At 70.7% G+C, this 57,671-nt stretch carries 31 protein-coding genes and 1 pseudogene (1 of these 32 cut by a window edge); 20 read left to right on the forward strand and 12 right to left on the reverse strand.

The annotated features are described in order from the left end of the window. Positions 1-237 precede the first annotated feature (237 nt). The 5 genes from AB0927_RS02355 (at position 238) to AB0927_RS02375 (ending at position 5,842) form a co-directional block, all read left to right on the forward strand. The gene (locus AB0927_RS02355) at positions 238-1,095 is read left to right on the forward strand and encodes a MoxR family ATPase (RefSeq protein WP_366665598.1); all 858 of its coding nucleotides are present in this window, start codon (positions 238-240) and stop codon (positions 1,093-1,095) included. Continuing rightward, entirely contained in the window at positions 1,092-2,444 is a 1,353-nt protein-coding gene (locus tag AB0927_RS02360; protein ID WP_366665599.1) for a VWA domain-containing protein, read from the forward strand. The genes AB0927_RS02355 and AB0927_RS02360 overlap by 4 nt, the downstream gene beginning before the upstream one ends. Before the next feature lie 127 nt (positions 2,445-2,571). Beyond that, positions 2,572-3,540 (forward strand): D-cysteine desulfhydrase family protein, encoded by a 969-nt coding sequence (locus tag AB0927_RS02365; protein WP_366665600.1) that lies wholly within the window; start codon positions 2,572-2,574, stop codon positions 3,538-3,540. Positions 3,541-3,654: 114 nt separating this feature from the next. Further along, positions 3,655-4,620, forward strand: coding sequence for a pirin family protein (locus AB0927_RS02370; protein WP_366665601.1), 966 nt, complete (start codon positions 3,655-3,657; stop codon positions 4,618-4,620). A 331-nt stretch (positions 4,621-4,951) separates the two neighbouring features. Next, positions 4,952-5,842: a fructosamine kinase family protein gene (locus tag AB0927_RS02375; protein WP_366665602.1), complete on the forward strand. Its 891-nt coding sequence runs from the start codon at positions 4,952-4,954 to the stop codon at positions 5,840-5,842. A 237-nt stretch (positions 5,843-6,079) separates the two neighbouring features. Here the strand turns inward: AB0927_RS02375 and AB0927_RS02380 are convergent, their stop codons facing one another. The 7 genes from AB0927_RS02380 to AB0927_RS02410 form a co-directional block, all read right to left on the reverse strand. Beyond that, on the reverse strand, positions 6,080-6,535 hold the full coding sequence (locus tag AB0927_RS02380; protein WP_366665603.1) for a GNAT family N-acetyltransferase: 456 nt from the start codon (positions 6,533-6,535) through the stop codon (positions 6,080-6,082). A 240-nt stretch (positions 6,536-6,775) separates the two neighbouring features. Further along, a complete protein-coding gene (gene fabD / locus AB0927_RS02385) occupies positions 6,776-8,023 on the reverse strand; it encodes an ACP S-malonyltransferase (protein ID WP_366665604.1) in 1,248 nt (415 codons plus the stop codon). Beyond that, entirely contained in the window at positions 8,023-9,087 is a 1,065-nt protein-coding gene (locus tag AB0927_RS02390; protein WP_366665605.1) for a ketoacyl-ACP synthase III family protein, read from the reverse strand. Before AB0927_RS02390 ends, fabD begins: the two co-directional genes overlap by 1 nt. Beyond that, entirely contained in the window at positions 9,084-17,456 is an 8,373-nt protein-coding gene (locus tag AB0927_RS02395; protein WP_366665606.1) for a type I polyketide synthase, read from the reverse strand. Before AB0927_RS02395 ends, AB0927_RS02390 begins: the two co-directional genes overlap by 4 nt. Further along, a complete protein-coding gene (locus AB0927_RS02400; RefSeq protein ID WP_366665607.1) occupies positions 17,449-21,873 on the reverse strand; it encodes a beta-ketoacyl synthase N-terminal-like domain-containing protein in 4,425 nt (1,474 codons plus the stop codon). Before AB0927_RS02400 ends, AB0927_RS02395 begins: the two co-directional genes overlap by 8 nt. 24 nt (positions 21,874-21,897) lie before the next feature. Beyond that, the gene (locus AB0927_RS02405) at positions 21,898-32,535 is read right to left on the reverse strand and encodes an amino acid adenylation domain-containing protein (protein WP_366665608.1); all 10,638 of its coding nucleotides are present in this window, start codon (positions 32,533-32,535) and stop codon (positions 21,898-21,900) included. 409 nt (positions 32,536-32,944) lie between these two features. Next, a complete protein-coding gene (locus AB0927_RS02410; protein ID WP_366665772.1) occupies positions 32,945-33,658 on the reverse strand; it encodes a response regulator transcription factor in 714 nt (237 codons plus the stop codon). 352 nt (positions 33,659-34,010) lie between these two features. Between AB0927_RS02410 and AB0927_RS02415 the strand changes: the two genes are divergently transcribed. The 12 genes from AB0927_RS02415 (at position 34,011) to AB0927_RS02470 (ending at position 46,545) form a co-directional block, all read left to right on the forward strand. Continuing rightward, the gene (locus AB0927_RS02415) at positions 34,011-35,453 is read left to right on the forward strand and encodes an aminotransferase class III-fold pyridoxal phosphate-dependent enzyme (protein ID WP_366665609.1); all 1,443 of its coding nucleotides are present in this window, start codon (positions 34,011-34,013) and stop codon (positions 35,451-35,453) included. Next, positions 35,447-36,511, forward strand: coding sequence for an NAD-dependent epimerase/dehydratase family protein (locus AB0927_RS02420; RefSeq protein WP_366665610.1), 1,065 nt, complete (start codon positions 35,447-35,449; stop codon positions 36,509-36,511). The genes AB0927_RS02415 and AB0927_RS02420 overlap by 7 nt, the downstream gene beginning before the upstream one ends. Continuing rightward, positions 36,511-37,758 (forward strand): endonuclease/exonuclease/phosphatase family protein, encoded by a 1,248-nt coding sequence (locus tag AB0927_RS02425; protein WP_366665611.1) that lies wholly within the window; start codon positions 36,511-36,513, stop codon positions 37,756-37,758. Before AB0927_RS02420 ends, AB0927_RS02425 begins: the two co-directional genes overlap by 1 nt. A gap of 51 nt (positions 37,759-37,809) precedes the next feature. Further along, positions 37,810-38,946 (forward strand): glycosyltransferase family 4 protein, encoded by a 1,137-nt coding sequence (locus tag AB0927_RS02430; RefSeq protein ID WP_366665612.1) that lies wholly within the window; start codon positions 37,810-37,812, stop codon positions 38,944-38,946. Between the two features lie 23 nt (positions 38,947-38,969). Continuing rightward, positions 38,970-40,001, forward strand: coding sequence for a UbiA prenyltransferase family protein (locus AB0927_RS02435; RefSeq protein ID WP_366665613.1), 1,032 nt, complete (start codon positions 38,970-38,972; stop codon positions 39,999-40,001). A gap of 49 nt (positions 40,002-40,050) precedes the next feature. After that, the gene (locus AB0927_RS02440; RefSeq protein ID WP_366665614.1) at positions 40,051-41,391 is read left to right on the forward strand and encodes a glycosyltransferase family 4 protein; all 1,341 of its coding nucleotides are present in this window, start codon (positions 40,051-40,053) and stop codon (positions 41,389-41,391) included. Then, positions 41,388-42,332: a lysylphosphatidylglycerol synthase domain-containing protein gene (locus AB0927_RS02445; RefSeq protein ID WP_366665615.1), complete on the forward strand. Its 945-nt coding sequence runs from the start codon at positions 41,388-41,390 to the stop codon at positions 42,330-42,332. The genes AB0927_RS02440 and AB0927_RS02445 overlap by 4 nt, the downstream gene beginning before the upstream one ends. A 159-nt stretch (positions 42,333-42,491) precedes the next feature. Further along, the gene (locus tag AB0927_RS02450; protein WP_366665616.1) at positions 42,492-42,923 is read left to right on the forward strand and encodes an SUKH-3 domain-containing protein; all 432 of its coding nucleotides are present in this window, start codon (positions 42,492-42,494) and stop codon (positions 42,921-42,923) included. Between the two features lie 69 nt (positions 42,924-42,992). Then, a complete protein-coding gene (locus tag AB0927_RS02455) occupies positions 42,993-44,468 on the forward strand; it encodes a methyltransferase (RefSeq protein WP_366665617.1) in 1,476 nt (491 codons plus the stop codon). Between the two features lie 79 nt (positions 44,469-44,547). Beyond that, positions 44,548-45,303 carry a hypothetical protein gene (locus tag AB0927_RS02460; RefSeq protein WP_366665618.1) on the forward strand — a complete coding sequence of 252 codons (756 nt, stop codon included), beginning with the start codon at positions 44,548-44,550 and terminating at the stop codon, positions 45,301-45,303. A gap of 139 nt (positions 45,304-45,442) precedes the next feature. Continuing rightward, a complete protein-coding gene (locus AB0927_RS02465) occupies positions 45,443-46,333 on the forward strand; it encodes a helix-turn-helix transcriptional regulator (protein WP_366665619.1) in 891 nt (296 codons plus the stop codon). Then, on the forward strand, positions 46,330-46,545 hold the full coding sequence (locus AB0927_RS02470; protein ID WP_366665620.1) for a DUF397 domain-containing protein: 216 nt from the start codon (positions 46,330-46,332) through the stop codon (positions 46,543-46,545). Before AB0927_RS02465 ends, AB0927_RS02470 begins: the two co-directional genes overlap by 4 nt. 76 nt (positions 46,546-46,621) lie before the next feature. Here the strand turns inward: AB0927_RS02470 and AB0927_RS02475 are convergent, their stop codons facing one another. Together AB0927_RS02475 and AB0927_RS02480 are read right to left on the reverse strand one after the other, a co-directional pair. Beyond that, positions 46,622-48,649, reverse strand: a complete 2,028-nt coding sequence (locus tag AB0927_RS02475) for a spermidine synthase (RefSeq protein ID WP_366665621.1) — start codon at positions 48,647-48,649, stop codon at positions 46,622-46,624. Positions 48,650-48,687: 38 nt separating this feature from the next. Continuing rightward, the gene (locus AB0927_RS02480; protein WP_366665622.1) at positions 48,688-49,302 is read right to left on the reverse strand and encodes an anthrone oxygenase family protein; all 615 of its coding nucleotides are present in this window, start codon (positions 49,300-49,302) and stop codon (positions 48,688-48,690) included. A gap of 97 nt (positions 49,303-49,399) precedes the next feature. Here AB0927_RS02480 and AB0927_RS02485 point away from each other — a divergent pair, with 97 nt between their 5' ends. Both AB0927_RS02485 and AB0927_RS02490 read left to right on the forward strand, forming a co-directional pair. After that, positions 49,400-50,545 (forward strand): galactosyldiacylglycerol synthase, encoded by a 1,146-nt coding sequence (locus AB0927_RS02485; RefSeq protein WP_366665623.1) that lies wholly within the window; start codon positions 49,400-49,402, stop codon positions 50,543-50,545. Positions 50,546-50,633: 88 nt separating this feature from the next. Then, positions 50,634-50,730: pseudogene (locus AB0927_RS02490) on the forward strand. Between the two features lie 90 nt (positions 50,731-50,820). Here AB0927_RS02490 and AB0927_RS02495 read toward each other — a convergent pair. The 3 genes from AB0927_RS02495 to AB0927_RS02505 all read right to left on the reverse strand — a co-directional run bounded on the left by AB0927_RS02495 (position 50,821) and on the right by AB0927_RS02505 (position 55,738). Further along, entirely contained in the window at positions 50,821-52,182 is a 1,362-nt protein-coding gene (locus tag AB0927_RS02495) for a cytochrome P450 (RefSeq protein WP_366665624.1), read from the reverse strand. A gap of 134 nt (positions 52,183-52,316) precedes the next feature. Beyond that, a complete protein-coding gene (locus AB0927_RS02500; RefSeq protein WP_366665625.1) occupies positions 52,317-54,374 on the reverse strand; it encodes a cellulose binding domain-containing protein in 2,058 nt (685 codons plus the stop codon). 344 nt (positions 54,375-54,718) lie between these two features. Next, the gene (locus AB0927_RS02505) at positions 54,719-55,738 is read right to left on the reverse strand and encodes a LacI family DNA-binding transcriptional regulator (RefSeq protein ID WP_366665626.1); all 1,020 of its coding nucleotides are present in this window, start codon (positions 55,736-55,738) and stop codon (positions 54,719-54,721) included. 454 nt (positions 55,739-56,192) lie between these two features. On the opposite strand from AB0927_RS02505, the gene AB0927_RS02510 reads away from it, so the two are divergent. After that, a protein-coding gene (locus AB0927_RS02510; protein WP_366665773.1) for a glycosyl hydrolase 115 family protein crosses the window boundary here: on the forward strand, positions 56,193-57,671 show its beginning. It continues 1,680 nt past the right edge of the window; 1,479 of the gene's 3,159 nt are visible here — the first part of the coding sequence; it begins with the start codon at positions 56,193-56,195; its stop codon lies off the right edge, out of view.

A 57,671-nucleotide genomic window follows, 5' to 3' on the forward strand; every position in this document is an offset into this window, starting at 1 on the left:
TCCATTGCACCGGCGGGCCACCGGACGCGCGCGCCGTAGTGGGCCGTCCGAGGGAGCGGGCGGGCGCGCCGTGGTGCGCCCCGTCCGAGGGAGCGGGCGCGGGCCGGGACGGCGGGGCCTGGAGGGGGCCCTACGACCGTGCCCCGGACAGCAGGTGACAGCGGCACTGAACAAGCGCTTAGATATAGGCGCCTGAACAGAACCTGGACGCTGCTCCCCGACCGCCGGAGGACCCCGTTGTTCACGTCCGTCGACGACGTCTCCGCCCGCCTCGCCGAGACCGGCTACCTCGCCTCGCCCGCGGTCGCCACCACCGTGTTCCTCGCGGCCCGGCTGGGCAAGCCGCTGCTGGTGGAGGGCCCCGCCGGGGTCGGCAAGACCGAGCTGGCCAAGGCCGTCGCCCAGGTGGCCGGCGCCCGCCTGGTCCGGCTCCAGTGCTACGAGGGCGTGGACGAGTCCCGCGCGCTGTACGAGTGGAACCACGCCAAGCAGTTGCTGCGCATCAGCGCGGGCCGGGACGAGAGCTGGGACGAGACCCGCACCGACATCTTCAGCGAGGAGTTCCTGCTCCCGCGCCCGCTGCTGACCGCGATCCGCGGCGAGGAACCGACGGTGCTCCTGATCGACGAAACCGACAAGGCCGACGTCGAGATGGAGGGGCTGCTCCTGGAGGTGCTCAGCGACTTCCAGATCACGGTGCCGGAACTGGGCACGGTCACCGCGACCCGCCGCCCGTTCGTGGTCCTCACCTCCAACGCGGGCCGGGAGCTGTCCGAGGCGCTGCGCCGCCGCTGCCTGTTCCTGCACATCGGTTTCCCGGAGGAGGAGCTGGAGCGGCGGATCGTACGGCTGAAGGTGCCGGCGCTTCCCGAGGCGCTGACGGAGTCGGTCGTACGGGTGGTCGGGGCGCTGCGCGCGATGGACCTGCGCAAGGCGCCGTCCGTCGCCGAGACCGTCGACTGGGCGCGCACCCTGCTGGCCCTGGGGGCGGACACCCTGGACGAGACGGTCGTCCGGGACAGCCTCGGGGTGATCCTCAAGCACCAGGAGGACATCCAGAAGGCCGCGGCCAAGCTCGACCTGGACGCGCTGTGACGGATCCCGCCGAGCGGATCACCGGCCTGGTCGGGGCACTGCGCACGCACGGGGTGCGGATCGGCACCGGGGAGACGGTGGACGCGGCCCGCGCGGTCGAGGCGCTGGGGCTCGCGGACCGGGAGCTGCTGCGCGAGGGGCTGGCCGCGACCCTGCTGCGCGCCCCCGCCCAACGCGCCGTGTTCGACCCGGTCTTCGACCTCTACTTCCCGCGCGGGACGGGCGGTCCGGACGCCGGGCCCCTCGACCGCGAGACCCTGCGCGACCGGCTGGCCGAGGCGCTCGCGGCCGACGACCGCGCTCTGATGGCCCAGTTGGCGGCGCAGGCGGTCGACGGGCTTGGCGGGTACGGGAGTTCACCGGGGTCGGACGGCTGGTCGGCGTACCAGACCCTCGAACGGCTGCGTCCGGGGACCCTGTTGGCGCGGGTGCGGTCCGACGTACGGGCCCGAGCGGGCGGCGGTGCCACCTTCACCGACCGTCTGCTGGACGACGAGATCCGGCGCCGGATCGAGGAGTTCCGGCGGCTGGTCGGCGCGGAGGCGCGGCGCCGGGTCGCCGAGCGGCGCGGGCGGGACGAGATCGCGCGGCGCGGGGTGCGGCCGACGGCCGACCGGGTGGACTTCCTGTTCGCCAATCGGGACCAACTCGCCGAGCTGCGCAGAGCAGTTCAGCCGTTGGCGCGCAAGCTGGCCACCCGGCTCGCCGCGCGCCGCCGCCGGGCCGCGCGCGGCACCATCGACCTGCGCCGCACCCTGCGCTCCTCGCTGTCCACGGGCGGCGTCCCGATGCGGCCGGTGCTGCGCCGGCGCCGCCCGGTGCGCCCCGAACTGGTCCTGCTCTGCGATGTGTCGGGCTCGGTGGCGGGCTTCTCGGACTTCACGATGCTCCTGGTGCAGGCGCTGCACGACCAGTTCAGCAAGGTCCGCGTGTTCGCCTTCGTCAACCGGCTGGACGAGGTGACCGGCCTGCTCGACCACGGCCGCGCCGACCCCGAGGGCCTCGGCGCCCGCATCCGCGACGAGGCCACGCTCACCGGCTGGCACGGCAGCAGCGACTACGGCATGGCGCTGGGCGAGTTCGCCGAGCGGTACGGCGCCGCGGTCGGCCCGCGCAGCACCGTGTTCGTCCTCGGCGACGCCCGCACCAACCGGAGCGACCCGAACCTGCCCGCGGTCCGCGAGATCGCCCGGCGGGCGCGGCGGGTGTACTGGCTGAACCCGGAGCCGGTGGCCCAGTGGGGCACCGGGGACTCGGCGGCCCCCGCGTACGCGGAGCTGGTGGAGATGCACGAGTGCCGGACGGCGCGGCAGCTCGGCGGGCTGGTGGAGCGGCTGCTGCCGGTGTGAGACAGGGGCGGCGGGGCGGTGCCGGCCGGTGGCGGAGTGACGTACGGGGCCCGCTGTGATCGACTGATCGCCGTACCGCCGTCACCGTACCGAGGGCCCCCCGCCCTCCTCCCCCGAGGATCCGCCCATGACTCACCCGTCCGTGCCGCTCGGCACCTTCCCCACCCCGCTCGAACCGGCACCCCGGCTGGCCGCCGCGCTGGGCCTCGGCCCGGAGGATCTGTGGGTCAAGCGGGACGACCTGACCGGTCTGGGCGGAGGCGGCAACAAGATCCGCAAGCTGGAGTGGACGGTGGGCGCGGCGCTCGCCGAGGGCGCGGACACGCTGGTGACCACGGGCGCCGCGCAGAGCAACCACGCCCGGCTGACCGCCGCCGCGGGCGCCCGGCTGGGCCTTGACGTCGTCCTGGTGCTGCGCGGCACCGCCGGGGCCTCCCGCTCCGGGAACCTCGCGCTGGACGGGCTGTTCGGGGCCCGGCTCGCCTGGGCGGGCGACGTGGACCAGGCGGGCCTGGACACGGCCGCGGCCGAGGTGTGCGCCCGGCTGCGCGCGGACGGGCGCCGCCCCGCGCTGATCCCCTTCGGCGGGTCCGGGACCCTGGGTGCCCGGGGTTATGTGCGCTGCGGCGAGGAACTGCGCGCCCAGGTCCCGGAGTTGCGGACGGCGGTGGTCGCGCTCGGCTCGGGCGGCACCATGGCGGGCCTGGTCGCCGCCCTCGGCACCGACTCGGTCCTCGGCGTCGATGTCGGCGCGCTCGCCGATCCGGCCGCGGCGGTGGCGGAGTTCGCGGCGCCGCTCACTTCGCGAGAGGTCACGGCGGAGCGGCTGCGGGTACGGCGGGACCAGGTGGGCGCGGGGTACGCGGCGCTGACGGAGCCGGTGACCGAGGCGCTGCGGCTGGCCGCGCGCACCGAGGGGATCGTGCTGGACCCGACGTACACCGGGCGGGCCCTGGCCGGACTGACGGCGGCGGTGCGCGACGGTTCCGTACGTTCCGGCGAGAAGACGGTGTTCGTGCATACCGGCGGGCTGCCCGGCCTGTTCGGGCACGCGGCGGCGGTGGCGGCCGCGGAGGACGGAGCGGAGGTGTACTGACCTGGCGGGGGGTGCCGAGGAAGGCCGACGCCGCGCGGGGCCGCCGTACGGCGTCGGCGAATCGCGCCCGCGGGCGTGCACCGGTCCGGCACCCGCACCGCTAAGTTGGGCTGTATGAGCAACCTTGACCGCGCGCCCGTGCCCACCGTCTGCGGTGGCCGTGGCTTCGTCGTCGCCGAGCCCGTCCGCGAACTGCTGAGCCCCCGTCACGTCAAGCTGGGGGAGGCGACCGAGGTGCGCAGACTGCTGCCGAACCTCGGCCGCCGCATGATCGGCGCGTGGGCCTTCGTCGACCACTACGGCCCGGACGACATCGCCGACGAGCCCGGCATGCAGGTCCCGCCGCATCCCCACATCGGGCTGCAGACGGTCAGCTGGCTGCACGAGGGCGAGGTGCTGCACCGTGACTCCACGGGCAGCCTCCAGACGATCCGGCCCAGGCAGCTGGGCCTGATGACCGCGGGGCGCGCGATCAGCCACTCCGAGGAGAGCCCCCGCCCGCACGCCCGCTTCCTGCACGGCGCCCAGCTGTGGGTGGCGCTGCCCGATGCCCACCGGCACACGGACCCGGTGTTCGAGTTCCACGCCGACCTGCCCACGGTCACGGCACCGGGCCTGACCGCCACGGTGCTCCTCGGCACCCTCGACGGCGCCGTCTCCCCCGGCACGGCCTACACCCCGCTCGTCGGCGCCGACCTCGCTCTCACCCGGGGCGCCGACGTCAGCCTGCCCCTGGAACCCGACTTCGAGTACGGCGTCCTGGCGATGTCCGGCGAGGTCCACGTGGACGGCGTACCCGTCCTGCCCGGCTCGATGCTCTACCTCGGCTGCGGCCGCTCCGAACTCCCGCTCCGCGCCGAATCCGACGCCGGCCTCATGCTCCTGGGCGGCGAGCCCTTCGCCGAGGAACTCATCATGTGGTGGAACTTCGTCGCCCGCTCCCAGGAGGAGATCGTACAGGCTCGCGAGGACTGGACGAAGGGGGTTCGATTCGGCGAGGTGAAGGGGTACGACGGAGCTCCACTGCACGCGCCGGCACTGCCGGCAGTACCACTGAAGCCCCGCGGAAGGGCACGCTGACCTGGGAAATCCCGGGTCTTCGGCACATGAGGGCAGCTTCGGCTGGACGAATGCTGACCCGATGCCGACTTCACTGACGAGTCATCAGCACATGGTGAAGCGGTGCGGTCGCTCCTTGGAGCTCGGCATGGGGAGAGATCATCTGCGTCCCGTTGCCGCCTGATGACGCCCCCGGAGTCATTGCGAAGCCACCCACCCGACGCCGGGCAGCTCCAGCAGCGCGCGGACGTCACCGAGCCGGTGGAACAAGACGGTGACCGTACAGGGCTGGCCGAACCGGGCGGCGGCTGCGTCCCGGGACAGGCTCGCCTCCATGTGATGTGATTTCCGGGTGTCTGACGAAGAAATACTCATCAAGCGTCTCCATGAAGCGGGATACGCGGCCAAAGAGGTGGAGAAAGCCACCGGCGGAGTGGTCGCAATTGCCGGGCTGGTGACCATCGACGATGATTCCCAGGTATTCGCGAAAACACTTCTCGGGCCGGACCGGGACATCTTCACCGTCGAAGCCGCCGGCCTGACGGAGCTCCGTGAAACCGGCGGGGCGATCACGCCGGAGGTGCTGTGCGCCTCACCCCGGCTGCTCGTGCTGGAGAAGATGCAACCGCGCCGCGACGACGAGCGTTTCTGGGAGCAACTCGCCCACACGGTCGCCGCCCTGCACACCTCCACCACCGCCGAGCGGTTCGGCTGGCACCGTCCGGGCTGGCTGGGCCGGCTGCGCCAGGACAACACCTGGGACAGCGACGGCCACGCGTTCCTCGCGGAGCGGCGCATCCTGCGCTGGCTGTCGGAACCCCTGGTCGAGGCGGCCTTCGACACTGCGGAGCGGCAGGCCCTGGAGCGGCTCTGCGCGGCCCTGCCCGAGCTCGTGCCGGACCGGCCCCCGTGCCTGACCCACGGCGATCTGTGGCAGGAGAACATCGTCGCCACCGCCGACGGCGCGCCCGTGCTCATCGACCCCGCCGTGTCCTTCAACTGGCCGGAAATCGACCTCAGCATGCTGTGGTGCTCCCCGCGCCCGCCCGCCTCGGACCGCTTCTTCGCCGTGTACGAGGAGATCACCGGGATCGACGACGGCTGGCGGGACCGGATGGACCTCTTCCATCTCCGGGAACTCCTGAGCGTCATCGCCCATGACGACGACGACTGGGGAGCCGCGGAGGCCGTACGGAGGATCATCGCCCCGTTCCGGCGTGACGGCGGCCCGGCGCCGACGTGACTGGCGTACCCCTGCCGGACAACCTGCTCGGGGAACCGGCACTGGGTCGCCTACCCCAGGCTGCCCTCGGCCGTACGCGCGTGCACGCTCGCCGAGTCCTTCGACGCGACCTTCAAACGCGAGACGCTCCAGGGCCGAAAGCGCTGGTCCAGCGAACGCGAGGCCCGTCTCGACGGGTTCGCCGGCTCAACCGCCACAACACCAGACGCCGTCACGCCATCATTTCGTCAGGGGTTCTTAGAGGACCCTCGTCATGAACGTACTGTTCGGGTCGGGTCGGTAGTCGGCGAACGGCTCGCAGTGGACGAACCCGAACTTCTCGTACAGCTTCCTGGCGGGCAGGAAGAAATCGGCCGCGCCGGTCTCCAGACTCAGCCGCGTGAATCCCATGCGCTTGGCCTCGGTGACGATGTGCTCCAGCAACGTGGATGCGACCCCGCTTCGCTTACGTGTCGGGGCGGTGCGCATGGACTTCAGCTCCGCGTGGCCCGCGTCCAGCCTCTTGATCGCACCGCAGCCCACCAAGCTGTCACCATCCATGACCGACCAGAACGTGATCTCGGGCTTGCGGAGCTCGTCGAGATCGAGGGCGTGCTTGCTTTCCACAGGCGTGATGGACCGCATCTGCTGGACGTGCTCGGCGAGGAACCCGGCGATCTGCGGGCCGGAGAGGTCGTCCACCACGATCTTCACTATGCTCGCCCTTCGTCGGGACTCTCGGTGCCGCGGGTGCTGCTGTGTCGGGTTCCCCAGGCCGCTTGAGGTTGGGGCTGCTCTTCGGGACGTCGGCAAGTTTGCCACCCGGCGACGAGGTGGGGTGCGTCGACCGCCCGCCAGCGGGGAGCCTGCCACTGCGTGGTCAGCCGGTTGACCGTGGCAGGCGAGAGCCCGGCGGAGGAGGGCAGGACGAAGTAATGGCGCATTCGGCGCTCGTCACGCGAGGGCGCGGATCGCCTCGATGGTCCGGTCCACGCTGAGGGTCCCGTTCGCGCAGTCGCGCAGCAGGGCCGTCACCCGTTCGTCCTGGTATTCACGCAAGGGCGCGGGTGGGGCCTCGGGCGCTGCGGCTTGGGCGATGTCGTCGCGGGTCAGGAGGTAGTCCGCCAGGGCGGCGCAGGAACGGTGCTGGAAGATGACGTCCGGCTTGATCGGAACGCCGAGGACCGTCCCGGCCCGGCGGGCCAGGCGCACGTAGATGATGGAGTTCAGGCCGAGTTGCCGGAACGACGCGTCCTCGTCGAAGGCCAGCGCCTCGTCGCCGATCTCCGGCTGGAGGATCTCGCGCTTGATGCGCTCGATCAGGTCTCGGCGTGGGTCGGGGGCGGGCTCTTGCGCGGTCGTGATCCGGTCGATGAGCGGGGTGAGCACCTTCGATTCGCTCAGTTCCGTGAAAACCGACACGCCCGCGTCCCGCAGATAGCGGATGCAGTCGGTCCAGCGGACGGGCTTGGCGATCTGCTCGGCGAGCAGTTCGCGGACTTCCTGCGCATCGGGGCCGAACGGCCGGCCGGTCACGTTGGAGATGACCGGTGTCCGCAGTTCGCCCACGTCGACCGAGGCCAGCAGGTCGCGGAAGCGCTCGGCGGCCGGGGCCATCGCCGGCGCGTGGAAGGGTCCGCTGACCCGGACCGGGACGAACCCTCGGACACCCTCCACCTTCTCGAAGACCGACTTGATCCGCGCCAGTTCCTCGCGGCTGCCGGAGAGCACGAACTGCTCGGGCGCGTTGTAGTTGGCGATGACGACGCCGGTGGCATCGTGCCGCTTCAGGGTCTCCTCGACGATCCGCTCGGAGACACCGACGACCGCGGCCATCGCACCGCCGCCGACCTGGCTCATCAGTTCCGCACGGCGTTGCACCAGCGTCAGGCCGGTTTCGAAGTCGAAGGCGCCGGCCGCGAACAGCGCGCTGTACTCGCCGAGGCTGTGGCCCGCGAAAAAGTCCGCGGGTGGCAGGTCCTCCTGAGCCGCTGACCAGTGCAGCGCGTTGACGACGTAGATCGCGGGCTGCGCGTACGCGGTCTCGGACAGCCGTCGTTCCGGGTTTTCCAGACAGAGCTCTTCGATCGAGTATCCGAGCACCCGGTCGGCGCGGCGACGGAGGTCGGGAAACCTTCCGAACAAGCTTCGTCCCATCCCCTTCTTCTGGGTGCCCTGTCCCGGGAAGACGTAGCAGCGCATCAGTTCCGCCCGCCCCCAAGGTCGAATCCGGCCGGTCGCGTCGGCCACTCGGGAAGCTCGATGATCCGGACCACGGCGCACGTCCAGGTGAAGCCGGCGCCGACGCCGAGAAGCATGCAGAGGTCGCCGACGCCTACGGCGCGCTCCTTCACGAGGTGGCCGAGTCCGGCGATCTGGTCGCCCGCGCCGAGGTGGCCGACGGTGCGGCCCCAGGACCAGGTCGTGAGATCGAGGTCGATATCGAGTGCGGCGAGGACCTCGCGCTGCAGCACGATGCGTCCGAAATGCGGGACGACGAACCGGGCGACGTCGCCCAGCCGGATGTCCGCGTCGTGCAGGGCCCGGTTGACGCAGTCGCTGAGGCCGGCCCGGAACCGGCGGGTGAACTCGTCGAGCTCCACGTCCCCCAGGTACTGCAGTTTGCGCAGACGCAGGTCGATGGGGAGCGTGGGGTCATGGTGAGGCGTGAAGGGCGCGTCGCCGCGATGCAGGCGCTCAAGGGTGGGATCCGACACCGTGGAGGTGCTCAGCACCTGTGCGAACCCGGACCTCTTGCTGAGCACCATCGCCGACGCACCGTCGCCGGGGACGATGCCGATGTCGCTGTTCCAGCGGTCGATCGCCGGCGGACTGACCTTGTCGGCGGTGGTCACCAGCGCCGCCACGTCGTCGGTGGCCGTGAGGGAGCGCGCCGCCATGTCCAACGCGGTCATGCAGCCGTTGGAAGCATTCTTCACCTCGAAGGCGAGCGCCGAATGGTCCCCGAGTACTTCGCGGTGGATGTAGGAAGCCGTCGGGTAGAGTTCGAGGCCTTGGAAATACACGCAGGCGTGCAGCAGCAGCGCGATGTCCTCGGCCCGGTGCCCCGACCTTTCCAGGGCTTCTCTGGCAGCGGCGACCGCCATCTCGGGCGGAGCTTCGTCCGTGGCCTCGCAGACCGACTCGAGCTGCGTGTCCTCGGCGTCCTGGGCGTCGAACAGGCCGTCGGCGACGGCTTGTTCGACCTTGGTCGCCGGGGGCAGGTAGGTCGCGACACCCGCGATGAACAGGGCCTCTGTCTTCACTTCTCGTTCCCCCTCGGGGTGGTGGCGTCGTGGAGCAGGAGCCCGACGATGGCCTCGGCGGTCGGGTAGTCGAACACCAGCGTGGCGGGCAGCGAGGTGTTCAGCCGCTTGGCGAGGCGCTTGCGCAGCTGGACCATGGTGAGCGAGTCGATCCCGAGGGAACGCAGTGCTCTGTCGGCCGGCACGCTGTCGGGTCCGGGCAGGCCGAGCACGTCGGCGACTTCGCTGCGGACGAGGTCCAGCAGCAGTGCCGGTCGTTCGGTTTCGGAGGCGTCCGCCATCCGCGCATCGAACGACTGTGCGGTCTCGGCGACTTCGGCTTGGCGCCCTCCAGTCGTGCGCTGCAGCATGTCGCGCAGCAAGGGAGGCGCTTCCGTATCGCCGAGCGCGTGTCGCAACGATGCCAGTTCCAGGCGCACGGGCATCAGTTGGGCCTCGGGCCGCGCGAGTGCGACGTCCAGGGCGTTCAGGCCCTCGGTCAAGGTCAGGGCACCGATCCCCTGACGCCGCAGGCGTCCCAGCTCGGCCTTGCCGAGGTGGGCGGTCATGCCCACTCCGGCCTGTTCCCAGAGCCCGAAAGCGAGGCTGAGTCCTGCCAGACCCCGCTTGCGTCGGTTCGCCGCCAGGGCGTCCAGCGTCGCGTTCGCCGCGGCGTACCCGCTTTGTCCTGCGGTGCCCAGCGTTCCGGCCGCCGAGGAGAAGAGTACGAACGCGGCCAGGTCCAGCCGCTCGGTCAACTCGTCCAGCAGGCGGGCGCCCTGGACCTTGGGTGCCATCACCCGGTGCAGCCGTTCTGCGGTAAAGCCCTCCACCAGGCCGTCGTCGAGCACGCCGGCGAGGTGGAACACGGCCGTGAGGGGATGGCTCGGGTGGATCCCTTCCAGTACCGCGGCCACCGCGGCCCGGTCCGCGACGTCGCCCGCGACCAGGTCCACTCGCTCGGCGCCCGCGGCTTCGAGTTCCCGCACGAACGAGCCGGCTCCAGGAGTGTTGCCACCGCGCCGCGACAGCAGCACGAGCCGCCGCGCTCCGTGCGCGCGGACCAGGTGTGCGGCGAGCGAGCTGCCGAGCTCGCCGAGAGCGCCGGTGATCAGCACCGTGCCGTCCGGGTCGAGGGCGCGTGGCAAGGTCAGCACGGTCTTGTGCGCGGGGTTCTGCCGCGCGTGGCGCAGGGCGTACGGCGCGTCGCGTACGTCGAAGGCGGTGAACGATCCCTTGTCCTGCCTCGGATCGGGGGCGGACGGATCGGCGGCCGCCTGTGCGAAGGTGAGGTTCGCGGGTATCGGCCTGAGAGTGGCACCGTCCACGCGAAGCTGATCGCCGAGCGTGCCTGCCGCACTGCCCATGACTCGGTCACCCGCGTGGACGGAGGTGACGCCGCTGCCGACCTCCATGACGATCCCCGCGAACTCCAGGACCTGTGCGCGCCCCGGGCTCATCCCGGCGGCGCGTACCTCGACGCGGACTTCCCCCGGCGCGACCGGCTCCGGCGCGCCCTCGTCGTGCGTGGCGGTGATGACGTCGAGCTGATCGTCCTCCCGCTGACGCAAGTGCCAGCCGCCTTCGTCCGGCAGGACGAGCGCGTCGACCTCCTCGACGGTCGGCCTTGCTCGTGGCACGTGGGCGGTCTCGCCGCGCAGCACGCACTCCGGCTCGCCGCCGGTCCCGATCACGCGCGCCAGGAGCCGGAAGTCCGGGGTGCCGGGACCGAGGTCGATCAGGCGCAGGACGCGCTCCGGTTGTTCCGTGCGGGCTGTGCGGACCATGCCCCACACTGCGGCATGGGCCCAGTTGTCCACCTGGTCGTCAGGCATCGACGACACCGCGTCACGGGTGATCCAGACGAGCTCCGTGCCCTGGAGCCGGGCATCGCCGAGGCACACCTGAAGCGTGCGCAGCGTTTCGGCGGCGCCGCGTTCCGCGTCGTACCACTGCGCGGACGCGCAGTCAGGCAGCGCGAACAGCACTCGTCGAGGCGCATCCGCCCGGACATCGAGCCGCTTCACGAGGGCGTCCAGGTCGGGTACGACGTCGGCGCCGAGCCCCGTGCCCAACTCCGCGTCGCCGACCACGAGCGTGCCCGCGGGGTCGAAAGTCTCGGCCACGAGGTGTACGCGTTCGAAGCCGACGCGGTAGAGGTGCTCGGCGAACGGGTGCCCGCGACGTCTGCCGTGCCGGAACTTCAGCCCGCCGATCCGGGCCACCAGGTGGCCTGCCGGGTCGGCCAGCCACACGGTGGCCGGCGCGAGGTCCTCGTCTCCGCCGGAGTCGAACGACACTCGCACGGTCAGTTCTCTGCCCGCGGCACGAAACAGCTCGACGTCCGACCAGATGAACGGGACGAGCGGCCCAGGGGCAGCGCCCTCCTCCATCAGACCGGCGACGACGACCTGCAGTGCCGCGTCGAACAGCGACGGATGCAGGCCGTGGTCGGCCGGATCCAGCGCGTCTGGAAGGGATACCCGCGCGTAGTAGACGCCGTCGCGGCAGGAGAGTTCGCGCAGTCCTCGGAAGGCCGGGCCGTAGTCGAGCCCATTGGCGAGAGCGCGTCCGTAGAAGGCTTCGATGTCGAGGGCCCGGGCATCGGGCACCGGCCAGTTGTCGATGTCCTGCGGCAGCGTGGCGCCGACGCACGCCCGGGTCACGCACTCTCCGGTCACGTGCTGCCGCCAGATCAGCGGCTCATCGGTGCCCTCGGGTTGGCTGTAGAACGCGAAGGGGCGCCGTCCGTGCGCGTCCGGATCGCCGACGGTGACCTGGATCCGCAGCGCGCGGCCCGGAAGGAGGACGACCGGCTCCAGCAGCGTCAGGTCTGCCACGGCGTCGGCACCCGCGGTCCGGGCGGCGGACAGCGAAGCGTCGATCAAGCCCGCGCCCGGCAGGTAGACCTGCCCGCCGACGACGTGATCGGCCAGCCACGGGCGATCGTCGAGCGACAGCCGGCCGGTGAACAGGTGACCGCCGCCGCCGGCGAGAGTCGTGATCGCGTCGAACCACGGGTGGCCGGCCGCGGACTGGCCGGCCGTCACCGCGGCGGGCCCGGCCGGAAGCTCGCCGAGCCAGAAGCGCCGGCGTTGGAACGCGTACGTCGGGATGTCGACCTTGCCGGCGCCATGGGACCCGAGGACTCGCTCCCAGTCCAGGGAGAAGCCCCGCTCGAACAACGTGGCGGCCGTTCGCCAGAGCTGGTCCACGCCGCCCGAGGCACCTTCGGCGGGTGGGCCGACCTCGACGAACGCTCCGAAGCCCGCGCCACGCAGCCGCTCCAGCGCGCGGTCGAGACTCATGGGCTCTGGCTCTGGCTCTGGCAGATCGCGAAACCAGTAGTCCCCGCCGAGCTCCGGGCCCGGCACGACCTCGCCCGTCAGGCGCGAACAGAAGGGGATGGAAGTCCGGGCAGGGACAATCCCCGAAATCGCACCGCCGACCGCGTCCCCCGAGCGCGCGCGAGCTCGAAGGACGGTGACGCGGGCGCCGTCCTCCAGGCTCAACGCCCCGCTGACCACGGCGGCGGCGACCTCGCCGTGCGCGGTGCCCACCACCGCCGCCGGCTCCACACCCCAACTGCGCCAAAGCGCCGCACGTCCGAGGTATGTCGCGAACAGCGTGCACGGCAGCACATCCGGACTGTGCACGTCCTCCTCGCCGCGCAGCGCCTTCAGCACGGACCAGCCGGTCAACGGCGAGAGGACCGCGTCGCACTCCGCCACGGTGTCGCGGAACACCGCGCTCTGCGCCAGCAGTTGACAGCTCGTCCCGGGCCCCTGCGCCTCCTGACCGCCGAATACGAAGGCGATCTCCCCCAGCGCCGTGCCGGAGCCGGGCTCGATCGCCCGCAGGGCTTCGGCGGCATCCGCGGCGTTGCCCGCGAAGACCACGGCGCGCGCGTCGAAGTGCGTACGGCCGACGGCGGAGGTGTAGGCGATGTCCCGCATCGACGCGGCGGGCCGCGCGTCGAGCCACTCGGCCCAGTGCCGGGCCTGCGCACGCAGGGCGGCCGTGTCGGTGCCCGAGATCACCAACGGGTGGACGAGATCGTCGCCGGGCCGGTCCGCGACGACGGTCTCCGGTGCTTCTTCGATGATGACGTGCGTGTTCGTGCCACTGATACCGAATGAGCTGATACCGGCGCGACGCACCCGCCGTGTCCGCGGCCACTGCCTCGGCTGCCGCAGAAGCTCCAGTTCGCCGCCGGTCCAGTCGATCCGGGTGTTCGGCCTTTCCACGTGGAGCGTGCGGGGCAGCAACTCGTGCTGGAGCGCCATCACCATCTTGATGACGCCGATGACGCCGGAGGCCGCCTGAGCGTGGCCGATGTTGGACTTGGCCGATCCCAGGTGCAAGGGTCGCACGCGGCCCGAGAACACCGCGGCAAGGGCGCCGGCCTCGATGGGATCGCCGAGCACGGTGCCCGTGGCGTGCGCTTCGACGGCGTCGATGTCGGCCGGGGCCAGTCCCCCGTCGGCCAGGGCACTGCGCAGCACGCGCTGCTGCGCGAGGCCGTTCGGCGCGGTGAGCCCCTGGCTGCGGCCGTCCTGGTTCATAGCGGTGCCGCGCACGACGGCCAGCACACGGTCACCGTCGCGCCTCGCGTCCGAGAGCCGCTTGAGCACCAGGACGCCGCAGCCTTCGGCCCAGCTCGTCCCGTCGGCGTCGTCGGCGAAGCTTTTGCAGCGGCCGTCGGCCGCGAGCCCGTTGAGGCGGCTGAACTCGACGAAGATCTGCGGGGTGCTCATCACGGTCACTCCGCCGGCCAGCGCCAGGTCGCATTCGCCGCCGCGCAGCGCCTCGCACGCCAGGCGCAGGGCCACGAGCGACGAGCTGCACGCGGTGTCGATGGTGAGCGCCGGCCCGGAGAGGCCGAGTGTGTAGGCCACCCGCCCGGAGATCAGGCTCGACCCGTTGCCAGTGATCTTGTAGCCGTCGCTGCCCGCGACGTCCCAGCGCCGAGCGACGTCGTAGTCCGAACTCATCGCGCCGAGGTAGACGCCTGTGTTGCTGCCTTCGAGGGAGGCGGTGCGCAGATTGGCCCGCTCCAGTGCCTCCCATACGACTTCCAGAACGAGCCGCTGCTGCGGGTCCAGGGACAGCGCCTCACGCGGGCTGAGCCCGAAGAACGCGGCGTCGAAGTCCTCGACGTCGCGTACGAAGCCGCCCTTGCGCTCGAAGCGCCTGCCGGTGGCGGCGCGCTCCGCCTCCTCGATCGTGCCGAGATCCCATCCGTCCCAGCGCTGCGGGAACGGGGAGGAGGCTTCGCGGCCGTCTACGAGCAGTTCCCAGAACGCTTCGGGCGTGTCGATTCCGTCCGGAAGCCGGCAGGCCATCGACACGATCACGACGGGGTCGTCGTCGGGCCGCATGGGCACCGCGGCGACGGCGGGCGAGACTTCCGGGGCCACGTTCCGCGCATCGGCGTGCGTCAGCAGCAGTGTCGCGATCGCTCGCGGTGTGGGGTAATCGAAGGCGAGCACGGTGGGCAGCGGGACCCGTGTCCGTGCGCTGAGCCGGTTTCGCAGCTCGACCACCATGAGGGAGTCAAAACCCTGTTCGCGCAGCGTCATGTCGGGGCGCACGCCTTCCGCGGGCCGGCCGAGCAAGGCCGCGGCCTCCGCCGTGACGAGTGCGACCACTGATCCCGGACGCTCGGCTTCGGGCAGTGCCATCACGTCCTCGCGCCACGAAGCACCGCTGACGAGCGGGATCGCGTCGTCGTGTTCGTCCAGCCAGTAGCCGCGGTGTTCGAACGCGTACGTCGGAAGGTCCGTCCTGCGCGTGTCCGAGGCCGAGAACACGCGCTTCCAGGGGATCGGGACCCCTTGGACGTGCAGCTCTGCCAGCGCCCGCAGCGCCCGTGCGATCCCGCCGTGATCGCGGCGCAAGGTGCCCACCACGACGGCCGCCCCGTCGGCTTCGGTGCCCTGCGCCAGGGCTATCTGGAGCACCGGATGCGGACTCACCTCGACGAAGATCCCGAACCCGTCCGCCCGCAGGCGTTCCAGCGCGCGGTCGAAGCGCACCGGCTCGCGCAGGTTGCGGCACCAGTAGTCCGCGTCGAGCTCCGGCCCGGCCGCCCGCTCCCCCGTCACGCTCGAATAGAAGGCGATCCCCCCGTCCGCGGGGGCAAGGCCCCTGAGCTGCTCGCGCAGGGCGGGCAGCAGCGAATCCATGTGCGGGCTGTGCGATGCGTAGTCCACGTCCACGCGCTGGCAGTACGCGCCGGTGGCCTCCATCCGCACGAGGAAGCGGTCCACCGCCCCGGTGTCGCCGGCCACGACGGTCGATCGCGCGGTGTTCACCACCGCGACGGACAGCGCCTCGCCGTAGGCCGCCAGTTCCTCGATGACTTCGCCCACCGGGCGCTCCACGAGTCCCATCGCCCCGTCCGGCGCGTGATCGTGCACGGCCCGAGCGCGCGACGCCACGATTCGAGCACCGTCCGCCAAACTCAACGCCCCGCTGACGACCGCCGCGGCCACCTCACCCTGACTGTGGCCGACGACCGCCGAGGGCTCGACGCCCCAGGCGCGCCACATCGCGGCGAGACCGACATACATCGCGAACAACGCCGGCTGCACCACGTCCGTGCGCGAGAAGGGCGGCGCGAGACCGTCCTGCCCACGCACGACTGCGGCGACCGAAAACCCGGTGTACGGGGTGAGGGCCTCGTCGCAGGCCGTCACGGCCTCGCGGAACGCGTCGTTCTGCTCCCACAGCGACCGGCCCATCCCCCACCACTGGGCGCCCTGGCCGGGAAAGACGAACGCGACGCGGCCGCGACCGGCAGCCGCGCCCGTCACTACCGCGTCGTGGCTCTCGTCCGCGGCGAGCGCCCGCAGACCGGCCACCGCCTCGTCCGTCGTGCCGGCGATCACCACGCCGCGCGTGGGGTGCTGCGTGCGGGTCGTCGCCAGCGAGTAGGCGATGTCGGACAGCCGCGTCCCAGGCGACTGCCCGAGGTGGCTCGCCAGCCGTGCGGCGTTACGCGCGAGCGAGTGCGGGCTCGTGCCGGACACCGTCAGGCAGACCGGACCGCCCGCATCCGGTGTGGCCTGTACCGGCGCGCCCGCGGGTGCCTCGCCGAGGGCGACATGCGCGTTGGTGCCGCCGTAGCCGAAGCTGCTCACCCCCGCGAGCCGCGGGCCGGCCGGCCACGCGACTGCCTCCGTGACCACTTCCAGACGTTCGGCGGGGAAGTCGATGCGCGGGTTCGGTGTGCGGAAGTGCAGGCTCGGCGGAATGACGCCGTGGTGCACCGCCAGCGCGACCTTGACGAGCCCGAGCACGCCGGCCGCCGGCTCGAGATGGCCGAAGTTCGTCTTCGCCGAGCCGATGCGCAGCGGCGCGGACCGGTCGGGCCCGAACACGGTGCCGAGCGCGCCCGCCTCCGTCACGTCGCCCAGGGGCGTGCCCGTGCCGTGCGCCTCGACGTACGACACCGCACCCGGCGCGACGCCGGCGTTCTCCCACGCCGACCGCAGCACCTCCGTCTGCGCCTCGTGGCCGGGGGCGGTCAGTCCGTCTGTCGCGCCGTCGTTGTTGACGGCGCTGCCGTGCACCAGCGCGTAGACGCGGTCGCCGTCGGCGAGCGCGTCGGACAGCCGGCGCAGCACGACTACCGCGCAGCCCTCGCCCCGGGCGTAGCCGTCGCCGTCGCCGTCGAAGGCCCGGCACAGGCCGGCCGGGCTCTGCGTGCCGAGTTTCGTCAGGGCCACCGAGGTGTTCGGATGCAGCATCAGGTTGACGCCGCCGGCGAGTGCGAAGTCCGACTCGCCGGAGCGCAGGCTCTGCACGGCGAGGTGCACCGCGACCAGGGAGGAGCTCGACGCGGTCGCCACGCCCATCGCGGGGCCGCGCAGCCCCAGCGCGTAGGCGATGCGGGACGGGATCACCGAGTTGTCCCAGCCGATGGCCGAGTGGGCGTGGATCGCCTCGGCGACGCCTTGCGTGAACAGCGGGTACTCCTGCCACATCGCGCCCATGAAGACGCCGGTGCGTGTGCCCGCGAGACTCGCTGTGGAACGCCGCGCGTCCTCGACCGCGGCGCACGCCACCTCCAGGGCGATGCGCTGCTGCGGGTCCATCTGCCGTGCCTCGGCCGGTGAGATGCCGAAGTGCTCCGCGTCGAATCCCGTGACGTCATCGAGGAATCCGCCTCGGCGGTTCGCCGCCGAGCCGGACGCCTCCGCGTCGGCCCATGCGGTGGCGTTCCACCGGTCGGCCGGCACCTGACGCACCGCGTCGACGCCCTTGAGCAGAGCCTGCCAGAGTGCGGTCGGATCCTCGATCAGTGCCGGCAGTCGGCAACCGATGCCGACGATCGCCACCGGCTCGTGGCGGTCGTACGTCTGGGCGGCGGTCTGGTCAGTCACGGGAAGCCCCGATCTCGTCGGACGCGTAGAGCGCCAGGCATGTCTCCTCGATCGCGGCGAGCGGCCCCGCGTCGTTCAGGATCGTCATGTGGTTCGCGGCGTCGATCTCCACCAGGCGAAGGCCCGGCAGCTCGCGCCCCCAGTCCTGCTGGTAGTTCACGTGGTCGAGGGAGAAGGTCTCGCCGGCGACCTGGAAGTAGGGTTCGAGTTCGCCCAGGAAGAGCCCGCGCCGGTTGCGGAAGTAGGTGCACACCACGGCTTCCGGCCGCGGCAGAGGCCTGATGGTGTGCTCGCCGAGCCGGTAGGCGAGCTGGATCGCCATGTTGCGCCTGACGAACCGCGCGATCTGGGCAGGTCTCATGGCGAGGCCGCGCTCGGCCGCCAACTCCGCGAGCCGCAGTACGAACGCGTCCTCGTCCAGGTCCTCCGCGACCTCGTCCCGGTGGACGAGACGGGCACGCAGGACCGCCGGGTCCTTCTCCCCCGCCGGCCAGAGCAGGGAATTGACGACCTGCAGAGCCGCGCTCCGCGCCGACTGGAACCCGTTCGCGTTCGACTTCGCCAGGCCGGTCTCGTCCGGCGAGTCCACCATCGTCAGCGAGGCCACCTCCTGGCCCTGTGCCTGCAGCCGCCGGGTCACCTCGTAGGCGACGATGCCGCCGAGGCAGAATCCGCCGACGTCGTACGGCCCCTCGGGCTGCACCGAGCGGATGACCTCGGCGTAGTACTCGGCCATGGCCGTGACGCCCTCGATCGGCGCGTCCTCGCTCAGCAGGCCACGGGCCTGGATGCCGTAGAACGGGCGGTCGATCCGCTCGGCGATCGTGCGGTAGGACTCGACGCCGGCGAGGGCGCCGTGGATCCAGAAGACCGGCCTGCCCTCGGTCGCGCCGTTGAGGCGCACCAGCTCCGGGGCCGGCACGCGCGTGGAGCGGGCCTCCGCCTCGGGCAGCCTCGCGACCACGTCGTTCAACGTGTCGTGCGGCTGCCACCATTCAGGCTGGAAACCCGGAAACACATTGCTGATCCGGCCCAGCATCGCGACCAGGAGCAGGGAGTTGAGACCGTAGTCGGCGAGCGACCTCGTGCCGTCGATCTCGTGGCGCGACAGACCCAGCACCGAGGCGACGAGGTCGGCGACGAAGGTTTCGCCGTCCGGAGGGCCGACGCCTGTGTGCGAGGCCTGGTCCGACCGCGGCGCCTGCTCGGCGAAACACGTCAGACGTGCGAAGGGATACCCGGGCAGTGAGATCCGCCTGCGTCGAGCGCCGCGATGCATCAGGTCCCAGTCGATGGACGTGCCCGCGGCCCAGTGTTCCGCCACGTGATCGAGCCGCGTCGGCTTCCCGTCGTGCTCGGCGTCGGCAGCGGGATCGACGCCGTCGGCGAACGCCACGTGGGCGAGCGTGTCCGGGTCGCCGTCGAGCCAGCCGCCCAGGATGCGAGCGGCCTCGTCAGTGCTCTGCGCCACGAACGCCAGCCGGCAGCTCATCGCCTCCCGGCCGACCTGCAACGTGTACGCGATGTCCGCCCAGGAGCGCGGATCCGCTCCGGCAAGCCGGTGGATCAGCCGGCGCGCCCGCTCGCGCAGAGCGTCGACGCTCTGCGCCGAGAGCACGAGGACCTGCGCACCCGGGTCGTCGTCCGGGTTCGCGGAGGCGATGTGCTGCTCCAGCACGACATGCGCGTTCACGCCGCCGATCCCGAAGCTGTGCATGCTCGCGCGGCGCGGCAGCGGCCGGCCGGAGTCGTCGGTGCGCTCGGGCCATGGCAGGTTCCGGGCGGCGATGCGCAGCCGCGTCCCCTTGAGGGAGAGGTCGCGGTGCAGCCGCCCGAAGCCCGGGATCGCCGGGATCACGCCGTGCCGCATCGCCTGCGCGGTCTTCACCAGCGCGGCCAGGCCGGAGACCACCTCCGTGTGCCCGATGCAGGGCTTCACGTTGCCCAGATACGTCACGTCCTCGCTGTCGTCCTCGCCGCGGAGTCCGGCGCCGAGCGCCGCCAGCTCCGCGCTGTCCGCCAGCAGCGAGCTCATGCCGTGGGTCTCGACGTAGTCCACGGCGCCCGGATCGATCGCGGCGTCGGCGTAGGCGTGCGCGACGGCTGTCTTCATGCCCCTGATGTTCGGTGCCGTGAAGGACACACCCCTGCCGCCGTGGGCCACGCCGGTGCCGCGCACGACGCAGTAGACGAAGTCCCCGTCCTCCATGGCCAGACTCAGTGGTTTGATCAGTACGGCGGCGACGCCCTCGCTGCGCGCGGTACCGTCGGCGCCCTGCTGAAACGGCCGGACGTCGCCGCGCGGGCTGAGCATCCCCGCGGCCCGCATCCCGCCGAAACCCGCGGGCGACATCACCAGGTTCACCCCGCCGACGAGCGCCTGCTCGCACTCGCCGTCGCGGATGGACCGGATCGCCCGGTGCAGGGCCACGAACGAGGACGAGCACGTCGTGTCGTACTGCTCGCTGGGGCCGTTGAGGTCGAGCAGGTACGAGATCCGGTTGGGCACCATCGCGGGCGACGGCAGGCTCATCAGGTCCATGGCGGCGGGCCGGTATTCGCTCTGCGTCGTGGCGACGAACACGCCCGTGGGCCGGCTCCGCAGCTCGGCCGGCCGATAGCCCGCGTCCTCGATGGCGTTCCACGACGTCATCAACAGCAGGCGCAGCTCCGGCGTCACCTGGCGCGCCTCGGTCATCGACATGCGGAAGAAGAGAGGATCGAATTCATGCACCCCGTCGAGGAATCCGCCCCGCAGCGCGGCTGCCTCGTCGCCGTGGCCCGCCCAGTCCGCACGCTTTTCCGGCGGTGCGGTGATGCACCGTCTGCCTTGCTCGACGATGCGCCAGAACTCGTCGATGTCGTCGGCCCCGGGGAAGCGTGCGGACATGCCGACGATCGCCATGCCGGAGAGCGAGGCCTCGTCGGGCTCAGGCCGAGGTGGAGGCCGCACGGGATCGGGCGCCCGCTCTGGCGACGCGCGCTCCGGCGGCAGCACGTCCCGCAGGTCCTCGGCGTATTCGGAGACGATGAACTCGCCCAGCTCGGCCAGGGTGTTGTGCTCGAACAGCACAGTGATGTCGAGGTCGATGCCGAGCGTCCCGCCGAGGGCCCGGGCCACGTTCACCGCGAAGATCGAATCGAGCCCGTAGTTCGAGAAGGGCTCGCCCCGCCCGATCCTCGTCCGCGGGATGTCCAACGCCTCTGCCAGCACATCGAGCGCGACCGCCTCGACGCGGGCGCGCAGCCGGTCTCCGGGCTCGCTCCCGGCGCTGTGATCGGCCACGGCCCGCGCCGGACTCTCGCGCACCGGCGCCACTCGCGGCGCGGACGTGCGCGGTACGGCCGTCGGCTGCCGTATGACGCCGTCGCTCTCGGCCACGATGATCTGCTGTCCCAGATCCTCGGCATCCCGCGCGGGCAGAGCGATCGCGCGGAACCCCTCCTGCGTCAGGACGTGCCGCCAGTGCGCCGTGGAGAGCAGCGGGCTGCCCGGGATACGCAGGTGCGGGTCCTCGAAGCGCCACCATCCGTCGAGGAGGCCGAACGAGAACTGGCTGAGCAGGTTGTTCGCGGTCAGCTCGTTCAGGACCAGCAGTCCGCCGGGCTGGAGAAGCGCCTTGGCGTTGCGCAGGGTGTGGCGGATGTCCCGGGTGGCGTGCAGGACGTTCGCGGCGACCACGACGTCGTACCCGCCGAGGGTGAAGCCCTGATCCGCCACCGGGCGCTCGATATCCAGGATTCCGCAGGTCAGCCAGGGATTTCCGGCACCGAACGAACGCTCCGCGTGGTTCAGGAAGACCCTTGATATGTCGGTGTAGCAATACTCGCGCACGTCGAGCCGCGCGGACCGCAGCGCCTCCAGGACGACGGCGCTCGTGGCACCCGTGCCGGCGCCGATCTCCAGGATCCGCGCGGCATCCGCCGTCATGGCTCGTGCCCGCCGTCGCAGCCGCGCCACCATGTCGGCGGCCAGCACCTGGTTGAAGAACGCTGACGCCGGGTTGGTCGCGTAGGCGTTCCGCACCAGCTCCAGCGATCCCCCGGGGAAGATGACCTCGGTGGCCGGTCGCCGTCCGCTGAGAATGTCGGGTAAGGCACGCAAGGTGGTCTCCACCAGGAGGTGGGTGGCCGCGAGGTCGGGATTCTCCTGCCACGTGGGCTTTCCCGTCTCCCACTCGCGCCACAGCCGCTCGATCGGCCGGTACCGCATGGCATCGTCGAGCAGGATCCTGCCGTCCCGCCGATCGATGTAGCCGGCCCCCTCGAAGACGCGCAGGCACTCGTCGAACCAGGCGCCGTACCCCGGCGCGAGGCCCGCCGACTCCCGTGCGGCCTGCGGAGTCTGCCCGGATTCACGGAACGCGCCGAGCGTGCACAGATGGGACCAGAGAAAGTCGAGCAGCAGCTTTTTCATGATCACTCCCTTCGAAGGCCGCGATCAGATCGCGAGCGCGGTCAGCTCTGCGATGCGGGCGCGTAGCCGCTCCAGTTCGCCGTCCGGCGCCGCCGCCGGTTCCTGGACGTCGGGGGGCACGGCGTCCGGCGGCACGGCCGTGGGGAGGATGACCTCGTCGTCGCCCAGAACGATGCCCCGGTTGTTGAGCGCGGGGCTGAACTTCATCAACGTCAGCCTGCCGACCGGCCCCGCGCACAGCCGTTCGATCGCCGCCGTCAGCTCGTCCGGCTGGATGAGCGGCGCCTGCGCTGCGACCACCGCGCCCCGCTCTCCCTCGGTGGGTGCGTTGTTGAAGCAGTAGCCCAGGTTCAGCACCTTGCCGACAGCGCCGTAGCGGCGTCGCACCGTCAGTGCGAACGAATCGAGGAACGTGCAGGCGGCCGCGTAGTTCGCCTGCTTGATGGCTTTGAGGTAGGAGTTGATCGAGGACAGGAACAGTGCGAAATCGAGCGGTTCACCGCCGAACACCTGCATGCACCGGACGCTCGCGTCGACCTTGCCGCGCAGTACGTCCTCGAACTGCGCCTCGCTCATCCGGGCCAGGCTCGCCCCCGAGAACACGAGGCCCGAGTGGATGACGCCGTGCACCGCGCCGAACCGTCGTACGATCTCGTCCTTCGCCGCGCGCAGGGACGCGAGATCGGTGGCGTCGGACCGCAGGTACAGCGGCGCGGGCCCGTCCGCGCCGGTCGCCTGGGCGATGGCGGCTTCGACTCGCGCGTCCTGCGGCCTGCGTCCGAGCCACACCACCTGGGCGTGGTACCGGCGGATCAGGTACTCGCTGATGACCGTGCCAAGGGCGCCCGCCCCGCCGATGATGACGTAGGTGCCGCCCTGCCGCAGCCGGGACGACGTCGGCGAGGCCGGCTGAACGGTCATCAGCCGCTGCTCGTGCCACCGGCCGTCGCGGTGGATACGCGGGTTGCCGTCCGGGTCCGCGGCCAGGTCGAGCACCGCGGCGAGAGAAGGCGCGTCGTAGTCCTGGACGTCCGCCACCCGCACCCGCCAGTGCGGGTACTCCTTCGCGGTCGATCCCGCCAGGCCGGCGACACCGGCGTGCGCCGGGTCGACGACCTCGGCCTCATGGACGGCGTGCGCCCGCTCGGTGATCAGGGTCAGGCCCAATGAGCGATCGCCGTACCCTGCGGCCAGAAGTGCTTTCACCGTGCGGAAGGCATGCAGCGAGCCGCTGGACTGGCCCTCGACGACGCTCGCACCAGACCGGTCGTCCACGGCGCTGGGCGCCACCCAGATCAGATGGTCGAGCTGCGGGACCGACCGGACGGACGTCTCCAGGTCGTCGTGCGTACTCCGCGACGGGTCCGCGATGACGTGCGCGCCTGGCAGGAGCGCGAGGAGAACGTCCCGCGCCCGCCCTGGGGACGCGATGATGCCCACTGATTCGGAACTCCGCGGCCACGTCTCGGATTCCGTCTGCCGAAGGGGATCCCACACCGGCACCAGCGTGGCCACGCCGTCCGCCGGATCCGGTGTCTGCTCGGCTCGACGGCCTGCGATGCCTCGCAGACGCAGGCATACCGTGCCGTCGTCGGTCGCGAGGTCGATGTCGATCCGGTCCGCGCCGCGTGCGTCCTCGGCACGGCGTACCAGGGCCCACATCGTGGTCGCGCCGGGGGCGAGGACTTCGGCCGACTTGATGGTGAACACCAATCCGACCCGATCGTCGCCGTCGAGCAATCGCATGCACTGCATCGCCGAGTCCACCATCGCCGGGTGCGGGACGGGGCCGTCCATGGTTCCTGACGCCGTGCTGGGCAGCCGCAGTTCGGCGAGCACCGCGTCGTCGCCGCGGTGTACCGCCACGACCCCCTGGAACGTGGGGCCGTAGGCGATGCCGCGATCCCGCCACTCGGCGTAGAACCGCCGGGGGTCGAATGCCGCGGACTGGAAATCCCGAAGCAGCGCGGGCAGATCGAGCGCCTGCGCAGCCGTCGGCTCCGCGGCGGACACCTCGCCTTGGCAATGGAGCACGGGCTCGTCTCCGGCGGACTCCGTGGAGGACACCGTGAACCGGGTGACGTCGCCGTCCGCGCGAAGAGCCACCCGCAGTGCGCGCGGCATCCCCGGCACCGAGAGGGGTCGCAAGAAGACGATGTCGTGCAAGCGAACCGTGTCGCTCGCGGTCCGCCTCGCCGCTGCCGCGACCCACTGCAGATACATGGCCCCCGGGGCGATCCCGGTTCCCCGCACCTGGTGTTCACGCAGGTAGAACTCGTCGCCGGTGAGGACTCCCCCATCGCGCCGCGGCCCGTCGTCTGCCGCCGCGCGGATCGGCAGCGCATAGCGTTCCCTCTCGAAGGGGTAGCCGGGCAGCGGAACGCGGCGGTGCGGGCGGTCGCGGAACAACCCGGCGAAATCCGGTGCCTCACCGTCGAGGAACTGTCGGGCGAGTGCCCACAACCCGGAGTCCGCGCTCCGCGCCGGGATGTCCTGCCCGGAGAGCCAGGTGGTGCACTGGCTCTCCAGTTCCGCGATGTCCCGGACCACACTCGCCCATCGATGCCGCAGGTGCCTGCGGCCGAGCAGAAGTGTGTGGCTCACATCGCCGACATCGAGGTCCGGGTGCTCGCGGCAGTGGCGCGCGAGCCGGGCCACCTGTTCGCGCAGGGCGTGCTCCGTCGCCGCGGACAGCGCGATCAACCGGGCCCCGTCCCGCCCGCTCCGCGGCGGCGCGGGCGGCTTCGACGGCTGCTCGATGACAGCGTGGGCGTTGGTTCCGCTCGCGCCGAGCGACGTGACCGCGGCGCGCCGCTTGCCGCCTTCGGGCACGGCCCACCGCCTCGGCTCCGTGTGCACGAAGAACGGGCTGCCGGCCAATGTGACACTGGAGTTCGTCTCGGTGTGGTGGGGCAGGCCGGGAATCACCTCGTGCCTCATCGCCAGCAGTGCCTTGATGACGCCGATCACGCCGGCCGCGGCCTGCGCATGGCCGATGGAGGCCTTTGCCGAGCCGAGCGAGCAGAACCGCTCGGCGTCCGTGAAGCCGCGGAACGCGCGATCGAGCGCCCGGAACTCCACCGGATCGCCGAGCTTGGTGCCGGTGCCGTGTGCCTCGACCAACCCGATCCCCGCGGGGTCGATTCCGAAGTCCTGGTAGATCTGCCGGATCAGCCGTTCCTGCGAGGTCCCGTTCGGCGCGGCGATCCCGTTCGTGGTGCCGTTGTGGTTGATCCCGATTCCACGGATCACGCCGTGAATGTGGTCGCCGTCCGCCTCGGCGTCCGAGAGCCGTTTGAGGATCAGCGCACCGACTCCCTCGGCGGGCACGAATCCGTCGGCCGCCTGGTCGAACGAACGGCACCGGCCCGTCGGGGAAAGCATCCCGGCCCGCGACGCCGCCAGGTACAGCCGCGGCGAGTTCTGGACGTAGACCCCGCCCGCGATCGCGGTGGTGACCTCGCCCGCCCACAGCGCCTGACACGCCAGGTAGAGGGAGACCAGCGAGCTGGAGCATGCGGTGTCGACCGCGATCGCCGGCCCGTGCAGGTCCAGGTAGTACGCGATGCGGGACGGCACGAGCGAGTTCATGTTGCCCCACAGTGCCTGGCCCGGGTAGTCGGACGGCCCCGTCATGTCCAGGTAGTCGCCCGCGGCGCAGCCCACGTAGATACCGCACCGGTCGCGGTCGAGCGACTCGCCCGCGTGGCCCGCGTCCTCGAGCGCCCGCCACGCTTCCTGGAGGAACAGCCGCTGCTGCGGCTCCATGTAGACGGCCTCCGCACCGGAGATCCCGAAGAAGAGCGGGTCGAACTCCTCGACGCCGTCCAGGAGACCGCCGTCCAGGCAAACGCTGCCCAGCGACGCGAGGTCCCAGCGGGACACCTTCGAGACGGCATCCCGGCCGGAGGCCAGCAGGTCCCAGAACTCGTCGACATCCCGGGCGCCCGGGAACCGGCCGCTCATGCCGACGATCGCGACGGGCTCCCGGCCATCGCCCGGCGGCCCGGATACCGCGGCCGGCCCGGAAACCGCGGACGACTCGGGTAACGCGGCCGGCTCGGATACCGCGGCCGGCTCGGATACCGCGGCCGGCTCGGATACCGCGGCCGGCTCGGATACCGCGGCCACGATGGCGGCGCCTTCCTCTTCGACGATGAAACTCGTCAGCCGCCTGATCGACGGGTTCTCGAACAGCACGCTCGGATCGAGGTCGGTGCTCAGCGACTCGTTGAGCCGGTGCACCAGGGAGACGCCGGTGAGCGAGTCCAGTCCGTAGTCGGCGAAGGGCTTGTCGGCCGCGAGCTCATCCGCGGTCAGCTTCAGCGTTTCGGCGAGGATCCGCTCGACGGTCGCGCGGACGTGCTCCTTGAGCGAACCGGGCGCGACAGGCCGCGGATCCCGGCGCGGGACGGGCGAACCGGCGCGCGCCAGCAGTACCTGCTGGCCCAGGTCGCGGGCCGGCTCCGCCAGCGGTTCGACCGTGTCGAACCCGCACTCCCGCAACACTTCGCGCCACGAGTTCGAGGACAGCGCCGGTCCGCCCTGGATACGCCTTCCGTCCGTGAACCGCCACCACCCTTCGAGGAGCCCGAAGGTCAGGTGCGACCACCAGTCGTTCCGGGCGAGCTCGTTGAGTACGAGGACTCCGCCGGGCCGCAGCAGTGCTCGGGCATGACGCACTGCCTGCACGATGTCCTTGGTGGCGTGCAGAACGTTGTTGGCGATGACGATGTCGTAGTCGCCCTCGGTGAGTCCCTGTGCGCCGGGCTCCCGCTCCACGTCGAAGGTCGAGAAGGACAAGGACGGCACGTGGCCGGCGAACCGCCGCTCCGCGTCGATCAGGAACGCCTTCGAAACGTCCGTATAGCGGTACTCAGCGAGGTCGCGGCCCGTCAGTCGGGCGAAAACGCGCTCGCTGGTGCTGCCGGTGCCCGCTCCGATCTCCAGCAGCCGGACCCCGTCGCGGCGGGCGTCCACCTCCGCGCGCACCGCGCCGGCCGTCACGTCGTTGAAGTAATCGGCCGTCGCGTTCCCCCGGTACGCCGGTTCGACCAGCTCGAACGAGCCGCCCGGGAACATGACCGCCGTGGCCTTCGTCCGCCCGGACAGGATCGCGGGCAGGGCCTCGATCATGCGCTCGGTCAGGCCGGTCTTGGCCGCCAGCTCCGGATCTTCGGCACGGGCGTCCTTCCACGCGCGCCAGGTGCGCCACGCCTGTTCGAGGCCTGGCGCACTCTTCCTGGGCGCCACGAACTCGCCCTCACGCACGAGTTCTCCGTGGCTCAGCAGCACGGTCACCGTGTGGTCGAGCCACTGGGCGAGGGACGGCGTGATCCTCTGCCCGATCAGGTCGCGACGGACGGGCGCGTCGAAGAGTCCCGCCGCCACGAGCTGTGCGAGCACGAGCGGGCGCGAGAGTCTGTCCATCTCGTCCGCGGCGGACGTGCGACCGGACAGGAACGTCTCGACGCTCTGTGGCCTGGCCGCGGCCACGAGCAACGATTTGGCGTCGAGCGGGTCAGTGGCCCGGGGAACCGACACCGCCTCGGCAGTCGGCCAGTACCGTCTGGCAGCGAACGGATACGCCGGCAGGCTCACCCGCACCGGCGGATTCGCGCCGTGGTAGGCGCGCCACTCGACGTCGACGCCGTTGACCCACAGGGGCGCGATCTTGTCCCACTCCCCGTGTTCGAGCCACCTGGCGGCCAGGTCTCGCAGCTCCCCGGGGCGATCGAAGAGGCCGAGCAGCTTGTCGTCAGGCCGTCGGGCCGTACCTTCGAACACCGTTCCGCGCGCCCCGCGCTCGACGTAGTCCTGAAGGGTCGCGATCAGCCCGTCGACGTCGTTCGCGAGGAAGACCACTCGTTCGGCCATCGCCCGCCGCCCGACCTGCAGCGTGTACGCGAGCGACGCCAGATCGCCGCGCGCGTCCCGGTATCCCGGCAGGAACTCCAGAAGCTGCCGCGCGAGGACGCCGAGCCGCTCCCCGTCGCGGGCCGAGAGGACCACCGCTTGGGGGCCGGGGCGTCCGGCGGCCCGCGCACCGGTCGGTGCCTGTTCCAGTACCGCGTGCGCGTTGGTGCCGCCGATCCCGAAGGAGCTCAGTCCCGCCCGCGCGGGCTCGTCGCCGTCCAGCGGCAGATTCCGGTCGGCCACGAAGAACGGCGACTCGTCCCAGTCGATCTCCGAGCTCGGCACGTCGCAGTGCAGGGTCCGCGGGACCTCTCCGTGCCGCAAGGCCAGGGCCACCTTGATGAGGCCGGCGATCCCCGCGGCCGCGTCCAGATGGCCGACGTTGCTCTTGACCGAGCCGATGCCGCAGTACTGGCTGCGTGCCGTGTAGTGGCGGTACGCCTCGGTCAGAGCCGCGACCTCGATGGGATCGCCGAGCCTCGTGCCCGTGCCGTGCGCTTCGACGTAGCTGATGGTCGACGGGTCCGTGCCCGCCTTGTCCAGCGCCTTGCGGATCACCTCGGCCTGGCCGCGCACACCGGGCGCGTAGAACCCTGCTTTGTCGCCGCCGTCGTTGTTCACCGCGATGCCGCGGATCAGGCAGTAGACGTGATCGCCGGCAGCGATCGCCTCACTGGCGCGCTTGAGGACGACCACGCCGACACCTTCACCGCCGGACATGCCGTCGGCGCCGTCGGCGAACGCGCGGCTGCGCCCGTCGCTCGAGAAGTTCAGGCCCGGCTGGTGCACGTATCCGAGTTCCCCCGCGGAGAACAGGCTGGCCGCGCCGACGATCGCCTGGTCGGCATCGCCGGCCAGGAGTCCCTGACAGGCGACGTGCACCGCGCTCAGCGCCGAGGAGCAGTTGGTACTCACCGCCATGCTGGGGCCACGCAGGCCCAGCTTCGTGGAAATCATCGTGGGCACCGTGCCGCCTTGGGCGAAGAGCCACGCGGCGTAGGTCTCAGAACTCGCCAGGACCCGCGGGCCCGACGCGTTCGCCATCAGAGCCGGGAGCAGGGCCTGGTAGAAGTTCGTGCTCGTGGACGTGATGACGCTGGTCTCGGGAACGTCCTCCGGGCGGTAACCGGCGTCCTCCAACGCCTGCCACGCGTGCTGCAACAGCAAGCGTGCCTGTGGGTCCATGAACTCGGCGTCGCGGGGCGAGATGTCGAAGAACGCCGCGTCGAACTCCGCCCTGCCGTCCACGACCGACCGCTGCGGCACGTATCCGGGTCGGTTGATCAGCTCCTTGGGCACTCCGAGCGCGCGCAGTTCCTCGACCGACCATGACGTGCCGCCGCCGCGTCCTTCCACCAGCGCGGACCAGAATTCGCGGTGGTCCATGGCTCCGGGGAACCGGCAGGAGATGCCGATCACCGCGATCGAATCATCGAGCGAGGCGTCGTGGGCCGCCGGAGTGGCATGGCGCGGATCAGGGTGCTGCCGGTGCTCGACCGGCTGCGCCGCAGGTGCCTGCCCAGCAGGCAGCAGCTCCGTCAGGTGCCGGGCCATCGCCGCGACGGACGGGTGCGCGAAAACGCTGGTGGGTCGCAACGAGCAGCCGAACTCGCGGTTGATCCGCGCCGCCGCCTCGATGGCCGCGAACGAGTCTCCGCCGATGTCGAAGAAGCCCGCGGCACGATCGATGTCACGCGAGCCGAGCACCTCTTCGAAAATCCCGCGCACGGTCCGCTCGATGTCGGGCGCGGCCACCGGGCTGTCGGCGGCCGGGAGCGGCACCGTCCGGGCGGCCTCGGTCAGCTTCGCCCGGTCGACCTTGCCGTGCGCCGTGAGCGGAAAGGCGTCCAGGGCCACGAACGCGGCGGGCAGCATGTAGGCGGGGAGGGTCTTGGCGAGTTCCGCGCGCAGCAGCGCGGCGTCGACCGGCGCGTCCCCGTTCCCGGTGTAATAGGCCGTGAGCCGGTCCGACAGGCCGGCATGCTCAAGCAGGACGACGCTTCGGGCGATCTCCGGGCGGGCATCGAGCGCCGCCTCGATCTCACCGAGTTCGATGCGATGGCCGCGCAGTTTGACCTGGTTGTCCATCCGGCCCAGGACGACGATCTCGCCATTCGGCAGTCGGCGCGCGCGGTCGCCCGTCCGGTACAGCCGTCCGGGCGCGAACGGGTCGTCCAGGAAGCGCTCGGCCGTCAGCTCCGGCTTCCGGTGGTAGCCCAGGGCGACCCCGTCGCCTGCGATGTGAAGCTCGCCGGTTACGCCGACAGGCAGGGGATTCAGGTTCTGGTCGAGGACGTACAGCCGGGTGTTCGCGATGGGGTTGCCGATGGTCACCGGCTCCTCACGGCTCAGCCGCTTGGCCGCTGACCAGATGGTCGTCTCCGTGGGCCCGTACAGGTTCCAGGCCTCGCCGCGCGCCACGAGTTGGTCCTTCAGACCGTCGGGTAACGCCTCGCCGCCGCACAACACCTTGACGCCCTCGGTGTTCTGCCACCCGACGCGCACCAGCATGGCCCAGGTCGCCGGAGTGGCCTGCATGAGGGTGGGCCGCCAGTCGGCGACCTTTTCGGCCAGCAACGTGGCATCGGCGGCCGTGGCCGATTCACAGACGCAGACGTGCCCGCCGGTGATCAGCGGGAGGTAGAGCTCCAAGGCGGCGATGTCGAAGCTGTGCGTGGTGACGGCCAGCAGTCGATCGTCGGACGCCACTCCCAGTGTGTGCGCCATGGCCGACATGAAGTTGGTCAGCGCCGCGTGCGGAACCACGACGCCCTTGGGCTTCCCCGTGCTGCCGGAGGTGTAGATGATGTAGGCGGCTGGAGGTGTCGAGGCTCGCGAGTCCGGCGCGTCGGCGGTCGTCTCCCTCGCCGCCGCCCGTGCCTGGGGGACCTGATCATCCTGGCGGTCTGTCGGGTACAGTCTCGCCTTCGGCGTCCCCACGGCGGCCAGTCTGCTCATCACCGCCTCATGGCAGATGACGAGTTGCGCGCCGCTGTCCTCGACCATGTAGGAGAGGCGTTCGGCCGGCAGCCGGTCGTCCAGGGGCAGGTACACCGCGCCGAGACTCATGACAGCGAGGAGGGCCACGACAAGGTCGAGTGACCGTTCGTAGCAGACCCCTACGACGTCCCCGGGACCGATGCCTCGACGCGTCAGCGCCTGCGCCAACGCCGAGCTGCGGTCCGCGAGTTCGCGATAGGTGAGAGTCCGCTCCCCGCAGGTGACCGCGGGGGCATCCGGGTTCGCCTCGGCCTGCTCCGCGAAGAGATCCCAGCACGTCCGATGCGCGGGAAAGTCGGCCTCGGTGCGGTTCCATGCCTCGATGACGAGGCGTCGTTCCTCGTCGTCGAGCAGGTTCAGCATGCCTGTCGGCGACTGCCCGTCCGAGTCGAGGATGCTGTCCACCAGGGTGGCGAAGTGTTCCGCCATGCCCACGACGGCGTGGGCCGAGAAGGCGTCGGGGTGGTATTTCCAGTTCACCAGGAAGCCGTCACCGGGAGCCACGTCCACCGTGAGGTCGTACTCACCCAGCTGGTACAGCCCGTCGACGAGCTCGAAGTCCGTCTCACCGGTGGCGCGGGCCCGCTCGCCCAGGAATCCGGAGAGAGCGGAATCCTGGTAGTTGTACACGATCTGATAGAGAGGCGACCGCGGATTCACGCCCCGAGCACCGAGATCGCCCACGATCCGGTGGAACGGGTAGGTCCCGTGCTCGAGTACTTCGAGCACCGTGGACTGTACGCGCCGGGCGAACGACGTGAACTCCTCGGAGGCGTTCGGCCTGCTCCGGACGGGCAGCGTGTTGACGAAGCAGCCGACGATCTGGTCGAAGTGTTCCGTCGGGCGCCCGGCCACCGGCATCCCGATGACGAGGTCCTCGCTCTCGGTGTACCGGTGCAGCAGAGTCAGGAAGGCCGCCAGGAAGAAGATCCCCGGGCTGATCCCATGGGACGCGGTGAAGGCCTCGATGGCGGCGGCCCGCTCTTTCGGCAGCCGACTGGTGAACACCTCGCCCACATGAGGCGCGTCCGGCAGCAGAGCCACCTGCGTGGGTAACCCTGTGAGGACGTCCGCGCCGGCGAGCTCCCGCACCCAGAACTCGCGGTCCTCCTCGGCGCGTTCGCCGGCGAGTACGTCCCGCTCCCACGCGACGAACTCACCGAATGAGGCGGAGCCGACCTCGATCGGCACGTCCCGCCCCTCGACCCGCGCCCGGTACGCACTGAACAGCGTGTCGATGACGAGACGCCCCGACACTCCATCGATCACGAGGTGATGAACGACCAGCAGAACGTACGCCTCGGACGCGGAGCGACGCAGAACAGCCAGCCTGGTCAAAGGATCAACGGCCAGGTCGAACGGCCACCTCGCGCTTTCCTTCAGAAAGTCCAAAACTCGATCGGACGACACATCGGAGATGTCCACGTATTCGACGAAGAAACCGTCCGCGTCTCCGTGGGACAGAAGCGGTCCGTCATCCGTCTCGCGCACCGCGGCCGAGAGAAGCGGATGCCGGGAAAGGGTGTCGCGGAATGCGGCCTGAAGCGCCGCGGTATCCACGTCCGCACACGAAAAGCACAGGGGAACGTTGTACGCGTATGTCTCCGGCTCCATTTTGGCAAGCGCCCACAGGCCGCGCTGCCCCTCGGACAAAGGAATGTCCACGCGTCTGTCGAGCTCGGCCAGTACCTCCGTCGTCGACATCTCGCCGTCGGCATACATGCGGGCGAGCGCGCGAAGGCTCATGACGGACTCCTTCCTGCCACACCACCCGGGTATGACGCTGCGGCAGAAGATCGCGAGCGAGCGCGAGGACCCTGCCCAAGCCTGCCGAAGATCAATTGGTGTGGTGATTCGACGTACAGCACTTCGGCCGGCTCCCACGCGACGGTGTCGAACGACTCGGGCTGGTCTGACCGCTTCGGCACGCTCACCAGCGCCGGGCGCTTGAGGCCTGCGCGCGGCGGCGAACAGCAGGGGCCCGATGTGGCCGTCGGGGTCATGACAATCAGTATGACGCGCAGACCGTTGCGCGTTCACACGTTTGTTCCGCTGTGGGGCACATCACTCGGAAAGCGCAGATGACGGAATCCGAGACAGACCGAGAAAGTCGGGTCTCGTCATTCGAGAGCTCGTGCCGGTATCCCGGTGACGCTCATCCGGGGCCGCCGCCTCTCCCGACCGGGACACCGGTGGCCGTACGGAGCCTGCCGCCGCGAGGAACGACGAGACCGGTCTCGTAGGCGAACACCACGGCCTGGGCCCTGCTGCTCACCCGGAGTTTCGTCATGGTGCGATTCAGATGGGATTTGACGGTCGCCTCACTGATGACCAGGGTCTCGGCGATCTCGTTGTTGGACAGGCCCTTGGCGGTGAGGCGGAGCACTTCGCGTTCCCGGGTGGTGAGTACATGGAGCCCGGACGAACCGTGGGCCGCGGGCTCGGCCCGTTTCACGTACGCGTCCACGAGACGTCTGGCGATGCTCGGGGCAAAGGGCAGGTCGCCCCGGGCGGCAGCGGTGACGGCGGCGACCAGACGTTCGGGACTGTCGTCTTTGAGGAGGAAGCCGGAGGCACCGGCACGCAGGGCGGCCGAAATGCTTTCGTCGCGGTCAAATGTCGTCAGAACGACGATACTCGGACGCGGCTCACAGGACTGGGCGAGAATGCGTTCGATGACCGATATGCCTGCGCCCGGTACCTGGATGTCGATCAGGATCACGTCAGGGTGACTGCCGGCGGCACAGGCCACGGCTTCCTCGCCATAGGAGGCTTCCCCGACGACTCGGATACCGGTGGCGGTGTGCAGCAGGGACAGTAATCCGGCCCGGATGAGTAAGTTGTCGTCGACCACGAGCACCCTGATCATTTCCGGTGACCCCCTGGTATCCAAAATCTTTGGCATGTCACTCAAGATTCGCTGGAGAGTGTGACGCTCTTCGGTAGTCCCATCAAGATGGCCCTGGGATGTGGCCGATTGTGGCCGCTGCGGCGATCAGAAGCCGCGCGAGCAGGACCGAAGGCGCGGGCCGCCTCCCCCGGCCGGGGATCCTGAGGCGGCGAATACTCATTCGTCCGTGGTAGCCGCACCTACCGTGGCGGTTGCAGACCGCCGCCCATTGCCACCTCAGGATGCACCAACGGTTCCACCTCTCACCCGAGGACAGCCGGCCCCTCCACCCCCTAGCGTTTCCGGCGTCACTGCGAACCCGGAGGTGGTAATGGGGAAAGGGACGGACCGACTCATATCCCTGACCGAGGCCGAACAACTGCCCGTCCACGAAGTGCAGGACCTGTACCGCCGATACGTCAACCAGAGCCAGGTCCGGCTCATGACCTCCTTCGGCTTCGGCCACGATCTGGTGGACCGCGCCGAAGGTGCCTTTCTGTACACCCGTGACGGCAGGCGAATCCTCGACCTGACCGGCGGCGTCGGGGTTCTCAACCACGGGCACAACCATCCCCGCATCCTGGCCGCCCGCCGGCGTTTCCAGCAGGAACAGCGCATGGAGGTCCACAAGACCTATTTCTCGCCCTATCTCGCGGCCCTGGGACACAATCTGGCGCAGATCCTGCCCGGAGATCTGAACATGTCCTTCCTGCCGAACTCCGGCGCCGAGGCCGTGGAGGGAGCCGTCAAACTGGCTTTCAAGTACCACGGCGGACGACGCGGCCGCATACTGCGCGCCGATATCAGTTTCCATGGCAAACTGCTCGGTTCGGGCGGGCTCACCGGCGGCGCCCAGAACCACTTCGCCTTCCCGACCATCCCCGGTATCGGCACGTTCCGTTACGACGATCTGGAATCGGTCCGTACCGCGGTCGCCGACCTCCGCAGGGGCAACGGGCGCAGCGACGTCTACGCCATCATCGTGGAGCCCTTCAGCGCCTCGACGATGCAGTGGTGCTCCGAGGAGTTCCTGCGGGGCCTGCGCGACCTCTGCACGGCCGAGGACATCGTGCTGATCTTCGACGAGATCTACACGGGCTGGGGCAAGACGGGCACGATGTTCTACTTCACGCGGTACCCGGATCTGGTGCCGGACGTCGTGACCACCTCGAAGTCCTTCGGCGGCGGCAAGTCCTCCATCTCCGCCTTCGTGGCCAGGGAGCCGGTGTTCCGCAGGGCCTACGACAACATGACCGACGCCATGCTGCAGAGCACCAGCACCACCTACTACGGCTTCGGCGAGGAGACGGCCACCGCGATCGAGGCGGTCGCCGTCGCCGTCGAGGACGACTTCCCCGGCCGGGCGCGCGCCCTGGAACGCGTGCTGGCACCCGGCCTGCAACGCCTCCGCAAGGCCTACCCGGACCTGGTCGCCGACGTGCGCGGGGCCGGCGCGCTCTTCGGCGTCTTCCTCTCCGGTGGTCCACGGGTGCTCGACGTGCTCGGCAAGCTGCCGGTCCCCAAAGTGGCCAAGGATCCCCTGCTGCGCACGAAGATCATCACGTCCGCGGTGGTCAACGCGCTCTACCGCGACCACGGCATCTACACGTACTACACGCTCAACGGCCGCAGCCCCCTGGTCGTCAGCCCCCCGCTGGTGGCCGAGCCCGCCGATGCCGAGCGCTTCCTCGAAGCGCTGGACGCCACCCTCGCCGAGGGCATGACCCGGCTGCTGACGCGGTTCGTCCGGGAGCGGGTGAGCACGCTGTGGTGACGGACGCCCTGCCCTCCCGGATAGCGGTGACCGGCGCCGCCGGCGTCCTGGGTTCCCATCTGGTGACACGACTGCTCTCCGAAGGCTGCCAGGTCCATGCCCTGGACCTGCGTCCGGTGGCACCGGCGCAGGGCCTGACGCCCTTCACCGGGGACATCCGCGACCCCCGGACGGTCGCCGAGGCCTTCGCGGGCACCGACGCCGTCGTGCACTGCGCCTCCGCCCTGCCCAGCTACCCCGCGTCGGAGATCCGGTCGGTGATCGTCGACGGCACCACCACGGTGCTGGAGGCCGCCGCGCGGGCGCGGGTGGCCAGGATCGTCCACGTGTCCTCCACGGCCGTGTACGGGCTCCCCCGGCTGGTGCCCACCCCCGAGGACCACCCCCGGGAGCCGGTCGACGCCTACAGCGGCGCCAAGGCGGCCGCCGAGCGGACAGCCGAGGCCTACCGCGAACGCGGCCACTGTCTGCCCGTCGTCCGGCCGAAGACCTTCCTGGGCCCCGGCCGCATGGGTCTGTTCGCCATGCTCTTCGAATGGGCGGACGAAGGGCGCCACTTCCCGGTTCTGGGCCGCGGTGACGTGCGGATCCAGATGCTCGCCATCGAGGACCTGGTGGACGCCCTGACCACGGTCCTGCGGGCACCGGAAGCGGTGGCCAACGACACGTACAACATCGGCGCGGCCTCGTTCGGCACCCTGCGAGAGGACTTCCAGTCGGTGCTGGACGCGGCCGGACACGGCAAACGGGTCGTGTCGGTCCCGGCCCGCCCCGCGGTCGGACTGCTCCGCACGCTGGAGCACTACCGGCTGTCGCCGGTGTACGGGCGGCTGATCTCCAAGCTGCTCGCCGATTCCTACGTCAGCGTCGACAAGGCCCGGGACAAGCTCGGCTTCCACCCCCGGTCGTCCAACCAGGAGGCCATTCTCCGTACGTACGACTGGTGGCGCACACAGCGTGCGGCAGCGGCAGGCGTCCCGGCGGGCAAGGCCGGCGGACGGACCAGCCGGGACCCATGGAGGCAGGGCGTGCTGGGACTCGCGAAGGTGTTCTTCTGATGGCCGCCACGGACACACCGGGCGGCGACCCGTCCGCGCCCCCGGCCGAGGAGGACACCGGCCGGGACTCACCGGACCAGGCACCGGACACGGCGGACCAGGCACCGGACACGCCAGAAGAGGCACCGGACGCGCCAGAAGAGGCACCGGCCGCCCGCCGCTGGTGCCGGGGAACGCGACTGCTCGTCGCGGGCACGGCGCTCTGGACGGTCTTCCTCACCCTGCACGTCCTGCTCATCGGCCGCTGGTGGCCATGGCACATCGTCGAGGTCATCCCGCCGCTGACCATGGTGGCGGTGCCTCTGCTGCTGCTCGCACTCGTACCGTTCGCGGCGCCGGTGCGCCGCTGGCTCTCCGCGGTCCTGGTGCTCCTGTTGCTGGCCGGGGCGCACGTGGCCGGCTTCGGATGGCCGGACACCACCGCGGGCGGCGCCCGGGGCACGAAGGTCAAGGTCTTCGCCTGGTCCACGGACTACTGGCAGATGACGTCCGGCAATAAGGAAGCCTTCTACGCCTTCCTGCGCCGCCAGGACGCCGACGTGTACCTCCTCCACGAATACCTCAACTGGAACTACTGGAGCAGGGACGAACAGAAGAGATGCACGAGCCCGGTCCGCATCGACGACTCGGCCCGGCTGCACGCGGAGTTTCCCGGCTACCGGCTGCTCGTGCAGGGCGAGTTGGTCACCCTGTCCCGGTTGCCCGTCGTCGCGGCACCCCATCAGCACGTTCCCACCACGGGTGACGACTGGTACTGGAAGGGGTCGAAGGCTCAGCGCACCGATATCCGAGTGGGCCGGCGCACGGTCTCCTTCTACAACGTGCACCTGCCGATTCGCTTCCGGCCCTGCGACATCCGCTACGGATGGAACCGTTTCACCCAGGCCAACAAGGACCAAGGGGACTGGTGGCGCAGGGAATACCGCAACCTGCGCGCGGACCTGGGCAGCAACCCCCACCCTGCCGTTGTGGCCGGCGACTTCAACACGGCCTGGATGAACGACTACCCACTCGGATCCGGTATCCAGTCGCACAACCCGAGTGGCTCCCTGTTCCCCGCCCGCTCCTGGCCCGCCTGCGACGGCTCCTGCTCACTGCCCCGGTCATGGCGCATCCTGCCCGAACTGTGGCGTTTCGACTGGCTGTTCACGACCAAGAGCCTGACGGTCACCAGCTACCACCTCCACGGCGGCGAGTCCCTCTCCGACCATTCGGCTCAGCAGATCCGCGTGGTCGTCCCGAGCTGAAGCGTTCTCGTGAGCCGGGGACCCCACGTCAGACACAGAAAGGGACGCACCGTGCTGCGACCTGACACGTTCGATGTGACGGTGATGCTCGACTACTACAGCCCGTACGTCAGTGGTCTGACGGAGGCCGCGCGGCTGACCGCCGAAGGGCTCGCCGGCCGTGGCTGGAAGGTCGCGGTGGTCTGTGCCCAGCACGATCCCGCACTCGCCCGTCACGAAGTCGTGGGCGGTGTCCACGTCTTCAGGGCACCGGTACTCGCCCGGATCAGCAGGGGCTTCATCAGTCCCCGACTCCCGCTGCTGGCAAGGCACCTGGCGGCACGCTCGCGCATCGTCCACATGCATCTGCCCAACCCCGAGGCCGCGTTCGTCGCCGCGCTCAAGGGCAGCGCGCGGCTGGTCGTGACGTACCACATCGACGTCTTCCTGCCCGACAGCCCCGTCAACCGCTTCGGGATGTGGGCCGTCGACCAGTCCTGCAAGGCGGCCGTACGGAAGGCGGACCTGGTCATCACGAACAGCGAGGACCAGGCACGCGGGTCCCGCATCTGGCCGACGATCAGGCGCCGCCGGCTGCTGCCCGTCTCCTCGCCGTGCGTCGACCGCAGCGGCGGCACGCCCCGGCTGCGCGACGGGGACGGGCTGCACATCGGCTTCATGGGCCGGATCACCGTGGACAAGGGCATCGAATACCTCATACGGGCCTTCCGCGCCATCGACGACCCCGGGGCACGACTGCTGATCGCGGGGGACTACGCGACCGTGGCGGGCGGCAGCAACATCGCCCAGCTCCGCCGGGAGGCCGGCGACGACCGGCGGATCCGCTTCACGGGTCTGCTGCGCGGTGACGCGGTACGGGACTTCTACGCCTCGATCGACGTCTTCGCACTGCCCTCGGTCTCGGAGTCCTTCGGCATCGTCCAGGTCGAGGCGATGATGGCCGGCATCCCGCCGGTGAGCACGGAACTGCCCGGTTCCCGCTACCCCGTCGCGGCCACGGGCTTCGGGCGGCTGGTCCCGCCCAGGGACCCGGAGGCGTTGCGTGCGGCGATTCTGGAGATGGCCGAACTGCCTGCCGAGGACCGTGAGTCGGGGCGCCAGGCAGCGACGAAGCTCTTCGGTGGGGAGGCGTTCCTCGACGCGCACGAAGAGGCGTTCCGGCAGCTCCTGAGCGGCAGTCGGCCGTGAAGCGGCTCGGCAGCGGAGACACCGTGGACGACCAGGGCGGCCAGGCCGCGGCCAGCCCGCCCGCTCCCGGGGCATCCGCACCCCCGACGGCGTCGGCGACGGCTCCGGCGGAACCGGCCCGCGCGACGAACGGCTCGCACGGTCAGCGCCGGGACGGCACGTCACGCACCGCGCCCCGGCGTTCTGGGCTGCCGGCGGCGCTGGCGCTGCTGCGCCCTCGCCAGTGGGTGAAGAACGTCTTCGTCCTCGTCAGTCCGCTGGCCGTGGCCCCCGCCGCGCTCCTGCACCACCTCGCGGGGGCACTCGCCACGTCCGCCACGTTCACGGCGGCCTCCGCCGCGGTCTACGTCCTCAACGACTGGCTCGACCGCAAGCAGGACCGGCTGCACCCGGTCAAACGCCGCCGCCCGCTGGCCAGCGGGCGGATCGGCCCGCTCGGCGCGCTGCTCCTGGGCGCGGGCTGTCTGACGGTACTGGCCGTCTGCGGCGCACTGCTGCCGCCGGCAGTACAGGCTGTGACGGCCGCGTACGTGATGCTCAATCTGGCCTACTGCCTGGCGTTGAAGCACTTACCGCTGGTCGACGTCAGCGTGATAGCACTCGGCTTCGCCCTTCGGGCCCTGGCCGGCTGCCTGGTGGTGTCGGCCCCTTTCAACCCCCCGCTGATCACATCCACGTACTGCGCCTGCCTGCTGTTGGCGCTCGGCAAGCGACGCCACGAACTCGTCACCGCGAACCTCCGGGAACGGGCGGCTGCGCAGCGGCCCGCCCTCACGGGGTACTCGGTCCCCTTGCTCGACCAGCTCATGGCCTTGCTGCTGGCCGCCACGCTGATCAGTTACGAGCTGTTCGTCCTGTCCGCACCGCATCCGCACGCCGCCGTGCTGACCGTCGTCACCATGCCCCTCGCCATCTTCGCCCTGTGCCGCTATCTGCAACTGATGGCGATGCACCGCGGCAGTGAAGAGCCGGGCCATGACGTGTTCACGGACGCACCGCTCGTGATCAACGCCGTTCTGTGGCTGGGCAGTCTGACGGTCAGCCGATTCCTCTGAGTACACCGATTCGGGAGTCCACTGAGGCCGCGAAGAGAGGATGGTCCCCTTGAGTCGCCCAAGCCCGGCCCTCGGCATCGCCCCACCGCCCTCCCCGCTGCGGCGGGTGATAGTGGTCTGCCACCAGTACCCGCCCTGGAACCTCGGGGGGCTGGCCGAGTACGCCGAACGGTCGCTGCACCACCTGCGCCACGAGCACCCGGAGTTGCGGCTGACGCTGTTCACCATGAACTGCCCGGACGACTTTCCGCCGAGGGAACTGGACGCGGACGGCGTCGAGATCCGACGGCCGCGCATGCCGAGGGGGCTCAAGCGCCGCCTTCTCGAACCCGGCAGCCGGCGCTCGCTGGGCGGCCAGGGGTGGTTCGGCCTGGCCCTGCTGCACTTCAACCTCACGGTGTTCCTGGCGCTGCTGCGCTCCCGACCCCGTCACGCCGTCGTCGCCGTGCACGACTGGCAGAGCGCCCCGGCGGGCATCCTCGCCGCCACCCTGCTGCGACTGCCGACCGTCTACCACGTCCACAACACCGAGCTCACGATGACCACCGGGTCCGAACTACCCGACCCGTTCGGGCTGATCGGCGCCGTCCAGCGGTGGATGAGCCGGTTCGGCACCTCGATCATCGCGCCGACTCCCGAGATGCGGGCGCTGCTGGTCCGGCACGGATGGCCGGCGGACCGGATCCGGGTCGTACCGCACGGCTACGAGGACCACGGCCCCGCGCCCGCAGCGCATGCCGTCGAGGAGGCGCCGAACTCGGCGAGGCGGGAACTGGCGGCGGCCTTCGGGTTGCCGCCCGAGGCCCGGATTCTGGTCTTCGCCGGCCGGCTCAGCCGGGTGAAGGGCGTTCACCTGCTGCTTCGCGCCCTGCCATCGATCGCCGAACGCCACCCGGACGTCCGGCTGTTCGTGCTCGGCGCCGGGCTCGCGGGATCCGACCAGGACGCCGAGGTCAGCCGGCTGGTGACCGAGCTCCGGCTGCGGGACCGCGTCCACGTCTACCACCGCCATCTGCCGCACGAGCAGGTGCAGCGGCACTATCTGGCCGCCGAGGTCTGCGTCTTCCCGTCGACCTACGAGCCGTTCGGCCTCGTGTCCGTCGAGGCCATGTCGAGCGGGGTACCGGTCGTGCTCGGCCCGGGGTTCTCGGAGACCATCGCGCACGACGGGCGGGACCGGGCCGCGCTTCGGATGACCGGTGACAGCCCTGCCGAGCTCGCCCGGCTGGTCGTCTCACTGCTGGACGACCCGGCCGGAGCGGCGCGCCTCGGGCGACGTGGACGCGAGCACGTCCTGCGGTCCTTCCGGTGGTCGACGGCGGTCTCCGCGACGCTCGCCGTCTACCGGCAGGCCGTGTCCCGCCGGTCCGGAGCGGAGGTGGCGGGATGAGCCCCGGAAGTTCCAGGCGACCGCGTCTGTCCGTGGTGGTGCGCTGGGTGGCGGTGGGCGCGATCGTCGTCTGCCTGTGCTGGACGGTGCGGGGGCAGGACTGGTCCGCCGCGCGCCCGGTACTGACGCTGCGGGCGCTGCCGTACCTGGCGGCGTCCGGCGCGCTCAACGTCCTGGCCCTGGGGTGCGCGATGCTCTCCTGGAGAAGCATCATGGCCGAAGTCGGCCATCCGCTGCCCAGACTTCAGGCGGCCCGCATCTACTTCTTCGGGATGACCGCCAAGTACCTGCCCGGTCAGTTCTGGGTGGCCATCACCCAGGCGAGACTGGCGAAACGGGCCGGGGTGCCGAGCCGGGCCAGCATCGCCGTCTTCCTCCTCAACGTCCCGGTCATCCTGCTCACCGGCCTACTGGTCGGGGCCCTGGCCGGGCCCGGGGTGCTGGGCGGCTGGGGCTGGCTGCTGCTCGCCCCGGCCGCGTTGCTCGCCGTCGTCCTCCTGCGACCGGAGGTCGTCGGCCGGACTGCCGCGGTGGTGGCCAGGCTGGTCAGGCAGAAGCCTCCCGCGGTGACCACCGGAGGCAGGACCCGTGCGGCGGTCTGCTGGCTGCTCGCCTGTCGGCTGGTCTCGGGGCTGCACCTGTGGCTGTTGGTGCTGGCGCTCGGCGCCCCGGCCATGCGGTCCCTGCCGCTGAGCATCGGCGCCTTCTCGCTGGCCGCCGTGTCCGGCATGCTCGTGGTGTTCCTGCCGGACGGCGCGGTGGTCCGGGAGCTGCTCACGGCCGGGATCCTGGTACAGGTCCTCCCGGTGACCGCGGCGGCGGCCGCGGCCATCGCGAGCCGGGCGATCTGCCTGGGCTCCGAACTGCTGCTGATGGCGGTGCTGCTGGGCAACGCCGCCCTCGTCCGCAACCGTGAGGCCCCGGCGCGGCAGGGGGTTTGAGGGAGCGGGTCGCAACCGCGGCGCGCGACGGGATGCCAGGATGTCCGGATGGTCAGCGCTGAAGAGTGGAACCGCGGTTCCTCCATGAGGACTTCGCCCAGTGGCGGGCGAACCGCCGGCCGGGCCGGCCCGGAGGTGACGTCCCTGCGGGAAACCAGCGTGATCGAGGAAACCCTGCGCGCCGCCGGGTGGCGACCGGGACGGCGCGTCCCGGTCGCCCGCTGGCGCGAGAGTCTCGAGAAGACCGGCATGGTCCGCATGCACGGTGCCGCCGAAGCCTTCCTCGCGGAGTTCGGCGGCCTGGACGTGTGGATCGGCGGACCGGGCATCACCTGCGCCAAGGCCCCTTTCACCTTCGACCCCGACAACCTGATCGGCGAGGAGGACCGCTTCGCCGACTGGAGCACGGCCATCGGGCGCGCCCTCTTCCCCATCGGCGAACTCGACCAGGGCAGGTTCTTCCTCGGCATCGACGAGAACAGCGAGATCTACCTGGTCGAGACCTGGCTGGCCACATTCGGCCCCGCCCCCGGGGCACTTGAGAAGCTCATCCTGGGCATCGCTCCGCAGCGGATCGAGACCGCCGGCTGAACACCGGCCGGGACACGGGCGGAAACCGCCTCCGCGTCCTTCTTCGGCAAGTCGAGCATACTTCCGCGTATGTCCACCACACAGGCCGAATGGGACCACGGCTACAGCCAAGGGCACCGATACCGGCCGCTCAGTGACGCCGAACGCTCCCTGCTCGCCACACGGGTGCCAACCACCGTCGGTGGAAGGGCACTTGACGTCGGGTGCGGAACCGGTGAACTCGCCGCACACCTGTCCTCGACCGGATACACGGTGGACGCCGTCGACTGGTCCGGGACAGCCCTTGCCGAAGCCCGCGCGCGCCACGGCGGGGTCGCTCGCTGGCTGTGTCTCGACGTCGAGGAGGACGACGGGGCAGTGCTGGACGCCGACGGCTACGACCTGATCACCCTGCGCCTCGTCGCTCCGTTCCTCAGCCACCGCGACCGCACCCTGGGCGCGCTGGGCCGGAGGCTGCGGCCGGGCGGCGCCCTCGTGCTCATCACCTCGCTCGCCGCCGACACCCCCGCCGAACGGCGCGGTATCACCCTGGACGAGGACGAACTCGCACGCCTGCGGAGCCGGTGGACGGAGGCAGAGCGGCACGATGCCGACGGGCTGGCCTTCCTCGTCCTGCGCGGGCAGTACCAGGACGAGGCCGCCCCGCACCTCGCGGCTCAGCGCACCTCGTCGAACGCTCACCTCGGAGAGGAGGACGCTTCCCGGCGCCACCATCACTTTCACCTCCTGGGGCGCTACTACGCGCAGGTGGAGTCGGGACGCAAGACGATCGAGGTCCGTGTCGCCACCCCGGAGAAGGCCGCCGTCAAAGCCGGGGACGCCATCGTCTTCCACGACCGGGACAGCGGCCGGGAACTCGACGTCATCGTGAAACGGGCCACGCCGTACGCCTCGTTCGAGGACCTGCTCGACGCGGAGGACCCCGCCCGCATCGACCCGGACGGTCGACGGGAAGAACTGCTCGGCGATCTCCGCGGCATCTACCCGACGGCCAAGGAGAGGCTCGGCCCCATCGCCTTCGAGTTCGACCACCGTCCGGCACGGCCCGGCCGCCCCATGCCGATGATGCCCTTTCAGTACGCGCAGACCGTGCCCCACCACACGGTGTACGGCTGCCTGTACGTCCGTGACATGCACGACCGACCGGTACAGCTCCGCTCGGTCTACGGCTCCCGGCTCTGGCAGTTTCCGGGCGGCAACCTCGACGCGCAAGGCGAGGATCCGCTCCGCACCGCCCAGCGCGAGGCGGTCGAGGAGACCGGTCTCGAACTCGGTCTTGGTGAGCCGAGGCTGCTCCTGACTCACTTCCTGCATGCCGGACCTCGGTTGCCGCTGAACAAGGTGGGCTTCATCTTCGACGGCGGCCGGCTCAGCGCGGACCAGCTCCGCCGGATCCGCCTCGATCCCGCCGAACACGACATGTGGGCCGTCCACGACCTCGCCGACTGGCAGGAGTTGATGGCCCCCCGAGCCTTCGCCCGCCTCGACGCCGTCGAACGAGCCCGCCACGGCGAGGGCCCGGCCTACCTCGTCACGCATACGTGACCGCGTCGCGCTCGCCCACTGAGGAGAGTTCGTATCCGTCGAAGCTCCGAAAGGAGCATCCCGCGATGAGGAAACGGCCATGGTGAGGTTCGCGGTCACCGAATCCGTGAGCGTCGAAACGACGATGAGTCCGCTGCCGTACACGCCCCGCTTCGATATCACCGTCCCTGCTGTCACCGTTGCCGGATACGCGGACATGGAGGGCCGAGAACGGTTGCTGGGCAAAACCTTTGGCAGCACGCAGTGGCTGTGGGCGGCGACCGACGACATCTATTTCGACCAGGAAACTCGGAAGCTGGTTGGCGTCAGCTTGTTCGTCCCCCCGCTATTCACCTCCGCACAGGTCTGTTACCCGTCTGATGGGCCACCCGCCCGCTTGGCAGGGCTCCGCGCAAAGGTCACAGATGCCTTTGAACTGCCGCAAGCAACCGCCTTCCACTGTGATCCTGATGCAACCGAACTGAGGTGCGTACAGGATCCCGCGCTGCTCGGTGTCGTACCGGACGTGCGGGTCGGCATCGCTTGCGGCCTGACACTCCTGGTAAGGAGCGGCAGGATGATCGGCTGGAGCCTCGCCGATCCCGCGCACTACCTGACGGGGGGCTTCGCCGAGCCTGATCCTGGCCCGCCGTCCCCTGCCACTCGGCGCCGACTCGCAGAGTGCCTAGCCCTGATCTCCGAACCGCTCGTTGACAAGGTGATGGACCAAGTCCCGGACGCCTGGAACTACCTCAGGGAGACCGAACGCGCGCTGCGCGAGCAATCGGACGACGAGCATCGCAGGGATGTGTTGTACAAAGTCGTCAGTCGCCTGATCGAGGACTACAAGTCGTGAGCACACTCACGATCCGGCAGGACTGGATCTCCACCTAGTACACCGGCCGGTTGTACGCGTGGGGTGTCCCCGGGTACGAGGTGTGCGGCGTGACGGTGTGCCGGTGCGGGGCGTTGGATCGGGGGAAGGGGTGGTGCACATGGTGGAGCAAGAGACTCAGACGGCTCAGGATGCGCCGGCCGGGATCGAGCAGGAAGGCGAGGACCGGGAAGGGTGGCGGGCGGCGGACAGTGCCGGGCAGGGGGTCGTGGCGGCCTTCGGGCAGACCCTGAAGACGCTGCGGGTCCGGGCTGGGCTGGGACGGGCGGAGCTGGGGCGGCGGCTCGGGTATTCGCCGTCGACCGTCGCCTCGTTCGAGCAGGGACGCAGGATCCCGTCGCCGAAGACGATCGACGAGGTTGACGACGTCCTGGGCGCGGACGGGCTGCTGCGCCACTGGAAAGCGGAGATGGAGAAGGCCCAGTTCCCGGTGTTCTTCCAGGGGATGGCGGCGCTGGAGAAGACGGCCATCGAGCTGCTCGCCTACGACTCGCACGTGGTCAAGGGCCTGCTCCAGACCGAGGAGTACATGAGGGCGGTGCTGGCCATGCGCCGCCCGCCCCTGGACCCGGAGACGATCGAGCAGCGCGTGGCCGCACGGCTGGCCCGGCAGGACATCTTCGACCGGCGGCCCGCGCCGCTGCTGAGTTTCGTGATGGACGAGGCGGTACTGCGGCATCGGTACGGCGGCAGGGAAGTGCTGCGGGGGCAGTTGGAGCACCTGTTGCTGACCGGTCAGAGGCGCAATGTCGAGATCCAGGTCATGCCGCTCGAAGCCGAGGACAACGCGGGCGTGAACGGGCCGTTCACGGTAGTCACACGCAAGGACGGTAAGAGGTTCGTCTACGCCGAGAACCATGCGACCAGCAGCCTTGAGACCAGCCCGGAGCAGACGGTTCTCGCGGCCGCCCGCTATGGGATCATCCGGTCACAGGCTCTCACTCCGCGAGAGTCAACGGAGTTCATCGAAAGGTTGCTGGGATCGCTATGAACAACGCTGAGTCCTCGACCGCCACTTCCGACCTCGCCTGGTTCAAGAGCAGCTACAGCGGGACCGAGGGCGGTGACTGTGTGGAGGTCGCGGCCGGGGCGGCCGCTGTGCACGTCCGGGACTCCAAGGCCGTCGCGGGGCCCGTGCTCACGGTGTCGCGTGCGGCGTGGGCGGGGCTCGTCGGGCTGGCCTCGTCGGAGCAGGGCGTCTGACGGGTCGTACGGCCCCGGAAGCCCTGCCGGTCCCTCGCGGGTGGCAGGGCTTTCGTGGTTCGTGGGGGCGGTTTCCTCAGCCCGCGGGGGATCGGCTTCCCACCGCTGGGTCGCCCATGTCGTCGTACCTCGGCGTCGGGTGTTCTGCGGAGCCGGGTCCGGTGAACCGCATGATGACGCAGGCTCCGAGGTAGAGCAGGGCGACGACCAGGAGCAGCGCCTGATAGCCCGTCACCAGTGCGAGGTATTCGAGCAGTCCGCCGACCATGGAGCCCAGCAGGTTCGCGCCGAATCCGGAGGTGGGGTCGGCGGCGAGTGCGAGGCGGTCCGAGAAGATCAGGTTGGCGAAGAAGATGGGGGCGAAGGCCAGGGCGATGGCGGCGGCGAGTCGTCCGAGGAACGGCAGTGAGAGTACGGCCTGTGTCGGGACGAGCCAGGCCACGGCGAGGGAGGCGAAGAGCAGGAGCTGGAGCAGGAGTTGGTTGACCCGGCGGAGTCGGCGCCGGACCTCGACCGCCCCCAGCACCGCGAGCAGGACGCCGATGAACACGAGCGCGTTGACCAGCCAGGTCGTGCCGAAGTAGAGCGCGAAGCCGATCACGTTCTTGGTTTCCAGCAGCATGAAGGCGGCGCCCATCAGGAACATGTCGGTGTAGCGGACCACCCGCCGCAGCCGGACACCGGTCAGCCGCACCGCCACGAGCGTCACCACCAGGATTCCGCCCAGTACGCCCAGGTAGAACCGGGGAATGGTCCGGTGGAGCAGGTAGGGGAAGGGGTGGTCGTCGGTGGCCGCGGCGGGCACCGGGCCGCTGGGCCGCCAGACCTGCTTGCACGACTGGTCGGAGGCCGTCATCCCGGCCACCAGCACGGCCGCGTTTTTGGCGAAGGTCGTCATGCAGGGCGCGTGGCCGTAGATGTCGTCGAGGGAGCCGGCGAAGCGGTCGACCAGCCAGGGCGTCCGGTAGTAGTTGTACATGGCGAAGGCGCCGTGCGGCGCGAGGTTGTCGCGTGCCGCCTCGAACGCCTCCTGGGTGAACAGGTAGCTCTCCAGGCGCAGATTGCTCGCGCCGGACACCAAGGTCAGCGAGTCGGGCAGCGCCAGGACGACGAGGTCGTACTGGTTCCTCGTCCGCTCCAGGAAGGCCCGCCCGTCGTCGATGTGCACGTGCACTCGGGGGTCGTCGTACGGCTTCGCGGGGTGCAGCTGCGCCCCGATCTGCTGGAGGCGGGGGTCGATCTCGACCGCGTCCACCCGCTCGGCTCCGTGGGCGAGGGCCACCGCGACGTCGTTGCCGTTGCCGGCCCCGATGACCAGGACGCGCCGGTGGGGGTTGGCGGGTGTCTGGTCGTACGCCTGCCGGTAGGGCGAGTTCTCCCGCATGAGCACGGGGAGCGGCGCGATGGTCTGGTGCGGGACGCCGTTGGCGGAGATGCGGTAGGACCCGGCGGTGGCCGCGGGCGTGAGCTGGATCTTGTAGTAGGGCGACCAGGAGACGCCGGTCGTCATCGTCTCCACGAGCAGGGCGGCGACCATCGCCGTGAGGGGTACGGCGTAGCGCAGGGCGTTGCGCCGTCCGCCCAGTGTCAGGAACGCCGCGGCGGCGAGCACGCCCCACACGACGGAGGGGACGTGGAGCCAGGACAGGAGAGCGAACGACACGGTGCCGGTGAGGCTGCCGAGCAGGTCGTAGCGGTAGGCGTCGAGGGGCGGGAGCCGGCGGAAGTAGTCGGCGGTGATCTTGCCGATCGCTGCCATGATCACGGCGACCAGGAGAAAAATCACCGGCAGTGTCACCCATTGGGGGAAGCCGGTCGTCTTCACGGCGGTGAAGTAGAGAACCTGGCTGCTGCCCTGACGCACCTGCACGGGGAACACGAGCACCAGCACGATGAGAACCGCGAGCGGGAACGGCGCCCAGCGTTTGATCCACTGCCCACGGGTGGCCGGGATCAGGAAGCCGATACCGATACCGAGGAACGACCCCAGCAGGACGAAGTTCGAAAAGTAGCTCAGATGGACGACGTTCGCGCCCGCCCACCTGATCAGCGCCAGCTCGACGAAGAGCATGGTGGTGCTGGACAGCAGCAGTCTCCACCGCACCGAACGTCCGCTTTGCCTGGTTCTGGTCCGCTCCATGTTCATTCACGCTGCCGCCTTCGGCGCGACCTCGCACGTCGAGCACGCGTGAGGGCGGGCCGGTTCCGGGGCGTTGCCGGATCAGGCGCGTACCGCCATCCGCGGACGCCCGCGCGGGTGTCGGGGGTGGCCGTGCGTTCGAACGGACGGTCGATGATCGCGACACCGAGGCAGCCGAGCGCGACCACGCAGAAGGCGGTCCGGACGGCATGAGCGATCTGCCAGCGGTCGCGGACGACCGCCCAGTCCGCCGGGGGCGTCTGTGCGTTCCAGTCGAACTGATCCAGATTGATGGGGGCGTTGACCAGGAACGTGACCACCAGGGAGAGCACGAGCAGGACGAGAGCCGCCGCCGCGGACCGCAGCGCCGGGCTGCCGGCCCGGCGCGCGAGGACGACCAGCACCACCACGGCGACGAACGTGGGCACGAAGATGACGCCGATGAACCAGGGAAAGTAGTCGTGCTCCGCCTGGCGTACCTGAATGTAGGCCGGTGCGCCCAGTCGGCGCAGGGCCAGTTCCAGGACGAACGTGGTGAGGGCGCCCCCGGTGAGCACCCCACCGCCCAGCAGGCTCACATGTCGCACGACCGTGACCAGCCGGGCGTTCGTCACCACACGCGCTCCCCTCGGGCTCAGGCCAATGGATACCCACTCCGGGTAACATCATCCGATATGCGGTCATTTCCCTCGATCCTGACCGGCCGTGCGAGCCATGGCTGAGGTGCCCGGCGCCACGACGAGTTCCGTCATGCCGTCCGCCCGGCTGCTGGTCGTCAGCGCGAGCATGGGGGCCGGCCATGACACGGTGGCCGCCGAACTCGTCCGCCGGGCGGCCGAACAGGGTCACCGGGCGAGCACCGTGGACATCCTCTCGCTGCTGCCCCGCGGCCTCGGCAGGTGGCTGCGGAGTGGTTATCAGCTCTCGGTACGGCACGCGCCCTGGACCTACGGCGCGGTCTACCAGGCGTTCCTGCGCCCCGGGCGGGGTCCGCGGCCCAGCGGTGTCCCGTTGGCCCGGCTCGCCGCGGACCGGCTGCGCGAGCTGGTCGAACAGGAGCGGGCGGACGTGGTGGTCCCCGTCTTCCACCTCGCCGCCCAGCTCACCGGCCACCTCAGGGCGCACCGGCTGCTGCCGGTGCCGAGCGTGGTCTACATGATCGAGTTCGGCGCCCACCGGCACTGGCTGCATCCCGGCAACGACCGCTTCCTGTGCCTCACCGAGCAGGCCGCCCAGGAGGTGCGCCAGGCCACCGGCCGGCCCGCCGACGTCACCGGCCCGGTGGTCGCGCCACGCTTCACCCTGCCCGCCCCCGGAGCCGCGCGGTGGCGCCGGTTCTTCGAGGACGTCCACCCCGGCAGGACACCGGTCCTGATGTCCGCCGGCGCCTGGGGCGTCGCGTCCCGCCCGGTCGCCACCGCCCGCCTCCTGGCCCGCCACGCCTATCTGCCCGTGGTGCTGTGCGGCCGCAACGAGCGGATGCGCGCCTCGCTGACCGGAATCGCCGGCGTCCTGCCGCTCGGCTGGCAGGAGGACATGCCCGGCCTGATGGGGGCCACACGGGCGCTGGTGGACAACGCCGGGGGCCTGACCGCGGTCCAGGCCCTGGCCGCCGGGCTCCCCGTCGTCAGCCATCGGCCGCTGCCGGGCCACTTCGCCCACGGCGCCCGGCGCATGGCCGAGCTCGGCGTCTCCGATCTGACCACCGACGATCCCGGCCTGCTGGAGAGCCTGGCCCGGCTGTCCCGCCCGGGAGCGGAGCGGGACCGGAGGATCGGCCGGGGCAGGACACTGTTCCACGACGAAGGCGAGCCGCTGGACCGGGTCCTCGCGGTCACCGCGGCGGGCACCGGCAGGTAGCCGACGCCGGCGCGTCAGCCCCGCGTCAGCGGTTCATGCGACTCTCTTTCACGTGAACGGCCCCGGAAACCACCGGGGCCCGGAGCGAGGAGAGGTGCCCGGAGCGGCTGATCGGGGACCGGCGAGCACGCCTCAAGGTCGGATCCCTTCGGGGGTCCACGCAGGTTCGAATCCTGCCCTCTCCGCCTCACCGGGGCGCGCCAGGAGCGAAAGGTGACGCACCGGCGCAGCGGTCCGCCCTCTCCCCTCCGGAGGGGCGGGCCGCTGCGTCCCCCCTAGAAAGGTGCCGTCGCCGTCCGCGGCCGGGTTCTCATGGCGAGGCCGGTCGGGTGGTTGGTTGAGGTCATGACCCCGCGTACCCGCGAGCCGGGGACGGGTTCCAGGCGCCACCGGCTCGCCACCGCCGCGACCGTCGTCATCATCTCCGCGCGGGCGAACGACTCGCCGATGCACTGGTGGCTTCCCGCGCCGAAGGGGAGAAACGCTCCCCGGGGGACGGCCGGCCGGTCCGGCAGCCAGCGGTCGGGGTCGAAGCGGGTGGGCTCGGGGAAGTAGCGCGGGTTCCGGTGCAGCACCAGGGCGCTGAAGATGAACTCCGTGCCCCGGGGGAAGTGATGGCCACCGAGTTCGACGTCGGCGACGGCCCGCCGGATCGTGACGCCTCCGGGGTTGCGCACGCGCAGGGCCTCGTCCACCGTCCGGCGGGTGTACGGCAGTTGAGCGAGCCGGTCGAAGTCGAGGGGCGCGGCGCCCTGCCGCCGTACCTCCTCGTAGAGCTGACGGTCGATGCCGGGATGCCGGCCGAGTTCGTGGAAGAGCCAGGCCAGTCCGCCGGCGACGGTTTCCGTGCCGGCGACCAGCAGGGTGACGACCTCGTCGTGAACCTGCTGGTCCGTCATGGTGTCCGCGGTGGTCCCGTCCCCTGCCGTCAGGAGCATCGTCAGCAGATCGGGCTCCCCGGCCGGCGGTCCGCCGCCACGGCTGGTGATGAGGTGGTCGATGACGCGCCGCAGGCGGCGGTGCGCGTCCGCGAGGCGGCGGTTGCCGGGAGTGGGGAGCTTCTGCCAGAGATCGGTGGGGTCCAGGACACGGGTGTACATGCCCCGCAGGACGAGGGGCACCGTGGAGCGGATCTCGGCCGCGATCTGCTCGTCCAGGGCGGTGGAGAACAGCGTCGAGGTGACGATGGCCAGGGACAGGTCGTACATCTCCCGCGTGACGTCGATGACTTGGCCCGGTCGCCAGGAGGAGGCACGGTCGGTGGCCAGCCGGGCCATGGTCCGGGCGTGGTGCGCGATCTGGGCGTGGTGGAACGCCGGCTGCATCAGGCGCCGCTGGCGCAGGTGGAAGGAGCCCTCGGACGTGGCGAGGCCGTTGCCGAGGTAGTCGCGGAGCTTCTCGAAGGAGCGGCCCTTGGCGAAGCGGGCGGCGTCGCTCACCATGACGCGGTGGACGAGGTCGGGGCTGGTGAGGACGTAGGTCGGCTTCGGGCCGAGATGGATCGCCACGACCGGGTCGTACGCGGTGAGGGTGTCGAGGAACTCCAGGGGTCTGCGCCACATGTGCAGGCCGTGCCCGATCAGTGGCAGGCGTCCCCGCGCGACCGGAGGTCCCGTGGGGCGGGCGGCAGCGAACATCCGCGCTCCTTCAGCCGAAAGGGAGGAACCCACCGAGTGTGACGGAAGGCGCACACGTCGTGGTAGTCCCCCGATCGGCTCGGAGAACGCCCTGGGTGGGGGCGGCGGGCCGCTCCCACCCAGGGCGCCGGGGATCAGGAGATCGTCCGGCAGACCGTTCCGTTGAGGGTGAAGGCCGTCGGAGCGGGGTTGGCACCGTCGTTGCCGCCCACGAAGCCGAAGTTGACGGAGTTGCCGCCGTTCGGCGCGAGTTCGGCGTTGGAGCCGGTGTTGGTCACGTGCACGTGCTGCCCGTCACTGGTGATGTCGGCGTTCCACCACGAGGAGACGGACTGCCCGGTGGACGGCCAGTCGAAGGTCAGTGTCCAGCCGTTGATGTCCGAGGGCCCGACGTTGCTCACCACGACGTTGGAGACGAAGCCGTTGCCCCAGCCGGTGGTCACCTGGTACGAGACGGTGCAGGTGCTGTCGTCCGGCGTACCAGTGGTGAAGGTCAGCGGGACCGAGGGCCGGGAGAGGTGTCCCGCCTTGTCCCGGGCCAGCACGTTGACGGTGTGCCGGGAGCCGGCCGGCAGGTTGGAGAGGGTGACGGAGGTGCCGGTGGACGAGCCGAGCAGCTGGATGTTGGTGCCGAGCTGCTCGTAGACCTCGTACCGGTCCACCGAGCCGGTCGCGGCCGGCCAGCTCAGGGTGGCGGTGTTGGCGCCGACCGAGGTGGTCCGGGGCGTGCCGGGGGCGCCGACGGTGGCGGCGGACGAGCCCGTGCCGCTCTTCGGGTGCATCGTCAGCACGGTGATGGAGTACGGCGCGAGGGTCGCCGAGGCGGCCGTGGCGGTGCCGGTCGCGTCGACCAGGCCGTCGTCACCGGGTGCCCAGCGCTTGACCTCGGGGGCGGCGGAGTCGGCGGTGAAGCCCAAGTAGCGCAGGTCCACGGTGTGCTGGGCGCTGGAGCTCTTGTTCAGCAGCAGGACGCTGAGGTCTCCGTCGGCCCGCAGTACCGCGTGCGAGGAGACCTCGGAGCTGGAGGTGCCGGAGGCCACCATGCTGTCGCCCGGGTCGCTGAGCGCGCCGAGCGTCTTGATGCCGTAGTAGGGCGCGAACGGGGTGTTCACGGCCGGCTCGCAGACGCTGCCGGTGCAACTGCCGGTGCCGCTCGACAACATGCCCATGTCGCCGTAGTCGGTCTCACCGCCGACGGTGCTGATGTTGCCCGCGCCGTTGTGGGTGTCCCACCAGTCCACGGTGAAGACGCCGTTCTCCAGCGCCGTCATCATGGCCTCCGCGGCGAACAGGCCGTTGGGGCGGCTGGTGAAGGCGCCGCCGCCGGAGTTGGAGTTCACCTCGGTCATCGCGATGCCGATCCGCGCGGAGTCGGCGCCCGCGTACTGGTTCACGAGGTTGCGCACCTCGTGGAGCTCACCGGGCAGTTGCCGCACGGCGGCCAGCGACTGGTCGCCGTTGCTGGTGTTGGGGTACCAGTGGACGCTCACGAAGTCGATGTCGTGGGCGACGGCCGCGAGCACGGTGTGGTTCCAGTCGCCGGTGTCCCCGGCGGCCACCGAGCCGTCGGGCCAGTTGCCGGGCATGGTGAGCACCGCGCCGATCTTGACGGTGGGGTCGACCGCCTTCATGGCCTCGGCGTAGGACTTGACCTCCCGGGCGTACTGGTCCGGCGTCTTGTCGGCGTGGGTGTCGTTCTCCCAGCCGCTGCCGTAGACGCCGTTGCCGTAGATCTCGTTGCCGATCTCCCAGTACTTCGCGCCGTAGCCCTTGGTGACGTTCGCGTACCGGACCCAGTCCGCGGCCTCCTTGGCCGTCCCGGAGCCGTAGTTGGCGATCAGGATGGGCTGGGCGCCGGTGGCCTTCACGGTGCCCATGAAGGAGTCGAAGTCGGTGCCCGGGGCGACGTAACCGCCGGGCGCGGTGTTGTCGACCCAGTGGTAGATGTCGGCGTAGGAGCCGCCCGGGTAGCGCAGGGCGCCGATCCCCGCGGCCTGGTACAGGGAGGCCACCTTGGGGTCGTTCATGTACGAGTCCCAGATGGCGGTGTTGGCGCCGAGCGCGGCGGAGTCGACGGTGCCCAGGCCCGCGCTCGCGTTGACCGTGACCGTGGTGTCGCCCGTGGCGGCCGAGGCTGGCGTGGAGAGCGGCAGCACCGCGGCCGCCACGGCCAGGGCTGCCGAGGCCGCCACGACGAGCGGGCGGCGAAGCCCGTCTAACGACCTGTGGGCTGGTCTCCTGCGGAAGAGCATGGGAAACGTTCCTCCCGGGTGATGCGCCGGCCCGGGGCCACGCCGCCGAGCCGGACGATGGACGGGGAACTGTGCGGCGTGCAGCGCCGTGTCAGCCGTCTACGACGCGACAACGGGTGGGGCGGGATGAGGCTTGGGAGCGCTCCCATGATGGGAGTGCTCGCCTGTCATGTCAATCAGTCTGCCGACGGCGCCCCCGCGTTCCGCTTGCCCGGCGGCCGGGCCTGGGCCGCCCTGGGTCAGGCTCGCCGTGTCGGGTCACCGGCGTCGCTCGCGGACAGCGCTCACCCCCGCACCGGCCCGGTGCTGCTGCGGACGACCAGCTGGGTGGCCAGCTCGATGTGCGGGCTCTCCAGGCTCTCGCCCTGAATCAGCCGCAGCAGGGTGCGGACCGCGACCTGGCCCATTTCGTCGAGGGGCTGGCGGACCGTCGTCAGGGGCGGCGGGGACCACTGGACCTGGGGCAGGTCGTCGAAGCCGACCACGCTGAGGTCGTCCGGGATGCGCAGGCCCCGCTGGCGGGCGGCCTCGTAGACGCCGAGGGCCATCTGGTCGCTGGAGGCGAAGATCGCGGTCGGCGGGTCGGCGAGGGCGATCAGTTCCGTGCCCGCGGTGAAGCCGGCCTCGTGGGAGAAGTCGCCCTGACGGACGAGCCGGTCGTCGATCTCCGCGCCGGCGGATTCCAGCGCGGCCCGGTAGCCGTCCAGCCGGGCCCGGCTGCACAGCAGCGTCGGCGGGCCGGTGATGACACCTATGCGGCGGTGCCCGAGGGAGAGCAGATGCTCGACGGCGCTGCGGCCGCCGGCCCAGTTCATGGCGCCGATCGTCGGTATGCCGAAGGTGGGCACCCCGGCCGGGTCGATGATGACGGTCGGCACGCCCAGGCGCCGTAGCTCGGCGTGCAGTTCGGGGGCGAGGTCCGAGGTCACCAGGATGACGCCGTCGGAGGCCCGCGCCCGCAGGTTGACCAGCCACTGCTGGGCCGACGTGCTGCGGTGGTGCACCGCGGAGACCACGGTGCCCAGGCCCGCGGCGTGCGCCACGTCCTCGACGCCGCGCAGGATCTCCACGGCCCAGGGGCTGTCGAGGTCGTTGAAGACCAGGTCGATCAGCTCCGCCCGGCCGGCGGGCTGGGCGGCGCGCCGCCGGTAGCCGTGGTGGGCCAGCAGGTCCTCGACCCGGCGGCGGGTCGAGGGGGACACGTCGGCACGTCCGTTGAGCACCCGGGAGACCGTCGGCAGGGACACGCCCGCCTCCCGGGCGATGTCCGCGATCGTGACGCGGCCCGCGTCCTGTGCTGCCACTTGTGCCTCCTCGCCTGCGGACTTTCAGCATAGGCAATCGTCGATCACGGGTTCGTGCGCCGCCGTGCCGGCCGTCGTACGGCCAGGCCCCGCGCGGGGTGGAGCGGTTGATGCCACGGGGGTTGACGGGCAGTCGGCCCGACCCTAACGTTTCGCGACAACTTCCGGAAACTTTCCGGAAACAGTATTCACCCTTTTCGATGCTCCACCCCGTTTCAAGGACCGTCCTCGAAGGCCTTCCTCACCCGTGACCGGCCGTACGGCGGTCGCCATCCCTGACCGCCGTACCGCACAACGGACGGCGTTCAGCGGCCAGTTCGGCAGTGGCAATACGCACATCTCGACGACGAAGGGGCTTTCCCGTCCCATGGAGAGCGGCATGGACTCTGCGCGGCGCAGGCCCGCCAGCACACGACCCGACACCCCCGCGGCCGGCGACGGCCTTCCGGAAGGCATGAGCCGGCGCACGGCACTGGCCCTCGGTGCCGGGCTCACCGCCCTGGCGGCACCCGTGGCCTCGGTGCTGGGCGGGGCGAGCCCCGCCTGGGCGAGCGAGGCCGGCGGACGGGCGCGGCCCACCGACCCGGGGTCTTACATCACCACCTCGCGCGGGGCCGGTACCTTCCCGCTCGTCGAGAACGGCAGGGCCACCCCGCTCGTGGTCAGCGCCGACGACCACGAGGGTGTCGTCCGCGCGGCCGGCGACCTGCGGGACGACCTCGAACGGGTCACCGGCGTCAAGCCCGCTCTGTCCCAGGACACCCTCCCGGCCGGCCGGCGCGAGGTCGTCCTCATCGGCACCCTCGGCAAGAGTCCGCTGATCGACCGCCTGGTGGCCGCCGGAAAGCTGGACGTGACCGGGATCGCGGGCAAGTGGGAGACGTCGCTGGAGCAGGTGGTGGACCACCCGCTGCCCGGCATCGACCGCGCCTTCGTGATCGCCGGCAGCGACCAGCGCGGCACCATCTACGGCATCTACGACGTCAGCCGGGGCATCGGCGTCTCGCCCTGGTACTGGTGGGCCGACGCCACACCGAGCCACGAGGACCTGCTGCACGTCCTGCCCGGCCGCCACACCCAGGGCACACCCGCCGTCAAGTACCGCGGCTTCTTCATCAACGACGAGAACCCCGCCCTGGGCACCTGGGCCCCGGCCTACTTCGGCCCCGGTCTCGCCCCCGGCTACCCGGACGGCTTCAACCACGCCTTCCACGCCAAGGTGTTCGAGCTGATGCTGCGGCTGAAGGCCAACTACTTCTGGCCCGCGGTGTGGGGGCGCGCCTTCGCCGAGGACGACCCGAAGAACCACGCCACCGCGACGGCCTACGGCATCGTGATGGGCACCTCCCACGAGGCGCCCATGATGCGCGGCATCGAGGAGTGGAACCGGCACGCCAAACCCGCCGTGCGCGACAGCCAGGGCAACATCGTGACCCCGGGCAGCGACCCCTACGGCGGCACCGGAGAGTGGAGCTTCCGGCACAACGCCGATGCGCTCAAGGCCTATTGGGCGGACGGCATCCGCCGCAAGGTGGACGAGGGCTTCGAGGGCGTGGTGACCCTCGGCATGCGCGGCAACGGCGACACCGCGCTCCCCGACGGCGACGGCATCGAACTGATGCAGAGCATCGTCTCCACCCAGCGGCAGATCATCGCCGACGTCACCGGCAAGCCGCTGCCCGAGACCCCGCAGGTGTGGACGTTCTACAAGGAGGTCCAGCGCTACTGGGAGCAGGGCCTGCGGGCGCCCGACGACGTGACGGTGGTCTTCACCGACGACAACTGGGGCAATCTGCGTCTGGTCCCGAGCCCGTCCCTGCCGGCGCACAGCGGGGGCTACGGCCTGTACTACCACTTCGACTACGTCGGCGCGGGCCGCAACTACAAGTGGGTCGACACCGCCAACCTGGCCAACGTCCGGGACCAGCTCAGC

It is taken from the genome of Streptomyces sp. NPDC048106, from assembly GCF_040706415.1.
In the GTDB taxonomy this organism is placed as follows: domain Bacteria; phylum Actinomycetota; class Actinomycetes; order Streptomycetales; family Streptomycetaceae; genus Streptomyces.

What these genes read in the sequence shown, in the direction of transcription:
- fabD (WP_366665604.1), bottom strand. Translation starts at nt 8,023, where the DNA reads ATGCGCTGCTACGTCTTCCCGGGACAGGGCACCCAGAAGAAGGGGATG.
- AB0927_RS02470 (WP_366665620.1), top strand. Translation starts at nt 46,330, where the DNA reads ATGAACAACGCTGAGTCCTCGACCGCCACTTCCGACCTCGCCTGGTTC.
- AB0927_RS02415 (WP_366665609.1), top strand. Translation starts at nt 34,011, where the DNA reads ATGGGGAAAGGGACGGACCGACTCATATCCCTGACCGAGGCCGAACAA.
- AB0927_RS02410 (WP_366665772.1), bottom strand. Translation starts at nt 33,658, where the DNA reads ATGATCAGGGTGCTCGTGGTCGACGACAACTTACTCATCCGGGCCGGA.
- AB0927_RS02445 (WP_366665615.1), top strand. Translation starts at nt 41,388, where the DNA reads ATGAGCCCCGGAAGTTCCAGGCGACCGCGTCTGTCCGTGGTGGTGCGC.
- AB0927_RS02400 (WP_366665607.1), bottom strand. Translation starts at nt 21,873, where the DNA reads ATGAAAAAGCTGCTGCTCGACTTTCTCTGGTCCCATCTGTGCACGCTC.
- AB0927_RS02460 (WP_366665618.1), top strand. Translation starts at nt 44,548, where the DNA reads ATGGTGAGGTTCGCGGTCACCGAATCCGTGAGCGTCGAAACGACGATG.
- AB0927_RS02365 (WP_366665600.1), top strand. Translation starts at nt 2,572, where the DNA reads ATGACTCACCCGTCCGTGCCGCTCGGCACCTTCCCCACCCCGCTCGAA.
- AB0927_RS02455 (WP_366665617.1), top strand. Translation starts at nt 42,993, where the DNA reads ATGTCCACCACACAGGCCGAATGGGACCACGGCTACAGCCAAGGGCAC.
- AB0927_RS02370 (WP_366665601.1), top strand. Translation starts at nt 3,655, where the DNA reads ATGAGCAACCTTGACCGCGCGCCCGTGCCCACCGTCTGCGGTGGCCGT.
- AB0927_RS02465 (WP_366665619.1), top strand. Translation starts at nt 45,443, where the DNA reads ATGGTGGAGCAAGAGACTCAGACGGCTCAGGATGCGCCGGCCGGGATC.
- AB0927_RS02485 (WP_366665623.1), top strand. Translation starts at nt 49,400, where the DNA reads ATGGCTGAGGTGCCCGGCGCCACGACGAGTTCCGTCATGCCGTCCGCC.
- AB0927_RS02425 (WP_366665611.1), top strand. Translation starts at nt 36,511, where the DNA reads ATGGCCGCCACGGACACACCGGGCGGCGACCCGTCCGCGCCCCCGGCC.
- AB0927_RS02495 (WP_366665624.1), bottom strand. Translation starts at nt 52,182, where the DNA reads ATGTTCGCTGCCGCCCGCCCCACGGGACCTCCGGTCGCGCGGGGACGC.
- AB0927_RS02405 (WP_366665608.1), bottom strand. Translation starts at nt 32,535, where the DNA reads ATGAGCCTTCGCGCGCTCGCCCGCATGTATGCCGACGGCGAGATGTCG.